This window comes from Photobacterium sp. DNB23_23_1, from assembly GCF_052873815.1.
Window position 1 is genome coordinate 1 of the sequence record NZ_JBNNXT010000047.1, and the last position, 40,695, is coordinate 40,695.

Annotated in this window: 39 protein-coding genes; 20 read left to right on the forward strand and 19 right to left on the reverse strand. The window is 45.0% G+C overall.

The window, feature by feature from the left end; translation table 11 throughout:
• Positions 1–120: 120 nt before the first annotated feature.
• The 6 genes from ACVA53_RS21275 to ACVA53_RS21300 all read right to left on the reverse strand — a co-directional run bounded on the left by ACVA53_RS21275 (position 121) and on the right by ACVA53_RS21300 (position 6,091).
• Positions 121–837, reverse strand: a complete 717-nt coding sequence (locus ACVA53_RS21275) for a DUF3581 domain-containing protein (protein WP_446506191.1) — start codon at positions 835–837, stop codon at positions 121–123.
• 684 nt (positions 838–1,521) lie between these two features.
• Positions 1,522–3,291, reverse strand: a complete 1,770-nt coding sequence (locus ACVA53_RS21280; RefSeq protein WP_446506192.1) for a bifunctional molybdopterin-guanine dinucleotide biosynthesis adaptor protein MobB/molybdopterin molybdotransferase MoeA — start codon at positions 3,289–3,291, stop codon at positions 1,522–1,524.
• Positions 3,288–3,872 (reverse strand): molybdenum cofactor guanylyltransferase MobA, encoded by a 585-nt coding sequence (gene mobA, locus ACVA53_RS21285; protein WP_255043545.1) that lies wholly within the window; start codon positions 3,870–3,872, stop codon positions 3,288–3,290. The genes ACVA53_RS21280 and mobA overlap by 4 nt, the downstream gene beginning before the upstream one ends.
• Positions 3,856–4,563, reverse strand: coding sequence for an energy-coupling factor ABC transporter ATP-binding protein (locus ACVA53_RS21290; protein WP_255043546.1), 708 nt, complete (start codon positions 4,561–4,563; stop codon positions 3,856–3,858). The genes mobA and ACVA53_RS21290 overlap by 17 nt, the downstream gene beginning before the upstream one ends.
• Before the next feature lie 13 nt (positions 4,564–4,576).
• Positions 4,577–5,278 carry an ABC transporter permease gene (locus ACVA53_RS21295; RefSeq protein ID WP_255043547.1) on the reverse strand — a complete coding sequence of 234 codons (702 nt, stop codon included), beginning with the start codon at positions 5,276–5,278 and terminating at the stop codon, positions 4,577–4,579.
• Complete coding sequence (locus tag ACVA53_RS21300) at positions 5,279–6,091, reverse strand: substrate-binding domain-containing protein (RefSeq protein ID WP_255043548.1); 813 nt, start codon at positions 6,089–6,091, stop codon at positions 5,279–5,281.
• 285 nt (positions 6,092–6,376) lie between these two features.
• Here ACVA53_RS21300 and ACVA53_RS21305 point away from each other — a divergent pair, with 285 nt between their 5' ends.
• The 3 genes from ACVA53_RS21305 to ACVA53_RS21315 all read left to right on the forward strand — a co-directional run bounded on the left by ACVA53_RS21305 (position 6,377) and on the right by ACVA53_RS21315 (position 10,719).
• Positions 6,377–7,873, forward strand: coding sequence for a sigma-54-dependent transcriptional regulator (locus ACVA53_RS21305; RefSeq protein ID WP_255043549.1), 1,497 nt, complete (start codon positions 6,377–6,379; stop codon positions 7,871–7,873).
• An 8-nt stretch (positions 7,874–7,881) separates the two neighbouring features.
• Entirely contained in the window at positions 7,882–9,927 is a 2,046-nt protein-coding gene (locus tag ACVA53_RS21310) for a sensor histidine kinase (protein ID WP_255043551.1), read from the forward strand.
• A gap of 402 nt (positions 9,928–10,329) precedes the next feature.
• Entirely contained in the window at positions 10,330–10,719 is a 390-nt protein-coding gene (locus ACVA53_RS21315) for a hypothetical protein (protein WP_255043552.1), read from the forward strand.
• Positions 10,720–10,762: 43 nt separating this feature from the next.
• On the opposite strand, the gene ACVA53_RS21320 is transcribed toward ACVA53_RS21315, so the two are convergent.
• Positions 10,763–11,938 (reverse strand): transglycosylase SLT domain-containing protein, encoded by a 1,176-nt coding sequence (locus tag ACVA53_RS21320; RefSeq protein WP_255043554.1) that lies wholly within the window; start codon positions 11,936–11,938, stop codon positions 10,763–10,765.
• 253 nt (positions 11,939–12,191) lie between these two features.
• Here ACVA53_RS21320 and ACVA53_RS21325 point away from each other — a divergent pair, with 253 nt between their 5' ends.
• The 5 genes from ACVA53_RS21325 (at position 12,192) to ACVA53_RS21345 (ending at position 15,688) form a co-directional block, all read left to right on the forward strand.
• The gene (locus tag ACVA53_RS21325; protein WP_255043556.1) at positions 12,192–12,707 is read left to right on the forward strand and encodes a lecithin retinol acyltransferase family protein; all 516 of its coding nucleotides are present in this window, start codon (positions 12,192–12,194) and stop codon (positions 12,705–12,707) included.
• A gap of 169 nt (positions 12,708–12,876) precedes the next feature.
• Positions 12,877–13,158: a polyhydroxyalkanoic acid system family protein gene (locus ACVA53_RS21330; RefSeq protein ID WP_255043557.1), complete on the forward strand. Its 282-nt coding sequence runs from the start codon at positions 12,877–12,879 to the stop codon at positions 13,156–13,158.
• Between the two features lie 234 nt (positions 13,159–13,392).
• Positions 13,393–14,037, forward strand: a complete 645-nt coding sequence (locus tag ACVA53_RS21335; protein ID WP_255043558.1) for a phasin-related domain-containing protein — start codon at positions 13,393–13,395, stop codon at positions 14,035–14,037.
• A 45-nt stretch (positions 14,038–14,082) separates the two neighbouring features.
• On the forward strand, positions 14,083–14,442 hold the full coding sequence (locus ACVA53_RS21340; protein ID WP_255043559.1) for a phasin family protein: 360 nt from the start codon (positions 14,083–14,085) through the stop codon (positions 14,440–14,442).
• Between the two features lie 307 nt (positions 14,443–14,749).
• Positions 14,750–15,688, forward strand: a complete 939-nt coding sequence (locus ACVA53_RS21345; RefSeq protein ID WP_446506193.1) for an alpha/beta hydrolase — start codon at positions 14,750–14,752, stop codon at positions 15,686–15,688.
• 101 nt (positions 15,689–15,789) lie between these two features.
• Here ACVA53_RS21345 and pbpG read toward each other — a convergent pair whose 3' ends face one another.
• The 6 genes from pbpG to fdhD all read right to left on the reverse strand — a co-directional run bounded on the left by pbpG (position 15,790) and on the right by fdhD (position 22,135).
• Positions 15,790–16,680, reverse strand: a complete 891-nt coding sequence (gene pbpG, locus ACVA53_RS21350; RefSeq protein ID WP_303629419.1) for a D-alanyl-D-alanine endopeptidase — start codon at positions 16,678–16,680, stop codon at positions 15,790–15,792.
• Positions 16,681–16,781: 101 nt separating this feature from the next.
• A complete protein-coding gene (locus tag ACVA53_RS21355; RefSeq protein WP_255043563.1) occupies positions 16,782–17,153 on the reverse strand; it encodes a hypothetical protein in 372 nt (123 codons plus the stop codon).
• A 210-nt stretch (positions 17,154–17,363) separates the two neighbouring features.
• Complete coding sequence (locus ACVA53_RS21360) at positions 17,364–17,996, reverse strand: TetR/AcrR family transcriptional regulator (RefSeq protein ID WP_446506194.1); 633 nt, start codon at positions 17,994–17,996, stop codon at positions 17,364–17,366.
• Between the two features lie 85 nt (positions 17,997–18,081).
• Complete coding sequence (locus ACVA53_RS21365) at positions 18,082–18,600, reverse strand: DUF2505 domain-containing protein (protein ID WP_446506195.1); 519 nt, start codon at positions 18,598–18,600, stop codon at positions 18,082–18,084.
• A gap of 11 nt (positions 18,601–18,611) precedes the next feature.
• On the reverse strand, positions 18,612–20,597 hold the full coding sequence (locus ACVA53_RS21370) for an SDR family oxidoreductase (protein WP_255043566.1): 1,986 nt from the start codon (positions 20,595–20,597) through the stop codon (positions 18,612–18,614).
• Positions 20,598–21,217: 620 nt separating this feature from the next.
• Positions 21,218–22,135: a formate dehydrogenase accessory sulfurtransferase FdhD gene (gene fdhD, locus ACVA53_RS21375; RefSeq protein WP_446506196.1), complete on the reverse strand. Its 918-nt coding sequence runs from the start codon at positions 22,133–22,135 to the stop codon at positions 21,218–21,220.
• Between the two features lie 254 nt (positions 22,136–22,389).
• Between fdhD and ACVA53_RS21380 the strand changes: the two genes are divergently transcribed.
• The 9 genes from ACVA53_RS21380 to cobB all read left to right on the forward strand — a co-directional run bounded on the left by ACVA53_RS21380 (position 22,390) and on the right by cobB (position 32,181).
• A complete protein-coding gene (locus tag ACVA53_RS21380; RefSeq protein WP_446506197.1) occupies positions 22,390–22,860 on the forward strand; it encodes a DUF3305 domain-containing protein in 471 nt (156 codons plus the stop codon).
• Positions 22,850–23,596: a DUF3306 domain-containing protein gene (locus ACVA53_RS21385; protein ID WP_446506198.1), complete on the forward strand. Its 747-nt coding sequence runs from the start codon at positions 22,850–22,852 to the stop codon at positions 23,594–23,596. Before ACVA53_RS21380 ends, ACVA53_RS21385 begins: the two co-directional genes overlap by 11 nt.
• A gap of 201 nt (positions 23,597–23,797) precedes the next feature.
• Positions 23,798–25,477 (forward strand): 4Fe-4S dicluster domain-containing protein, encoded by a 1,680-nt coding sequence (locus ACVA53_RS21390; protein ID WP_446506199.1) that lies wholly within the window; start codon positions 23,798–23,800, stop codon positions 25,475–25,477.
• 9 nt (positions 25,478–25,486) lie between these two features.
• Positions 25,487–26,086, forward strand: a complete 600-nt coding sequence (locus tag ACVA53_RS21395; protein WP_255043571.1) for a TorD/DmsD family molecular chaperone — start codon at positions 25,487–25,489, stop codon at positions 26,084–26,086.
• A gap of 182 nt (positions 26,087–26,268) precedes the next feature.
• Positions 26,269–26,508 (forward strand): twin-arginine translocation signal domain-containing protein, encoded by a 240-nt coding sequence (locus ACVA53_RS21400; protein WP_446506200.1) that lies wholly within the window; start codon positions 26,269–26,271, stop codon positions 26,506–26,508.
• A gap of 13 nt (positions 26,509–26,521) precedes the next feature.
• Complete coding sequence (locus ACVA53_RS21405) at positions 26,522–29,377, forward strand: formate dehydrogenase subunit alpha (protein ID WP_446506201.1); 2,856 nt, start codon at positions 26,522–26,524, stop codon at positions 29,375–29,377.
• Positions 29,378–29,389: 12 nt separating this feature from the next.
• Entirely contained in the window at positions 29,390–30,007 is a 618-nt protein-coding gene (fdh3B, locus tag ACVA53_RS21410) for a formate dehydrogenase FDH3 subunit beta (protein WP_255043574.1), read from the forward strand.
• A 106-nt stretch (positions 30,008–30,113) separates the two neighbouring features.
• A complete protein-coding gene (locus ACVA53_RS21415) occupies positions 30,114–31,190 on the forward strand; it encodes a formate dehydrogenase subunit gamma (protein ID WP_446506202.1) in 1,077 nt (358 codons plus the stop codon).
• Positions 31,191–31,470: 280 nt separating this feature from the next.
• A complete protein-coding gene (gene cobB, locus ACVA53_RS21420) occupies positions 31,471–32,181 on the forward strand; it encodes a Sir2 family NAD+-dependent deacetylase (RefSeq protein ID WP_255043576.1) in 711 nt (236 codons plus the stop codon).
• A 112-nt stretch (positions 32,182–32,293) separates the two neighbouring features.
• Here the strand turns inward: cobB and ACVA53_RS21425 are convergent, their stop codons facing one another.
• The 5 genes from ACVA53_RS21425 to potA all read right to left on the reverse strand — a co-directional run bounded on the left by ACVA53_RS21425 (position 32,294) and on the right by potA (position 37,558).
• Positions 32,294–33,337, reverse strand: coding sequence for an extracellular solute-binding protein (locus ACVA53_RS21425; protein WP_255043577.1), 1,044 nt, complete (start codon positions 33,335–33,337; stop codon positions 32,294–32,296).
• A 350-nt stretch (positions 33,338–33,687) separates the two neighbouring features.
• On the reverse strand, positions 33,688–34,719 hold the full coding sequence (locus ACVA53_RS21430) for an extracellular solute-binding protein (protein ID WP_446506203.1): 1,032 nt from the start codon (positions 34,717–34,719) through the stop codon (positions 33,688–33,690).
• 109 nt (positions 34,720–34,828) lie between these two features.
• Positions 34,829–35,599, reverse strand: a complete 771-nt coding sequence (potC, locus tag ACVA53_RS21435; RefSeq protein WP_255043579.1) for a spermidine/putrescine ABC transporter permease PotC — start codon at positions 35,597–35,599, stop codon at positions 34,829–34,831.
• Entirely contained in the window at positions 35,599–36,456 is an 858-nt protein-coding gene (gene potB, locus ACVA53_RS21440; RefSeq protein WP_255043580.1) for a spermidine/putrescine ABC transporter permease PotB, read from the reverse strand. The genes potC and potB overlap by 1 nt, the downstream gene beginning before the upstream one ends.
• The gene (gene potA, locus ACVA53_RS21445) at positions 36,440–37,558 is read right to left on the reverse strand and encodes a spermidine/putrescine ABC transporter ATP-binding protein PotA (protein ID WP_446506204.1); all 1,119 of its coding nucleotides are present in this window, start codon (positions 37,556–37,558) and stop codon (positions 36,440–36,442) included. Before potA ends, potB begins: the two co-directional genes overlap by 17 nt.
• 385 nt (positions 37,559–37,943) lie before the next feature.
• Here potA and ACVA53_RS21450 point away from each other — a divergent pair, with 385 nt between their 5' ends.
• Genes ACVA53_RS21450 through ACVA53_RS21460 form a run of 3 tightly spaced genes read left to right on the forward strand, consistent with a single transcriptional unit; the run spans position 37,944 to position 40,141 of the window.
• Positions 37,944–38,744 carry a hypothetical protein gene (locus tag ACVA53_RS21450; protein ID WP_446506205.1) on the forward strand — a complete coding sequence of 267 codons (801 nt, stop codon included), beginning with the start codon at positions 37,944–37,946 and terminating at the stop codon, positions 38,742–38,744.
• Positions 38,741–39,529, forward strand: a complete 789-nt coding sequence (locus ACVA53_RS21455; RefSeq protein ID WP_446506206.1) for a glucosaminidase domain-containing protein — start codon at positions 38,741–38,743, stop codon at positions 39,527–39,529. Before ACVA53_RS21450 ends, ACVA53_RS21455 begins: the two co-directional genes overlap by 4 nt.
• A 3-nt stretch (positions 39,530–39,532) precedes the next feature.
• Positions 39,533–40,141: a DUF2987 domain-containing protein gene (locus ACVA53_RS21460; RefSeq protein ID WP_255043584.1), complete on the forward strand. Its 609-nt coding sequence runs from the start codon at positions 39,533–39,535 to the stop codon at positions 40,139–40,141.
• Positions 40,142–40,217: 76 nt separating this feature from the next.
• Here ACVA53_RS21460 and ACVA53_RS21465 read toward each other — a convergent pair whose 3' ends face one another.
• The gene (locus ACVA53_RS21465) at positions 40,218–40,574 is read right to left on the reverse strand and encodes a hypothetical protein (RefSeq protein WP_446506207.1); all 357 of its coding nucleotides are present in this window, start codon (positions 40,572–40,574) and stop codon (positions 40,218–40,220) included.
• Positions 40,575–40,695: the final 121 nt, after the last annotated feature.

Here is a 40,695-nt window from a genome sequence, read left to right on the forward strand (position 1 = left end):
ATCCACGTTCAGTGCTCTATATTCCTAGCCGATATCCATTGAGATATAAGCGCTAGTGCTTAACCGAATGGCATTAGTCATAAGGACGGCTTTTGTATGTATTTATGACCATGAAGGGGGCTATGCAGCAAGCGAAGAAAACGCTGTTTTTCGCTCATTAAAGCGCTCAACTAAGTCATCGATAGCTTCTTGGCTGTACGGCTTCAAGCCACTCATTAGCATACGCTTACGGCCTGTACCAACCACTTCACCATTTTCTTTAAAGTGGAAGTTAAGCGTAACACTGCCGCGCTTACCTTCAACGTCGATTTGTGATTCAGCGAGTTCGACCGTAGGAGCGGTAAGATCTAATCGATCAAAATTTAGCTCCATGCTCTCGTAGATCACCAGCGGACGTGCAGTATTGATCATGATATCTTTAGATTTCATCAAAGGCACCATGATGTGGGGGAAGTTCATCCCCGAGAATTGAACATAGTTTTTAGTGACTTGTTCAATAAGGGTTTTATCGGTGTTGATATCACCTTCACGGGTAACATGAAGGTATTCTTTACCTGCATCGTCAACAATCGCAAAATCATTGAAGCAGCTGTGGTGCGCTTTCAATCCGACACCATCGTTGATCATGCCGGCAAATTCGAATCGCATTTTCTTGCTGATGCCCGCACGGGAAAGCACAACAGAAAATAAAAGATCACCAGGGACGCAGAAGCGTTTGTTATCTTCATCATGAATGGGATTGAAATCGCCAGCGATTTTTTTTGCAAAGTGACTCGCTTGCTCACGGGTAAAGCTGAATACACCATTCTTTTCTAGGTAATATGAATCTAAAAACATGCTTAACGTACTGATAGTGGGTTAATTAAACTGTCACCTATTCTACCCGATATCTTCATATTAAATGGTCTAGCCAGTGGAAAATGCTAAAGCAGACTTAAAAGAAATCAGGTGATAGTGACTCGAATCAACTTGGAGACTGGATGATTATCACCCCAAATCACTAAGATTGATTACATATGTCACACTTATGATAGCTAGTATAGCGCGCAAATATTTTTTTAGTGCAACTTACTACATAATTTTGTACCATTGTTCAAAACGGCAGTAATACAATAACATACAAATCATTATCAATAATGATAAAAGTCGTTTAATACCTCGTTGATAAGCAAAGATTCAGTTTCTGGCTTAGCTTTGAAAACCGGTATACAGACAGGTTGTCAGTAATTGACGAACGATGGCTAGGTTACTTTATCTGAGCAATTCCAAGATGCTATGTATAGGCTAAACACCGAAGTACGTAGCACAATAAACCATCTTCTAGACGTGTAGAAGCTCAGGAAAAATAAAGTAGCACGGAAGCTGCAAAAAAATAAGCACTCAGTAAACGGTGGCTTAAACGCCGTTTGCTGAGTGCTCATAATAAAACGGATAACGTTGTTTTGCAGCAATTCTCTCAGGTTGGTAGCCTCTGCTACTGTATATCTTCAGAGCAGAGACCTTCCTTACCCCTTCAACCGCTTATATACGGTTTTCCAACGGAATTACTCGCACTTTCTCACCAACCTCTACACCCGGCTGTTCAGGCAAGATCTCGATCAGGCAGTTGGCTTCGCTCATTGAGCGCAAAATTCCCGAACCTTGTTTACCGGCGCTTCTTACCGTCAGGCGACCATTGGCATCAATACCAAAAATACCACGGCTGTATTCTGTTCTCCCGGGACGAGAGCGAAGCTGTTCTTCTGCAACAGCATGAAAGAATGGTGCCTGCCAATCAGGTATACCCTGTAGCCTACGAATTGCTGGCTCGACGAATTGCATGAAAGCAACCATAACCGCGACAGGGTTGCCCGGCAGACCGAAGAAAGGCGTGGTATCAATATGACCGAAAGCGAGAGGGCGACCTGGTCTCATATTGATACGCCAGAAATTTATCTGCCCCAATTTGTCGAGAACCGTCTTGATGTAATCGGCATCACCCACCGAAACACCCCCAGAAGAGAGGATAAGATCTGCTTGCTGGCTAGCAGATGTTAGTGTGGTTTCGAGTGCTTGTTCACTGTCTTCGATGATCCCTAGATCAATCACCTCACAACCGATTTTGCTTAGCATGGCATGCAAGGTATAGCGATTTGAGTCATAAATACAGTTCGGTTTTTGTGCCTCTCCTGGATGCTGAACTTCATCACCGGTAGAGAACATAGCCACTTTAACTTGCGGGCGGATAGTCACGAAATCCAGCCCCAGCGAGGCGATCATACCCAGCTCTGGTGCCGTGATTTGTGTTCCAGCCTGGACCGCTGCTTGACCGATGGCTAAGTCTTCGCCTGCTTGGCGGACATTTTGGCCTGGCTTTATTGCCCCCATGCTCAAGTTGAAGGTGACAGTGTCACCGTCTTGAGTCGCTTGCTCACGCATGATTACGGTGTCGGCGTTTTGCGGTACTGGTGCCCCCGTCATAATGCGAACCGACTCTCCTGAGTTCAGCGGCTGTTCGTAGCTATGGCCAGCCATTACATGCGCGATAACCTGATAACTGTCCCTGCCCAAATCATCGCTGCGAATGGCATAGCCATCCATTGCGGAATTGGTATGCTGGGGTACATTAACCTGCGATAAAATATCGTTTGCGACAATTTGTCCCAAAGCGTCTTTAAGCTTAACGGTTGTTTCAGTGGTAGGTGCGACAATCTGGGTCAAGATACGATCACGGCCTTCAGCAACCGATAACATGCCCGACGGGTTGAGATCGCTACAGTTGAGTGATTGTCCAGATTGCTGCTTGGCAAAATCGGCAACAAACTGTGTGAGCTTGTCGAGATCATTGATATCCCATTGAGGTAAATCAGTCTTAGCCGGCACGTCAGAAGCGATAGCGATTATGTTATTGTCTTCAGGAAATAACCAAGGCTTGCCGATTTCTTCGCGGTGTAGTTCTATTTTTGGAAAGCTCAGCTTCTTGAAGCCTTCAATAAGTATGAGGTCAAGTGTGTTGAGATCGAGCTGAGCGATTAATTGTGGCAGGCTGGCTTCTTCGTCCGGGGTCTCGGTTACCATCGCACGGCGGTAGCGAGAAGATATCAGCATTTGTGCGGCACCCGCCTTGCGGAGGCGGTATGAGTCCTTGCCTTCTTTATCGATGTCGAAATTATGGTGGGCGTGTTTGATCACAGCGACTCGGATGCTATGTTCAACTAATTTTGGCAGCATCGCTTCTAGCAGTGTCGTTTTACCGGTTCCGCTCCATGCGGCAAAGCCAAGTATCGGCAGGGTAGATTGAATTGGGTTCATAATGCTTGTCCGAATTGTTCTAGTTCTTCAGGCGTATTGAGGTTCACAAATGCATTGGGTTGATCACTGAAATCAACGGTGATCATGTTGCACTGGCGATAGAGCAAAATGATTTTTCGGTCGCCATTTTCTAAAAACTGCTCAAGTTTGGGCAAAATTCGGCGGTTAACCAGCGTGACGACCGGTTGGATATGTTCGCCGTCATGAGCTACCGCTATATCGGTATTGCCATCGCAGGCGTTGCTCATTCTGGAGACGAGATCGGCGGGTAGAGCCGGGCAGTCGCAAGGTACAAAGCCTACCCACTCAGTATCAAGATGATGCAGAGCGGCGTGCATACCACCGAGGGGGCCAGGGTAATTCTTGATGTGATCACCAAACACCGTACCGTATTGGCGATAGGTGTCTTGATTTCGGTTCGCGTTGATAGTGATAGAGGAGGTTTGTGTACCAAGGATGTCGATGACATGTTCTATCATTGCTCGCCCAGCAAGCGTGACGAGTCCTTTGTCATTTCCACCCATTCGGCTAGCTTGGCCGCCAGCCAAAATGACCCAGCTTGTGTTATCCGGCGTAGGCATATTTGTTATTGTCCTCGTCAACGAGCTGTAGATCAGCGCGTTCAATAAGTTGAGAGTCTGAAATAGTCCATTGGCGACGACACAGCTCAGTTAGCGCATTCTTTTGGTGGCTGGTGATGACTAAACTGGTACCGCGCGAGAGGAGATCTTTGCACAGGATAACCAAGCGTTCGGTAGACTCTTGATCAAGGCTTGCACTGGATTCATCCATTAACAGTACGGCAGGTTTAATCACCCATGCCCGAGCCATAGCCACTCGTTGTCTTTCACCGCCAGAAAGTACAGAAATATGTTCATCGGCCAATGTTTCCAAGCCTACCATACGGAGGGCATTGATCGCTTCTGTTCGTCGGTTGCGACGATCTCGAACGGTGAATTTAAGGCCATAACAGACGTTATCAAGTACGGTCCCATCGAACATATAAGGGGTTTGATGCATATAGATCACCCCGTTGTTGGAATGGGCGCAAAATAAACGGCGTAAGATAGACGGCTTATTGAGGTTGATTGAACCTGTTGTTGGACGTTGTAATCCGCTGAGAATCTTTAGCAAGGTTGTTTTACCTACACCATTATCACCACTGAGGTAAACAGCATCTCTTGGCCCAAGAACAAGATTAGGGATGTGGAATAAGAGCCTGTCTTTGAACCTAACCGATAGGTCTGTGGCCTCGATAGAGAGTTGTGTCATCAAATTCTCCGGCTTAGTTCGTACGCAAGTGGGCTTTACCACGCGCAACAGATAGGAAGAAGTTTAGTCCTAATGCCAAAATCAGCAGCACCATTCCCAAGGCAACGCCTTGTGCAAACGCCCCCTTAGAGCTTTCTAATGCAATGGCGGTTGGAATATTCCGTGTCGAATTGAGGATATTACCACCAACCATCATGGAGCAGCCAACTTCAGTGATCACCCGGCTAAATGCGGCAATGACTGCAGCAAGCAGAGGAAACCGGCTCTCCCACATTAGGCTCATAAAGGCCCGCGGCAAGCTGGCACCCAATGTCAGTGCTGTTTCCCATGCCCGCTTATCACTGTTTTGAAAAGCGGCATGCATCATAGACACTAATATTGGTAAACAAATCAGCATTTGCCCCAATATCATCGCTTGTTGGGTAAATAGCATCTTCCAATCGCCCAGCGGCCCGGCTCGTGAAAGTAGCATATAGAGCAACAAGCCGATCACTACAGTAGGGATCGACTGGCAAGTATTAAACAAAGACAAAATTAGCCAACGTCCAGGGAAGCGACCATAGGCGAGGGCAAAGCTGATCAGCATGGCTGGCAATAGCACAATGCCTATTGCCAGCAGTGAAACCGAAAATGAAACACCAACGATCCCCCATAGAGCGGTATCACCGCTCATGAGTAGTTGGATCGCTTGGTGTGTGGTTTGCCAGATATCCATTTACTGAGCAATAGCATCCGCGACAAATAGCTGCTCGCCGTGTCGTTTGTAATCGTTGATCATGGCTTGCGCTTTAGAATTTACCAGCCAATCGCTAAATGACTTTGCGCCTTGGTAGTTAACGTCTGGGTAACGGCTTGGGTTAACAAGAATCACCTGATAAGGGTTGAATAGACGAGAGTCACCTTGCAGCACGATTTTTAGATCAAGTTTGTTCTGGTATGCCAGCCAAGTTCCTCGGTCAGTCAGGGTGTAGGCCTGCAACTCAGATGCCATATTCAGTGTCGGTCCCATGCCTTGGCCAACCGCTTTGTAACCACCGAAGTTTGGTTCAATTTTGGTTTGCGCCCAAAGATCAAGCTCTTTTATGTGGGTACCGGAATCATCGCCACGGGAAACGAAGGTTTCATTATCGTTGGCAATGGTTTTAAGTGCTTTGGTGGCATCTTTAATATCGGTGATATCGGCTGGATCAGACTTAGGGCCAACAATGACAAAATCGTTGTACATCAATTTTCGAGGCAGCACGCCGAAGCCTTTCTCAACGAAAGCCGCTTCAGCTTCAGGGGCGTGGGTCATCACCAAGTCGACATCGCCATTTTCACCCATACGTAGAGACTTGCCTGTACCGGCTGCAAGCACTGCTACGGTGTAGCCAGTGTCTTTTTTAAACTCAGGTAATAGGTAGTCCAATAGGCCTGAGTGATATGTACTGGTAGTTGTTGCCAATCGCACCGTCATATTCTCTGCAGCTTGAATCGCCGCTGAAGAAGCAAGGGCCAACACAATAAGAGTCGTTTTTAATAGTTTCATGGGTCTTCCTGACTAAACGTCATTTGTCATTTATTTTATGCAAGTGAAGGGGAACTCTCCAAAGGAGATGCTCCCCATCGCTATGAACGAGTCAATAAGCAAATCAAGTGCCAACTTAACTTGTTGCGTATAATACCTCTGGTTGAAGTTATAAGAGAATGATTTAAAACAAAATAAGAATCATTCTTCACATTGTGTGAAAAACATTTTGAAACATCTTTGACAGAGAGATTGGTACTGGGACAAAATGTCTCATCACTATAACCATAATATATATAAGTTTTTATGTCTGAAAATGCGTTTGTGTCATGGTCTGCGGTATCTGCTCTGGTTGTTGATGATGAGCCAGGAATGCGCGCCATTTTGAAAAAAGCGCTGAGCAAGCAATTTGCTCAGGTTGATGTTGCAGGAAGTATTGAAGAAGCCGAAGAGCTTCGTAAACGATGCCACTTTGATCTGCTCATTGTCGATATTAATTTACCTGGCCGTTCAGGGATTGAATGGCATGAAGCCTTCGACCCTCAGACTCGCCGTAGTGATGTGATCTTTATGACCGGCTATGCCGACTTAGACACGGCAATTAGGGCACTACGCGCTGGGGCATCAGATTTTATCCTTAAGCCGTTTAATCTAGACCAAATGATGCAGTCGGTGCAGCGCTGTATTGAACGCCGTTTGGTCGAAAGGCAGAATTTCGCCCTGCAGCGCGATGTAGAGCGAAGTTATCCGGTTGATATTATTGGCGACGCTCACAGCACGCTGTCAATGAAAAAGCTGATTGGCCAAATAGCGCCTTCCCAAGCTGCCGTGCTGATTGAAGGTGAGTCGGGAACGGGTAAAGAGCTTGTTGCCCGTGCACTTCACCAGCTCAGTCATCGCAGTGGTCCTTTTGTTCCTCTTAACTGTGGTGCGATTGCGCCGGATTTACTCGAGAGTGAATTGTTTGGTCATGTTTCAGGCGCGTTTACCGGTGCTAAAAAAAGCCGTGAAGGGTTATTTCGGGTCGCTAACAACGGAACACTGTTCTTGGACGAAATCGGTGAAATGCCGCTTTCGATGCAGTCTTCGTTATTGCGTGCCTTGGAGCAAAAAGCTATTCGTCCGGTCGGTGCCGAACGCGAAGTGAAGATCGATGTCAGGATTGTTGCGGCGACTAACCGAAACCTTAAAGAAGAAGTGGCAGAAGGACGATTCCGTCGTGATCTGTATTACCGTCTCAATGTGTTGACGATCGAATTACCAGCGTTACGTGAACGGCTAGATGATATTCCGGCTCTAGCGCATCACTTTACCCAGCAACTCGCCAAAGATCTTGGCTCTAAGCCGGTGAATTGGATGCATGAAGATATCAGTGCCATGCAAGCCTATGATTGGCCAGGTAACATACGAGAGCTGCGTAATATGATGGAGCGTTGCTTACTGCTGGGTAAACCTCCGGCTGATTACTGGCGGGAGTTGGCTGGTGAAGCGCCTTCAGGCTCTGATATTTCTAGTGACCCTGTCACAGATAATAAGCAATGTCCAGGGGGTACATTATTAGCGAAAGGCTGTGAAAGCCGACAGTTTTGTCGCGGCCATGACAGTCAGAGTGGTGAAACGACGTTTTGTTATCCGAGCGATTGGACCCTGAAGGACGTGGAAAAAGCGCACATTATGCAGGTTGTTGACTCTTATGCTGGCAATAAATCGGCTGCAGCGAGACAGCTCGGTGTTGCTCGAAAAACATTGGAGCGCAAATTCAAGGAATGGGCCGATGAAGTGCTGAGTACAACAGAACAATAAGGTCAACGATGAAACAATGTATTGCGATTTGGGTTCGACGTTTTCGGACGATGGTTCGTTACCGGCTGCTCTTACTAACTTCTGTGCCCATTGTCATTACTTTGCTGGCGCTAATCGCTCTGACCATGTACTGGACGGTGATGTACACCTGGCAAAATGCGCTGATGAATGCCCGAGCAGATCTGGCCGTTGCACACCATAGTATGGCGCTACTGCAAAAAGAGCAGCGGATGCGACTGGGCTCACTGACAGAGTCTTACCCGTTCCAGACCCTACTAAGGGAAGATCAAAGCCAGATGATTGACTGGGTCAAGCAACAGGCAGTCGAATACGATCTGGACTTTGTGGTGATCCACCCAGCTTCAGCATTAGGTGAGTTTCCAAAAGCCAATCGCCAGTTACTGCAAAAGGGTCAGGAGCAAACCTTTTTCGAGCGCCTAACTGCTAACGAATTGGATTACCTTCATTCTGATCTCCCTGCTCGGGCCCAAATCCCATTACTTAACGAAAACACTTTGGTTTCTGATGGCTTGATTAGTCGCAGTTTGATCCCGATCTTCAACCAGTACGGTGACCTGCAGTGGATTGTCGATGGTGGGATACTGCTTAACAATAGTACCCAACTTGTCGACCGTATTCGGGATTTGGTTTATGCCTCTGACACCTTGCCTGAAGGGAGCCTTGGAACCGTTACACTGTTTATGAGTGATATTCGGGTTAGTACCAATGTGCCTTTGGACAGTAGCCAACTGAACGGGCGAGCGGTAGGAACACGCGTGTCTGATGACGTTAAAGAGTCGGTACTCAAACTGGGTGAAATGTGGGTGGATCGGGCCTTTGTCTATGACGACTGGTATGTTTCTGCTTACGAACCTTTGAAAGATTACAACGGTAATATTATCGGCATGCTTTACACCGGTTACCTGGAATGGCCAATGATTAAGATCTACCTGACCAATATAGTTGAGCTTGGGGTAGGGATCCTCATGGTTTTGCTGATCTCAGGCGTTGTTGTGTATCGGGGAGCCAGAGATTTATTTAGGCCGATTGAGAAGATGCATCAGGTTGTATCTGCTATTCAATTGGGGCTTGATCGCCGTATTGGAAGCTTGGATCTTACCCGCGGCCATGAGTTACAAATTCTCGGCAAGCAGTTTGATACTATGCTGGACCAATTACACCAGCGTAATGAAGCGATAAAACAGGCATCGGCACAGCTTGAAGACAAGGTCCAAAGACGTACACAGAGTTTAAGTGAGAAAACCGAAGAGTTAGAACAGCACATTAAATTGTTAAACCAAGCCAGAACTCAATTGGTTAGTAATGAAAAACTGGCAGCCTTAGGTGAGCTTACCGCGGGTATTGCCCATGAAATCAATAATCCAACGGCGGTTATCTTGGGTAACGTAGAGTTAATGCAGTTTGAGTTGGGTGATGAGACCGAGCGAGTCAGCGAAGAGCTAGAAGCGATACATGAACAGATAGATCGCATTCGAAATATCACTCGCAGTCTGTTGCAATACAGCCGTCAAGGTGGTGTGCAAGATGAAGTGACTTGGCAGCATTTGAATCCGATTATCGAAGAAAGTTTAACGTTAGTAAGAAGTGGCACGAAAAAATTTGATATTGAGATCCATACTGATCTCAATGCTCGTTGTTGTGTTGAAGTAAATCGTCATCAAATGCTTCAGGTGCTCGTGAACCTACAGATGAATGGTATTCATGCTATGGATGATCGAGGCGTGCTGCGTGTCTGTACGGACGATTGGTTAGATGAAAGTGGCCAGACTATTGGGGCGATGGTGAAGGTCATTGACCACGGTTGCGGTATCAGCGAAGACCAGATAGAACGCATTTTTAATCCATTCTATACCACAAGAAGAAGTGGTACTGGGTTAGGGCTGTCTGTTAGCCAAGGTATTGTTAGCGGGTTCGGTGGCGAAATAGTGGTAGATTCGGAAATAGGGAAAGGGTCAATATTTACTGTTTACCTACCGGAAAAAGCTAACAGTGACAACATGGTAGTTGTTGATTTAGAAAAAATGGGGTGCTGAGAAAAGTAAAAAGGGCATGTTGTTAACATGCCCTTTTTACTTTAATGAACGCTTTAATAGTAAAAGTTTCATCGCAAATTACCGTTAGGTGGTTACATAAGTACAAGACCAATAACCATAAAGGTAAGGCTTGTGAATACAGTGCGTGTGATGATGCCAGTGTGAGTTGGATTAATCATTTCCTGATGCTGCATATATTACCCTTTTATGACAATTTGAAGATCTTTGTGTTTTTCTTTCTACTTTTACATCATAGATCAAATTTCTCATGAATAAAGCACTATTTGATAAAATTGTGCACATTATCAATTTGTATGATGTATTCCGGTTGCGCATAAATAGTTGGGGCATTATTTTTTGAATGTCTATACTTGCAGAAAAAGCCAAGTTACGGATGACACGATGAAAATTGCAGTTTTATCACTTGGAGCCTTGCTTCAATTTTTTGCTCTTTATATTGCTTTTTATTCTGGCTTTGCGGGGGGGATCTACTTGGCGACGCTAATATCCGTTGCCGCGATGGCTAGCATGCTGGTTGTTAGACACTTGGTTGCCCCAGTGTGCTTGATGGCTGGGGTGTTAATAGGGCTATCTTTATCCCACAATGAGGCAGATCTAAAAATGCTCTCGTTGTTTGAAAGCCAAGCATTAGCATTGCTACAGTTAGATAGTCGTGCCTCACTTCAGTACAATGAAACCTCCACGGAAATTACCCAACTAGATGTAACGCCGATAAATAGCGACCTTCCAGACAAGAAAGATCCCACTTTGGCGGTCGTTGCTGCTAAATAATGTTTAAGCCACGGTGAGAGCTCTTTCTACACCGTGGTATTTGTTATTCGTTTAGCGATAATTTTGGAATCAGTAGTTTTTGCCCTGCAAAGATAGTTGCCCCATCAAGATTGTTAACTTGCTTAAGTAAGTCGACAGAAATGTTGTTGACATTAGCGAGTTGATTCAGCGAGTCACCCACTTTAATGTCATAGACATCATAGGTTTGCTTGGCATAAGTGCGTGCATTTTTATGCTCAAAAAATTGTGTTTTGTTTTTTATTGGCATTAAGATTTTGTTGTCTTTATCGCGTCGGGTATATCCTGCGGTGAAACCTGGGTTGTAATGATAAAGCTCCTTACTGGATAAGCCTGAGTAAGCCGCTACTGTACCTAGTTTCACCCTTCTGCTGATCGTGATTTCATCGAGGACGGCTTCTGCTTTTATTGGATGTAGGGGAATGTCGTAGCGGTAGCCATGGTGTTTAACTAGGTCTGCCATAGCCAAGAGTTTAGGCACATAGTGGCGTGTTTCCTTGGGTAGTTTTAAAGACCAGAAGTCGGTTGATTTTCCGTTCTTTTTATTCAGTTTTATGGCATTTCTGACCCGGCCGCCTCCAGTATTGTATGCTGCAATGGCGTGGAGCCAGTTTTCATCGAATTTATCGTAGAGGTATTCCAATAAATCCAGAGCGGCGTCTGTTGAGGAGGCAATATCCCGCCTGCCGTCATATCCCTTAATGATATCGAGCCCGAATGTTTTACCGGTTGGTTCGGTAAATTGCCATAGACCTGCAGCACCTTTGTGAGAATAAGCAAATTGATCAAAGCTGCTTTCGACGAAGGGCAGCAGTACCAGCTCTATAGGTAGATCGCGGGCATTCACTTGCTGGTATATATAGTGAAGAAACGGCTCAGCACGAGCGGTCACTTTCTCGATATGGTAAGGGTTGTTTACATACCAGCGTTTGTAATAACGAATTGTGCGGTTATTCGGCACCGTCATGGTGAATTCACTGGCCAAGAGATCCCACATATCGGGGTCTTGAGAAGGTTCTGCAACAGAGCCTGTTGCAATAAAGCTACCAGCAAATAATCCTTTATCGATTTCACATAAGTCATTGACATCATCAGGCAATGATTGGACTGAAACCGTGTTCATTACTGTTGCTGTTGCTGGTGTGTTTAAGTCATCCTGATTGACCGTCGGAATTGATTGACACCCAAGTGCAAAACTCATAAGCAAAAACAAAAATTTACTTCTAATGATCATAATAAATCGTCGCCACTCAAAAATTTATTGTGATATCTATCATTATTTTTACGATAATTTTATGTTAGCAGTGTTTGTAAGGATTGTTAGCAAGGCTTAACGGTAAAGCGCATGATTGACTGATAAAATTCGCTCTTATTCAAAATGAGACAAATTTCACACTATTGCGCAGCAACAACTAGGCTTTACTGAACTGATAGCGACTTGGATGGATGTATTTATGCAAAGCACAAATTTCCCGGCCGGTACGGTATTGAGGATTCGCTGTAGTACTTATTGGCACTATGGTATTGCAGACGGGTATGGCCATGTGATTCATAATTCGAAAAAATGGCGGCGGATAGAGCGAGAAACAGAGTCTGAATTCTCAGAAGGCCGACGCATAGAGGTGAGTGACATTGTTGGCTCGGACCCACGAGCTGCAGTACGTTATGCAAAGTCAAAGATCGGTCGGACATATAACTTATTTAACCGGAACTGTGAGCAGTTTGTTCGTGAAGCCCATGGGTTGCCTATTGAATGTACTCAGTTTCAGCGATTGGTGGTTGCTGTCGCTGGTGGCTACATGACCGTTAGTGCCCCCTCCACATTAATCAAGATGGCAGGGGTGGGGCTATTTCTTGGTGCTGTACTCACATCATCGGAAAAACAGCCTTACCAAAATGCAGTCAAAGGTGCGAAACTAACGGTTGGGGCTAGTCTGATCTTACCGACATTGTTACGTCGTATTTTGTAGTGTGCGATAACCGCTCTTCAATACCGTATCAGTGATAGGTGAAGGCTATTCTCATGAGGCACCTGCAACAAATTTCAATTTGTTAGATCTTGCCCACAGAAATTTTTCTGGTTAGGCCGTATGTTAACAAAAGGTGACTGAGTAAATACACTAATGCGCGAGAACTTCTGTGACGATTTTAATTGAACGTCATCATGACAGAGCACATGATGACATTACTATGCTAAGCGAGAAAATTGCAGGTCAGCTTGAACAGGAGTATGGCCTTATTTGGTCCTGGCAAGACGATAAAATGCACATCAAACATTCGGCAGCAAAAGGCTATTTACATGCCGAAGAAGGTAAAATAACCATTCAACTTCAACTTGTCGGTTTTGCCGCTGCTTTTTTTGCCCCAACAATAGAAAGCCATATTACTGAACAGCTTGATAGGTATTTGTTGGCGAGTTAATTCACAATATCTCGTTATCTGTTTCCAAAGAGCTCACCCCGAGCTCTTTTTTTATCTCTATGATTCTTCAAGCTTTCCTTCTATCTATCTGTGATCCGCATCAAAAACATGATCTCCACAACGATAAAGTGTTGTTTTAGGGAGAACATTCTAATCGAAATTCGTAAATTACATACAAGCAGTCAGGCAATACCCACTGGCTGGCACTATCGCAAAAGTATGGAGGGGAAACTGATGGGCATTTTTAAACAGACTGCGGAAGAATCAAACAAAGAGCAGATTCGTGAAGCAATGGTATACAACATTTGGTTAGCAGGCCTTGGTGCTTATGCTAAAAGCGCAGAAGAAGTTAATCAGATTTCTGACAAAGGCAAGAGCCTTTTTGACGAGTTGATTGAGCGTGGCCGCGCGGTTGAGTCAAAAACCAAAGAGCGAGTTCACACTGCACGTAGCCAAACTTCTGTCGCGATTGAAGAACGCATGCATAACATGGTTCAGAAATTCATTGGCCTAGATAACGAGCGCCTTGACCGTGTTGATGACAAGATTGATCAGCTTACAGCCAATATTGAAGCGCTAGTCGAGCGCCATCAGGCACAAGCTGAGAAAAAACCAGCACCACGCAAGCGTACAGCTACGCAGGCAACTGATAAAGCTGCACCCGCAGCCAAGAAACCTAGTGTTGCACGCCGTAAAACCGTGAAAGCAGCTCAACCTGTTCCTGCCGCTAAACCAGAGGCAGAGAAGAAAGAGGCCGATGCGCCGGTAAAGCCACAAACCGTAGCAGTAACTAAAACTGTTGCGGAACCAAAAGCTGAAGATCAGGTGGCTCCAAGCGTCAGCAAGCCAGCTGAAAGTACAAAACCTGAAGTGGTATAAGCATACGAGCGTGCTTAAGGCAAGATAACGCAAGAGGATATTATTATGAGCAGCAATACAGTAGTGAAAGCGGCAAAAAATGTCGTAGAAAGTGGTGAAGGCATTGCACGTAACGTTTGGTTAGCAGGCCTTGGTATTTACAGCCGTAGCTTGGAAGAAGCTCAGCAACTGAACGAGAAATCAACCACGATGTTTGATGAGCTTGTTGAGCGCGGTAAAGAAGTTGAAATTCAAGCGAAAGAATGTATTGGTAAAAACACGGAAAAAGCGACAGAAGAAGTAGAAGCAGGTATGAATGATCTGTTCTATCGTCTGAGTGGCGTTGACCGTGAGAAGCTTGAGCGTATGGACGAGAAAATCGACAAACTGACTCAAGCCGTTGAGAAGTTGGCAGAAGCAGAGTAACTGCCAATACGGGGCTACGTTTATGCCAGCCAGACAATAAGTAGCCCCGGCTGAGCAACCGTTCCCAGTCTGCAGGTTGTGAAGCCTTTAGGTTGCGCGTGGGCCATGCACGCGCACCTTTTTTACTATTTTTACTGCCTTCATTGGCAGAGTTTTTGTTCATCCAAGAAAAATATTTTTTTTGCCTTAAATATCAGAATAATGGGCACTTCTTTTAGAAAAGAATCATTTTTTTGCTGCCAGATATTGACCAAACCCCTTGTTTAATTCTAACTTTGTAAATGAATTGTGAAGAAAGGTGGGAAGTATGGAGAGTTGGCGTAATAGGGCTTTTAACAAGGTTTTATTCCGAATTATGCGGCAACGCCTTGCAAATTGTGAATCAACCGAAGGGATGCGAGATATCATTTCTTCTGTTGATAGCTATGGCCCATTTATTGCTGCGCCAAAGGGAATGGAAATCACGCCGACTCGTTTTTCAGACGTTTCTTGTGATTGGGTTGATATGCCCAATAGTAGCGGTAACAAAATCATCCTCTATTTTCATGGTGGGGGCTTTTGCTTTAACAGTCCCAAAATTCATAGTGCGTTTTTAGCCCGTCTTGCTAATTACACCAAATCTCGGGGGCTGATGGTTAATTATCGCTTGGCGCCAGAAAATCCTTATCCTGCGGCTCCTGATGACTGCTTTGCCGTTTATCGAGGGTTATTGGTTAAGGGATACCATCCTCACCAGATATTCTTTGCTGGGGATTCTGCGGGGGGTAATCTGGTACTGACAACCATGTTGCGGATCCGCGAAGCTAAGTTGCCACAGCCTGCTGGTGGTATTTTGATGTCGCCTGTATCGGATATGGCCGTTACTGGCGAGTCAGCCTTCAAAAAATGTAAAGATGATCCTTTCTTTGATTTGAGTACCTTACTCTTAATGCGTAATAATTACATTGGGATGCAAAACCCTTGCGATCCCGATATATCGCCATATTACGCCGATCATTATGATCTCCCGCCGACCTTTATCACTTGTGGCACTGAAGAGTTGTTAATGGATGATGCGATTCACCTTGCTGAGCGAATGGGTGAGGCCGGTAACGATGTGACAATAAATGTCGTGAAAGGGGTACCGCATGTTTATCCGTTGTTTTATCAGCTGAGTGAAGCTAGGGAGGCAATGAAGCTGATGGCAGGGTTTATCCAAGAGAAATTTAAAGAGGCTGGTGAGTCGAGAGATAAGAAGGTGGGTTAACCATGCGTATTGACTTAAGCTGCTTTGTTGTCAGGTAACGCGAAGATGGATGCCGAGCCCATTTTCAGGGCTCGATGTAAACTGAGATGCTGTTTGTTGCTTTAGTTGGTCAATGTAGAGAGTTTTTGTTTTTGATAGTGCATTGCTGACTCTGACACTTTCCCGCTATTGCCACTCTGAAGCCATTTCTTAACCCTTCCGGCATCACCAATCGGTGTCAGCTTGCCATAAGCATCCAGCGTAACGATAAGAAGCTCTTTACCTTCCACTTGAGTGATCATCGCCAAGCAGTGGCCCGCAATATCTAAATAGCCCGTTTTGCTTAGGGTTACATCCCATTTCTGGCCTCTGACTAACGCGTTCGTGTTGGTGTAACCCAATTTGTATCGAGGCTTTTTGAAATAGGCGGTATGTACCGGTGTAGTGCTGTATTTTTTTATGGTGGGATACTGATAAGCGGCTTTGATCATTTTGGTGATATCTGCAGCAGTAGAAACGTTCTCAGGGTTTAAGCCGGAACTATCGACAAAGACCGTATCTGTCATGCCCAATGCCTTGGCCTTGGTATTCATTGCTTTGATAAAGGCATCATAACCACCAGGGTATTGCCGTGCTAGGGCCGCCGTTGCGAGGTTCTCAGAAGACATCAGGGCAATGTGTAAGGTAACCCCTCGGCTAAGCGTTGAATCCATTCTGATACGTGAATAGCCGTTGTATATCCTTTCCTTATCTATTTTCTTGAAAGAAATTGCCTCATCCAGTGGAAGTTTGGCGTCCAGAACAACCATTGCCGTCATCACCTTTGTGAGTGAGGCGATGGGCATCACGAGTTCGGTGTTTTTTTGAAATAACGTTTTGTTGGTCTTCAAGTCAGTCACTAAAGTACTGACTGACGCAGTCTGAATATTATCAGGGTTCAGTTTACTGGCATGGGAGGTTGAAATGAATAAGGCCAGGCTGATGGAAACGAGTAAATTGAGATGGCGAAACAAAACCACTCCTTGTTTGTCTTAACGGTTTATTACAATTACTGACAAGGGTAGCCTGGGGAAAGTCGGTGGTAAAGTGAGTTTATTGTTAATTAATCGAATGGTTAATAATTTTCATGATTGCTATCTCTATCTTCCCACCATTTATACATACAAATGACGAAGCCTAAGGCGCCTACACTGATCATGAGTTGGAGTGCCATTTCGTTGAGCAAGTTTGGCTCAAAGGAAGAAGCCATGATGGCGATTGTTGCAAAGGCATAAGCCAAGTACCCCCAGGAGCTACCGCGATAGAACTGCAATATCTCTAGGATGATAAATAAGGTTGAGGAAACGAGGTAGAAACGGATAAATTTGCCAATGAGGTCGGTATGAAACTCACCGGCAAACCTCACCATTAGCCAGTGGAAGCAGGTGTAGAACACCACAATACAGATTATTGATTCTGATAGGTTTTTTAATAACTTAACGTTCATCCATTTTTACCCGCAACGAATGTTTCTTAGCACACTTACATACTTTACCGTAGGATGACATTTCAAAATGTAAGAGTGTATTTGCAGTTAAGTAAAATTCTTAAGGTGTTAAATTGAAATGATTTTTCAAAATAGTTGTTGGGTTAAACAAAAACACCCCATAGATACTTTGGGGTGTTTGAAATAAGTATTTAGTGCTGTCCTGAACGGTTAGGTAACCAACTCTTCAACCAAATCTTTGTGGGTAAAGAATGGAGACTTCGCGTTATCAGTCAGGTAGGGCTCTACCAAAGAGATCAAACGCAGTACACCTGAGCGAGCGAGGTCACTTTCAGTGTAATGATCATCAAGTAGCGTTTGGTAGTTGAGCCAGTTCAGGCTAACAAGCAATAAGTTGTCTGCCAGTAGAGGCAGGCTTTGTTCATCGCATTTTAGCTTGCCCAGCTCGACGAGGTGCTTGAGCATGTCATTACATAGATGACGTAGCTTAAGGATCAGTGTTCGTATTTTACGCTTAATTTGCGGGTTTTGGCCGTTTAAACTGTCCAAGTTTCTGAACAAAAAGCGGTAATGGGTAAATAATGCCATCACCGTATGCATGAAGGGCCAGTAATCGTCAAAGTCCTTGACCTGACTTGCATACTCATTGCTAACGGTTGTTAGTGAGTTTTGTAACTCATTGACAAGTGTCGCAATTATTTCGTCCTTGCCACGGAAATGGTAATAGAGGTTTCCTGGGCTGATCCCCATTTCGGTAGCGATGATTAACGTACTGACTTGACTAACACCATCACGATTAAACAGCTCAAGACTAACTGACAAAATCCGATCTTTGGTTTTCATCATTTTTTCCTTGTTATTCGAGCTTCACTTTCGGCAACCCCATCAATATCATAATTTGGGGTTGCCGAAGGTGATGGGATGAACGTTATTGCTCTTCAGTTACAAGTTGGGGTAGTGCCTCGCGAAGGAAGTCATACTCAGCTTGCATTTGATCTTTCATGTCACTGCAAATGAAAGAAACTAGCGTACTGCCAACGAGAGGAATAGCTGATTTCACATCCATAGTGACATGGTTTGATGTCGCGGTACCTGGACGAGTTGCTGGCTCACTGAACACCATCTGACCCGAAATCGTCGCTGGAACACCCAAGATCTCAATCTGAAGTTTACAGATTAACTGCTCATTTTCTTGCCAGTGCCATGACTCTGTCTGCTTGATAGTATTAAAGTTACCTAATAGGCTTTTCAGAACGGCTGGCACATTGGCTGGCATTTCACGCTGGGTTTCAGCACGGAAGCCATCCGCAGTTTCTTCTAGTGCAGTAACTCGAACGTTTTTGCCACCTAGTTTTTGGTATTTTTCAACGATCAGTTCTTCTTCGCTGAAATAACGTAGTAAGGTATCAAGTTCTTCTTTGTAGTCATGTATTGCTGAAACTTGCATTGCTCTCATCCTTACATGTGTATTTCGCGCATGATGCTATTAATGGCTACTACATCGGCTGAAGGTTGTTTAGGCTCTGCGTTTTCACCGTCATGCTTGCCATGATCCGGGTTGTAGCCCGTCGCCATTAGCAACTCACCCAGTTTCGGATAAACACCATGAATGAAGGCACCTAACAGACCAAGCTTGGTCGCAATACGTTTTGGCTTCTCGATAATCGCTTTGATGATCAAATCTGCCGCTTCTTCAGGGGTAAGTAACGGGATACCACCTTCAGCTTCACGGTAGTGATCGGAAATCATGCGAGTTTCAACCAGCGGCATATTGATTGTGGTGAAATCGATACCTTGGCCACCCAGCTCTGTACTTGCGGTACGGGTGAAGGTGTCTAATGCCGATTTAGATGCTGCATACGCCGAGAACAACGGCTGATTGGTCAACACCGCAATGGAAGAGATGTTGATAATATGGCCTTCACCCGCTTCGATCATCTCTGGCAGGTTGCCTAGAATCATACGAAGTGCACCGAAGTAGTTAATCTGCATAGTACGTTCGTAATCGTGCAAACGGTCAGTCGCTTTTTCTACTGAGCGGCGAATTGAACGGCCAGCATTGTTGATCAAAATATCAACTTTACCGTGATCATGCTTGATTTGCTTAATCACTTCCTGAGATGGCTCATCCTGGCTTAGGTCGCATTGATAAATGGATGCATGGCCACCAAGACGTTCGATTTCGTTACGGGTTTGCTGTAGGCGCTCAAGATCACGAGCAATCAGTACTAGGCGAGCTTTTGTTTTTGCAAGTTTAATGGCTGTGGTATAGCCAATACCTGAAGAGGCACCGGTGATAACAACAACTTTGTCATTTACACATCCTTGCAGTGTTTTTTCAACATGCAATTCAGGATCGAGGTTACGCTCCCAGTAGTCCCAAATTTTGTCAGCATAATCTGCAAGGCGAGGGCAGCAAATGTTACTGTCAGACAGTGCATTTAACGTATTGCTGCAATCGAACTGGGTTGGGTAGTTGAAGTAACCTAGCGCGTCTTGCGGCATATCCATCTCTTTACTGATGGCATCGATAAAACGCTTGAGTGCGGGGACTTGACCAAGCTGCGACCAGAAGTGAGAAGGGATCATACGGAAAACACGCATATCCAGTCGCATTGCCATACGTGGAGCATGGCCTGCTTCAGCAAACAGGTTGATCACTTCACCAGAGCGGTATGGGTCAGGGTCAACGATATGGAAACACTGATTATCTAACTCAGGCTTATGAGAAATATGGTCGATAGCATCGGCGACATAATCCACCGGCACTAAGTTTAGGCGGCCACCTTCAAGGCCAATGAGCGGTGCCCATTCTGGAAGAGCGCGGCGTAGTTTTTGGATGATCTTAAAGAAGTAATAAGGACCATCAACACGATCAGCTTCACCTGTCTTTGAATCACCGATAACAATGCCCGGACGGTAAGCACGCCAAGGGATCGTTGCCGTTTCTTGTACTAGTTTTTCTGCATTGTGCTTAGTTGAGAAGTAAGCATGCTCAAGCCCAGTCGCTTCATTAAGCATATCTTCCCGGAACCAGCCACGGTATTGGCCTGCAACAGCAATTGAGCTGAAGTAATGGAAACAACCAGCATTAATGCGCTCGGCGAAACGTAACGTATGTTCAGTGCCTTCAATATTGGCGCGCATCATATCTTCTTCGCTAGCCGTCAAATCATAGATGGCTGCGAGGTGGAAGAACTGATCAATTTTTCCTGTCAGGTTTTTCGTATCTTTAGCTGATATACCTAAATTTGGTTCGGTAATCGAGCCTTTAATGCAGTGGAACTTGTCCTTAGGTAGATGTTTTTTCTCTAACAGTGCTTCCAGTCTATCTTCAGAAATCTTGTCATAGGTGAGTATATAAATATCACCAGGTCGTTTAGCCAGACGTTGTAATAACTGAGAACCGATAAATCCAGTTGCGCCGGTAATGAAATAATTCATGACCACTCCTTACGCGGTATTCATTTTACATTCAATTGCAGAGTAATTTACTGGTCAGATGACCGACTTCAGTGTGCATCTGGTGGCACAAATCATCAAAGTAAAACCGAAGAAAGTGTGTTCTAGATCAAGATTCCCGGAGGGAATTTTATGTTTTAGAGTAATTGCTCACGCTTTTTCTTTTTGGGTTTCATTTGTCACATCAGACCAGTGATAAATCCCGCATATATGACGGAGGATAAATATTAATAAATACATATGGATGAATAAATATTTATCCTTGATTTTATTGGTTGTTCTATCTGCAAGTTAATGATTAAGCAGTATAAAGAGTAAGGTGAAAGTCAGTAAGCTGGTGTTAGTTAATGTCAATTGGCAGGATTGGGTTATTTTATAAACTAATGATGGCAAATATGGATCTGAGTGGAAAGCTCGGGTTGGAAAGATTGCAATCTCTCGCGTTGGGATAACGAGTTGATTCAGTTTTTGCTATCTCTTGTTCTGTCTATGGGTGATGGCTTTAGAACAAGGGGAGAAGGATCCCCCCTATAAGTGCAAGTCGCGCTCAGAGGCCTGACAATTGCTGAGCATTTATAAACCTCAGGGGTAAGCGCTATCCATTACTTATTACCATCTTGCTGGTGGTCAGCCTGAAGATGATCGGTATCGCCTTTATGTGTTGGCTTATGTGAGTCTTCTATCGATTGGCTATCGTTCTCTCCCTTGATATCAAGAATGAGGTTATCCATACCGTTGTACACCTGGAAACGGTGTCCTTTTGCACGGGCAATCATGGTAATACCGAGTTTCTGAGCAAGATCATAACCCATCTGGGTGGCGCCCGAGCGGGAGAGCAATACTGGGATCCCCATCTGCGCGACTTTGATCACCATCTCGGAGGTCAGTCGACCTGTAGTGTAGAAAATCTTATCGGCACCTAGCTCACCTTTGAGCCACATCTCACCGGCAAGAGTATCTACCGCGTTGTGACGGCCGACATCTTCCACAAATGAAAGGATCTCGGTGTCTTTACATATCGCGCAACCGTGGACCGCACCTGCGGCTTTATAAGTTTCGTTATGGTGGGTCAGAGCTTCAAGTAAGCCATACAGTTTAGACTGAGGAATTCGCGGCTGTGGGAGTTGGACACCTTCAAGCTTTTTCATGACATTGCCGAACATCGTGCCTTGCCCACAACCAGAGGTGACGGTTTTCTTTCCCAGCTTCTTTTCGAGCCCGTCGGTATTTTCGCGGGTGATGACTGCGGCGGAGTTGGTTTCCCAGTCAATGATCAGCGATTCAATAGCATCGATGTCTTCAATGAAACCTTGGTTTTTCAGATAACCGAGCACTAGCGCAGAAGGGCGTTCACCCAACGTCATCAGGGTGACAATTTCCACCCAGTTCAAATACACGGTAAGCGGGTGTTCACAGGCAATTTCTTTTTCCATCATATCGCCATACTCGTCCATTACCTGAACGGTCATCGTCTGATTAACCGATGAATTTGTTTTAATTATTTTTGGCAACTGGCTCATCAAATTATCCTGCTGTTGATGTGATTGTTTTCATGTATACGCAACACAGTCTGCAGCGTCTACTTTTAAAGCGTCTACTTTTAAAACATAGAGTAAGTCGTTGGCAGGTGTGGAGCAAACATCGTTCCAATTTATTTGTATCGTAAAATTTCATTGCTTTGAGGGCGGTTTTTAACGTTGGTCTGATATTTGCTTTGTTGGGTGCTATAGACCTCAAAATCCGATAAGCCATAACGATAAGCTAGGGAGCGAATGTGCCAGAACAATATAAGAATGAATCTTTGTGGCCTATAGCGTTTCGCTTGGTCTCGCAAGAGAAGCAAATCGGGCGTTGGACAACACTTTCTTGGTCCATTCAAGACGTATGCCTCTATGACGAAGAAGAGAAAGAAACGTTGGTGAGTGAGCAAGGTGGATACCTTATGCCATTGGAGCTGCATCGTCACGAACGTTCAGATTACCGTTTTAATCTTAGTTCTTGTGAGCCGCACTTATTTATTGTTTGCGAAGAAGACAATGAACAGCTTTCGCCCTTATTGATAACTGCTGCTCAAGGCTTGGCAAGTGGATATATGGATGGCGACTACCAAGTCCTTCATATCAAAGCACCTTTACAGATCCAAGCGTGGATGGAGGCTTTCATCGGTCGTCATGGCGAGCAAATCGAATATCGACGCAAACGCTGTAAGAACAAAGAGCAGAAAGGGCGTTCCAGTGGTAACTAATTTCTTCCAGCGTTGGTCTCAGCGCAAATTAAATATTCGGGATGAAGACGGCCTTGAATTAGATCAGGATGTTACGGCCTCAGAACGGGTCAAGGACAATGCTGTTGATGATGCTGGCACTGACATTCACCCCGTTCAAGAGGTTGAAATTGATCCGTCATTGAATACACAAGCCAATGATGAACAAGCTCCAGCGATTTCGGAAACAATAGAACCTCAAACAACAAAGTCAGATTTACCATTCCTCGATCTAACCCTGGCTGATGCCGCAAAGGTGACTTTTGATTCTGGTGTGTCGAACTTTATGAAAGAAGGTGTTGAAAAATCAGTGAAAAAAGCGGCACTGCGTAAACTTTTTCATTCTGATGAATTCAACTATGTCAGTGACATGGATGATCATACCGAAGACTTTTCTAATATCCCTGTGCTTGATACCAAAGTGACTCAGCAGCTTCGCCAATGGGTAAATCAGGTTGCAGAGACAGCAGAAGACATGATTAAAGCGACTGGCTCTGACCATTCACTCGCAGCTGTTGATGGCGTTCAAGCTAAGGATGGGGCAATAGAAGAAGAGACTACGGCTGTTGATGATATTCAAAAGGTGAACGTTCAAGAGAATATTGAAACGGATATTGCATTTGCGGGCCCGACTGAACTAGAGACTGAAACAGAATCAGACTCGATTTCTGATAGCAAGTTACTCCATAGCGATAAGAACGATTTGCTAAAGGGTTAAGGATATTTTGCCCTTGCTATGGATGGATAAATGGCAACGCCATAATAAATAAAAAGTAAGTCAGCCGTCACTCGAAGAGCGACAACAAACGAACTGGGACAAAAAGGGAACAATACCCTTAAGAAAGATCGGGACATTTTGGCGCAATAGTCGTCATGGGGTGGGACAAATTGTCGCGGTGACAAGTAGACAGGAATAATAATGTTAAATAGTACACTTAAAGCACTTTCTGCGTTCGATGAGCAAAATGGTAAAGCTAGGCTAGCGGCGGTAAATGGTACCGTTGAGCTTTCTAATCTTATTCCACCAACGGTTTCTTATGAAAGCCGCGGGAATGTTTTGCTGGTGGGTGCAGAAAACGTTATCACAACGCTTGAAGCACAGTTTACTTCGCTGAATTCGGTAACCCTACTTGCCACAGCGAAAGCGCCATCATCAGAGGATGCCAAAAACAGTGTTAAGCGTAATAACCTGTATTATGCGAGTAAGGCAACTCTGAAAGGTTACCTAGGTGCATTTGAAGTGTCTTGTGATATTGAGAATATGCAGACAGCAGTGAATCTGGCAAAAGTGGCTATTGGTCATGATTGCTTTGATTTAGTTGTTGATATGACGGAAAACGGTTTATCAGCTGTTGAAATTTCAGCTCCAGGTTATTACGCAGTTGGAGCAGGAAAAGTGAAACTGGCCAATGTGATCGAAGATCTTCCTGCGATGATTGGTACATTTGATAAACCAAAATATTTTCGTTTGGATCCTGAACTCTGTGCGCACTCTTCACGGGGGGTAACAGGGTGTGAGCGATGTGTTGATGCTTGTCCTGCTGGCGCATTGTCAAGCACGGGTGATCATATAGAAATTAATCCATACCTTTGCCAAGGTGTGGGAACCTGTGCGACGGCGTGTCCAACAGAAGCTATTTCCTATGCACTCCCTGATCCTACTAATACGCAAAACTTTGTTCATCGGTTAATCACTAATTATCGAAAAGCAGGTGGAGAAATACCTACGCTACTTTTCTATGGTAATCGCGATGAAGCCACGGTGAACGAGAGCCTTTCTGACCTCCCTGAGTCAGTGATTCCCGTCGCATTGGAAGAGTTGGCCACAGTTGGTATTGATACTTGGTTTAGTGCACTGGCATACGGCGCGCATCAAGTGCTTTTAGCGACGAATACTTCTTATATTCCCGACACTATCGATCGTGTACTTCGCGATGAATTAGCGACTGCTCAGTCTTTCTTGGCTGAAATGGGTTATGACATTGAACGTATTGCTTTGTTTGATTTTACTGAGGCGAAGACCTTTACGGGTTTTGATTCTGCATTATTGAATATCGCTGACCCTATTGAGGGGACAAAACGTGAGAAGTTATTTGCTGTTCTTGATGAGCTTTACGCATTAGCTCCAGTTAAACCTGAACGTTCAGCAGTTGCGGAAAATGCTCCTTATGGTTCGGTAGATTGTCGAGCAGAAGATTGCACCTTGTGTATGGGGTGCGTGTCTGTGTGTCCAACCCGGGCATTGCATGCCATTGGTGATCGTCCAGGCCTGTTATTTATTGAACAAGATTGTGTGCAATGTGGCATGTGTGAAAAAGCGTGTCCTGAAAAAGTGATTTCTCTTAATCCGGGAGTGACTTGGAATGCGCAAACTCGTCAAGAAGCACGTGTTGTTCATGAAGAAGAAGCAGCGTGTTGTACCAGTTGCGGTAAAGCTTTTGCACCGGCTTCTATGGTGAAAATGTTGACTGAAAAGTTACAAAACCATTCACAGTTTCAGGGAGAGGCTATTCGACGCCTGAATATGTGCGAAGACTGTCGTGTTCGCGATATTTTCTCGACGATCGTCGATGATCCTGAAAGTCAGCTAAAGGTGTAGGAATAGCAAATGGAATCAGTACTTCAAACCGCTCAGGAAGAAAGTGTATTGCGTGTAGAAATTTATGGCTTGTTGGCACATTTGTTTCGTAAGGGGCCGGATCAAACCGTTTTAGATTGGCTTTCTTCACTGGATGTTGAACCGAATCAAAATGTGTCTAATACCATGGCAGCCTCTTGGCCTGTTTTGAAACTTGCCGCTCAAACAACATCGGTTTTGGCTGTTGAAGAAGAGTATCAAGATTTGTTCATCGGGATCGGACGCGGAGAAATTGTGCCTTTTGGTTCATGGTATTTGACCGGTTCATTAATGGAAATGCCGCTTGCACATCTTCGTCGTGATCTCATGCAGTTGGGTTTTCAACGTGACGAGAGTGTAAAAGAGCCGGAAGACCACATTGCCGCTTTACTTGAAGTCATGGCGATGCTGGTGGAAGGCGGAGATAGACATCTCCAGCAAGTTTTCTTCAATCGCCATATCGCAACCTGGTTCGAACAACTTTGTAATGACCTAAAAAAGGCGAACAGTGCTGTGTTTTATAGTGCAGTTGCTGAACTGGCTTTGCAGTTCCTGTTGGTCGAAAAAACACGATTGATAGAGGTGAACTAGACTTTACCTAATTTTGATTTTGTGACGACGTAACCGCTACCTAGCTACTAAATGATAGTGCTCAAGATGTAGCTGAGGAAACAATTGAAAGTCGTTATGTATTTTACGAAAAACTTAGCAGAAAAATTGATTTTCGAAGCGAGTAACTCGGATTCGGAAACACGATAAAGGAGCAAGCTTTTATGAGTGAGCAAAACAAAGCTAGTAAAGATGAAGCTATTCATAATGACATTAGTCAAAGTCGGCGCCAATTACTGAAAAACATTGGTTTGAGTGCGGCTGCTGGTGCTGTTGCCGCTGGGGCGACAACAGCCGTTCAGGCAAAGGTCGAACAGTCTGACCGCAATAGCAATAATCACGATGACAATACAACTGGCTATCGCGAAACCCAGCATGTTCGCGATTACTACGAAACCTTGTAAGACGGAGCCATAAATGAAACTGACAAAACGTTCCGACAACGTAAGCAAGGACGAAAACCAGCTAGGTATTTCGCGTCGTTCCTTTATTCGTAACTCATCACTGGCGGCTGCTGGTGGGATGGCCGGTGCAGGTTTGTTTGCTCCGGGTATGATGAAAAAAGCTGAAGCTAAAGAGGTTGACCCTAAAGCGCCGGCAGAAGTGAAACGTACTATTTGTTCTCACTGTTCAGTAGGTTGTGGTATCTACGCCGAAGTTCAGGAAGGGGTATGGACAGGTCAAGAGCCCGCTTTTGATCACCCATTTAATGCGGGTGGTCACTGTGCGAAAGGTGCAGCCCTGCGTGAGCATGGCCATGGTGAGCGCCGTATCAAATACCCAATGAAACTGGTTGATGGTAAGTGGAAAAAACTGAGCTGGGAGCAAGCACTGGATGAAGTGAGCCAGCAGGTGAAGAAGATCCGCGAAGAATCGGGCCCAGATTCAATTTACTGGCTGGGTTCTGCAAAGCATAACAATGAACAGGCTTATTTGTTCCGTAAAATGGTGTCTTTATGGGGCTCTAACAACGTCGACCACCAGGCACGTATCTGTCACTCAACAACGGTTGCCGGTGTTGCAAACACCTGGGGTTACGGGGCGATGACGAACTCGCTCAATGACATGCACAACTGTAAGTCGATTCTGTTCATTGGTTCTAACCCAGCAGAAGCGCACCCAGTTGCCATGCAGCACATCTTAATCGCTAAAGAGCGTAACAGCTGTAAGATTGTGGTTGCCGATCCGCGTCGTACCCGTACGGCGGCGAAGTCTGATCACTATGTTTCTCTTCGTCCAGGCTCAGACGTTGCCTTCATTTGGGGTGTGCTATACCACATTTTCAAAAACGGCTGGGAAGATAAAGAGTTTATCCGCCAGCGTGTTTGGGGGATGGATGAAGTTCAAGCTGAAGTGGCCAAGTGGACGCCAGCTGAAGTGGAACGCGTGAGTGGTGTACCAGAAGCGGATGTTTATCAAACAGCGAAGATGTTGTCTGAAAACCGCCCGGGTTGTGTCGTTTGGTGTATGGGTGGTACTCAGCATACGACCGGTAATAACAACACCCGTGCTTACTGTATCCTTGAGCTAGCCCTTGGCAATATGGGTAAATCAGGCGGCGGTGCTAATATTTTCCGTGGTCACGATAATGTACAGGGTGCGACTGACTTTGGCGTACTGTCTGACAACCTACCTGGTTACTACGGCCTGTCTGAAGGTGCTTGGAAACACTGGGCAAAAGTGTGGGATGTGGATTACGAATGGCTAAAGGGCCGTTTCGACCAGAATGAATACAGTGGCAAAAAGCCAATGAACAATGCCGGTATTCCTGTTTCGCGCTGGATTGATGGTGTGCTTGAGGACAAAGCGAATATCGAGCAAAACGATAACATCCGAGCCATGTTCTACTGGGGGCATGCGGTAAACTCCCAGACCCGTGGTCCCGAAATGCGCAAGGCGATGGAAAAGCTGGATATGATGGTGATTGTTGACCCGTATCCTGGTGTTGCAGCGGTAATGAACAACCGCAAGAACAATGTGTATTTGCTACCGGCCACGACGCAATTTGAAACGACAGGTTCGGTAACCGCGACAAACCGCTCTGTTCAGTGGCGTGACCAGGTGATTGAACCGTTGTTCGAATCTAAGCCTGACCATGAAATCATGTTCCTGCTTTCCCAGAAACTGGGTCTATCTGAGCAGTTGTTTAAAAACATTCGTGTTGAAAACAATGAGCCGGTGATTGAAGACATTACCCGCGAGTATAACAAGGGTATGTGGACAATCGGTTACACCGGACAGAGCCCTGAACGCTTGAAAGAGCACCAGCAAAACTGGCATACCTTCCACAAGACTTCTCTTGAAGCTGAAGGTGGCCCAGCAAATGGTGAAACCTACGGTCTACCTTGGCCTTGCTGGGGTACGGCAGAAATGAAACATCCAGGTACCCATATTCTTTATGACACATCTAAAACGGTTGCCCAAGGTGGCGGTAACTTCCGTGCACGTTTCGGTGTAGAGCGTAATGGTGACAGTTTACTGGCTGACGACAGCTTCTCACTAGGCTGTGAACTGGAAGATGGTTACCCTGAGTTTACCGACAAGATGCTTAAGCAACTGGGTTGGTGGGATGATCTTACCGCTGAAGAAAAAGCCCAGGCCGAAGGTAAAAACTGGAAAACTGACCTGTCTGGTGGTATCCAGCGCGTCGCGATTAAGCATGGCTGTATTCCGTTTGGTAATGCTAAAGCCCGTGCTGTGGTATGGACTTTCCCTGATGCTGTTCCTCTGCACCGTGAGCCACTGTATACGCCTCGTCGTGATTTGGTCACTGACTATCCAACATGGGATGACAGCGAAGCGATGTTCCGCCTGCCAACACTGTACAAGTCGATTCAAGATAAAGACATGTCTGGCGAATACCCAATTGTACTGACCTCGGGTCGATTGGTTGAGTATGAGGGGGGCGGTGATGAAACCCGCTCTAACCCTTGGCTGGCAGAATTGCAGCAAGAGATGTTTGTTGAGGTTAACCCGAAAGATGCCAATGACATTGGCTTCAGAGACGGTGACATGGTGTGGGTAGAGGGGGCCGAGAAGGGCCGCATCCACGTTAAAGCGATGGTAACACCGCGCGTGAAGCCGGGACTGGCATTTATCCCGTTCCACTTCGGCGGTAAGTTCCAGGGTGAAGATCTACGTGACCGTTACCCTGATGGCAGTGCGCCGTTTGTTTCTGGTGAAGCGGCGAATACGGCTACGACTTATGGCTATGACCCTGTAACTCAGATGCAAGAAACCAAAGTCACCCTTTGTAAAATCTCTAAAGCGTAAGGAGTCATTCTGATGGCACGTATGAAATTTCTTTGTGACTCTAAGCGTTGTATCGAGTGCAACGGTTGTGTGACAGCTTGTAAAAACGAAAATGATGATGCGCTTGAGTGGGGTATTCAGCGCCGTCGCGTTGTTACCCTCAACGATGGCCTGCCGAATGAGAACTCTATTTCGGTAGCTTGTATGCATTGTAGCGATGCACCATGTATGGCGGTATGTCCTGCGGACTGTTTCGTACAAACAGAAGATGGCATCGTTTTGCATGACAAGGACCTATGCATTGGCTGTGGTTACTGCTTGTTTGCCTGTCCGTTTGGCGCACCGCAGTTCCCACAACAAACGGCCTTTGCCGAACGTGGCAAGATGGACAAATGTACCTTCTGTGCCGGTGGCCCAAATGTAGAAACGGGTTCGGTTGAAGAGAAGCAGAAATACGGTGCCAACCGTATTGCTGAAGGTAAGCTACCTATGTGTGCTTCTTTGTGCTCGACCAAGGCTCTGTTGGCCGGTGATGCCGCGAAAATCTCAGATATTTACCGTGAGCGAGTTGTCGCACGAGGTGCCAAAGAAGCGGGTTGGGCAAGCACTGACGACCTTGCATATGATGCCTCTGAGGTCCGTAAGTCTTAGGGCGAGTTAACGAATAAGTGGCAGTTGTATCTAAGTGTTATTTGATTGAGCTGCCATTGAGTAAAGAGATTTGAACATAACTGTTGAATTAACAGTCGGGAGTAATATGACTAAGCGAATTCAACGCTGGTTTTTCTTGCTGGCCACTGCTGTGGTATTGATGTTTTCATTATCGGCAGCAGCAAGCAATGAATCCGGTGCTAACTCTGAATCTGAGCGCTTGGGCGAGTCTGTTGTAAGGCATGAAGTCATTGGTTTTGCCGGTGCTGACTATTGGCGAGCGGTTAAGGATGGTCAAGAAGGCTATACCACGTCACAGTCACCTGAGCATGGCGTGCTGATTAGTGTGCCAGGGCAGACTTGGTTCATCATGAAAGAGAAGTGGATGTCTCCACTTGGTGCGCTGGCTATTTTTGGCAGCTTGGTAATGGTGGCGCTAGCATATGTTGTCGTGGGTCCGCTCAAGCTGAGTAAGCCAAAGACTGGGCGTAAAATTAAACGTTGGAGCCGCCTTGATAGGGCGCTGCACTGGAGTTTGGCTTTCACCTTTTTGACGCTGGCATTCAGTGGCCTGACGTTGGTTTACGGTAAGTACTTTATTAAGCCTATTGTGCCAACAGAGCTGTGGGGTTGGGTAATCTATGCGGCCAAGCAATACCATAACTACATTGGCCCGTTGTTTGCGTTATTCTTAGTGGCTGTGCTTGTGAAGTGGTGGCGTAAGAGTATTTTCAATAAGGTCGATATGCAGTGGTTCATGAAAATGGGCGGCATGGTCGGCAAGCACAAAGGTACTCATCCATCGGCAGGGTTCTCCAATGGTGGTGAAAAGGCGATCTTTTGGTTGTTGATTTTCTTTGGTGCCTTTATTGTGGCCAGTGGTTTTATCCTCGACTTTCCGATCTTCGACCAAACCCGCCGTGATATGGAATTGTCACATCTTGTCCATATGCTTTCGGCATTGGTACTTATTTGTGGTTTCATCTTCCATATTTATATTGGTTTGTTTGGGATGGAAGCGGGCCTTGATGGCATGATTACCGGTGAAGTTGATGAGACTTGGGCGAAAGAGCATCACGATCTCTGGTATGAAGAGGTAAAAGACTTGCCAGAAAACCAGCCGGGTTATGATGATAAAGTCGAAGCGGATAAGAAAGGCAGTGCCGCACAAGATAATACATAGGTAGCTACATTATAGCCATGTAAACCGGTAGCTAAAGTTACCGGTTTTTTTAGACGAAGATTATGTCTTTTATTAATGATTTTAGGTTTTGATATCAGTAGGTTAGTATAGCAACCCACAACATGGTCGAGAGAACCCAGGAATGTTACTTTAACACCTTAATGCACTATAACTTTTTATTTGTTGTCTATAATTAGACTAATGTCGTAGACGTTTCGCTTATAACCACATGAAAACAATGGTATAAAGCTTATAAGAGAACAAAAGAAGGACACGGCTTATGCATTTCCCATATCGCAATATTGTTGTACTAACTGGCGCGGGTATTTCTGCGGAATCAGGCATACGTACATTCCGTGACCAAGACGGACTGTGGGAAAACCATCGCATTGAGGATGTGGCGACGCCAGAAGGCTATTACCGTGATCCTGCATTGGTCCAGAACTTCTACAACCTACGACGTCAACAGCTAGAAAGTGGTACGGTGTTTCCCAATGAAGCGCACCGTGCGCTTGCAAGGCTTGAACAAGAGTTGGATGGTAAAGTCACTATCGTGACGCAGAATATTGATAACTTGCACGAAGCTGCGGGTAGCAAGAATATTATTCATATGCATGGGGAGTTATTAAAAGCCCAGTGCAGCGAAACAGGCCAATCCATAGAATGGAAAGGGGATATATCGCTAGATGATCATTGCCACTGCTGCCAGATGCCTGCACCAATGCGGCCTAACGTGGTTTGGTTTGGTGAAATGCCGATTGGTATGGATAGAATTCATGACGCATTATTAGAAGCGGATTTATTTATTTCTATTGGAACATCTGGGGCAGTGTATCCAGCCGCAGGCTTTGTTCACGAAGCCGCTATGCATGGTGCTCATACGATTGAACTAAATTTGGAGCCTAGTGAGGTTGAAAGCGAGTTTGCCGAGAAGCGCTATGGTCCGGCTTCGAAGCTAGTCCCTAACTTTGTTGATGAGATACTTGGATAGTGACGAAAATAAGCTCACTTTCAAAACCATGCAAAAACGGGTCTTAACTGCCACTGGTGAAAAATAAAAAACTCGGGACTCAGCCCGAGTTTTCAATACTGATTGGGAGAGATTACATACCTGCTTTTAGTTTCTGGTAGTACTCTTCGTAAAGGGTAACTGCACCGTTTACGCTGTCTTGCCATTCACCTGCATCCATCACTTCTTGAGGTGGGTAGATGCTTGGATCGTTTATAAACTCAGCTGGAAGCTTGTCTTTAGCTGTTGCCACAGGTGTTGGGTAACCGATCTCTAGTGCAATTTTCGCTGCGTTTTCTGGGCGAAGTAGGAAATCGATCATCTTATGGGCTGCATCGGTGTTCTTTGCATTGGCAGGGATAGAAATGCTATCCATCCAGAAGATCGCGCCTTCTTTTGGCCATACGATGTCAATTGGAGCGCCTTCCTGGCGAGCCATGTAAGCAGAACCGTTCCACAGCATGCCTAGTGAGGTTTCTCCAGCCATGTATGGGTTTGCAGGGTAGTCAGAGTTGAATACCAATACGTTTGGCATTAGCTTTTTAAGCTCTTCGTACGCGGCTTTAATTTCTTCAGGGTTCTTGGTGTTCGCAGAATAGCCAAGTTTACGTAGGGCGATATGAAAGAACTCACGAGCGTCATCCATCATCATCAATTGGCCTTCCCATTTAGGATCCCAAAGGTCAGCCCAGCTAGCCACTTCTTCTTTGTCCATCATATCAGTGTTTACACCGATACCGGTCGCACCCCAGATGTATGGGATAGAGTAATCATTCTCAGGGTCAAAGGGCTTGTGCAGGAAATTAGGGTCGATCTCGTCAAAGTGGCTTATCTTTGACTTGTCGATTTTTTGCAGCATATTTTCTTCACGCATCTTCGATACATAGTAGGTTGAAGGAACCACCAGATCGTAGCCGTCACCATGGGTTTTCAGCTTTGCGTACATGGTTTCATTCGACTCATAGGTCGAATAAATCACTTTAATACCCGTTTCTTTGGTGAACTGTTCTAGAACCTCTGAAGGGATATATTCAGACCAGTTGTAGAAATAAAGCTCTTTGTCTGCGGCTGTTGCCATGCTCGAAAACATCGCCATAGCGCAAACACCACCGGCCATTAAAGAAGACCATTTTTTCATTGTTATATGCTCCAAACTAAATGGGATATTGAGAGTGTTCTCTAGCGAATGTACTCATAATGGATGAAAATCACCTCTGTGAAGTACTAACCGCTTCTCCTGCAAAGTGTCGTGATGTCCAGCTTAGTCGCTGAACGCCGGATTGCTACCTGTGTATTGAAGGTAGCTAAGTTTGTTAAAACACACTGAAAATACAGCGCTTTTAAGAGCATTATTATAACAGGGAATTGAATGGCTACGATATGGAATATTAAGCCTTAATAACTGTCTGAACTATTAGTCGCCAATGTTTGTATGTTTTCGATATAAAAAAGGCAGCCACTTGGCTGCCTGGAGTTAATGCATTGCTATTACTGGCCGGCTTTTAGTTCTAGGAAGTAATTTTCGTAGCGGATGTTCATTTCACCAACGGAATCTTGCCATTCACCACGGTCTAGATCTTCTTGCGGTGGGAACAAAGTTGGGTTGTCTTTGTACTTGGCGTTTGATGCTTCAACGGCAGTTAGGTAGCCCGTTTCATCAGATATTTTTGCAGCAACATCAGGACGTAACAAGAAATCAATCATCTTGTGTGCTGCCTCAACGTTCTTGGCATTTTTGGCTATAGCAAGGCTATCAACCCAGAAAATACCGCCTTCTTTTGGCCAAATCAGCTCAATCGGCAAGCCTTCTTTCTGAGCGGCTGCAGCAGAGCCATTCCACAGCATACCTAAGCCAACTTCGCCCGCTAGATATGGCGCGGCAGGGTTGTCTGAGTTAAATACCAATACGTTTGGCATCAATTTCTTCAATTCTTCGTGGGCTTCATCGATCTGTTTTGGATCGGTAGTGTTACCAGAGTAACCTAATTTACGCAGCGCAATGTGGAACACTTCGCGCGTGTCATCCATAAGCATGAGTTGGCCTTCAAGATCCGGATTCCAAAGGTCCGCCCAGCTATCGAAATCAGCAGGGTCATACATGTCAGTGTTAACTGCCAAGCCTGTCATTGCGATAACGTGTGGGATCGAGAAGTCGTTGCTTGGGTCAAAAGGCTTATCCAGATAATTCTTATCAAGCTCTTTAAAGTTGGTTAGCTTTGATTTATCGATTTTCTGTAACATGCCTTCATCGCGCATTTTTGCAACGAAGTAAGTTGACGGCACAACCAGGTCGTAACCTTGGGGGTGAGCTTTTAACTTAGCGTACATCGTCTCGTTCGACTCGTAAGTCGAATAAATCACTTTAATACCAGTTTCTTTAGTGAACTGCTCACGAAGCTCCGTAGAAATGTACGGCCCCCAGTTCATAAAGACTAATTCCTTGTCTGCGGCATTGGCAACGTGAGTAAACATCGCTGCAGCGCATGCAGTACCGGCTAGAAAAGCGGACCATTTTTTCATTAGATGATCATCTCCAAAACCCTTTTAGGGTGTTAATACAAAACAAGTGGCCCGAAGGCCACTTGCTCGTTTTTTGGCTAATGCCAAATTTAAAGCGGTGTAACAAGCCTTATTTGATTTTCTCTCGTGCCAGTAGCTGAGAGGTGACAACCAGAATCAAAGATACTATTAGCATAATTGTAGCCAATGCATTTACTTCTGGTGAAATACCCACTTTAACCATGGAGTAAATCTTCAAAGGCAGAATTTCATAACTTGGGCCTGTCACAAATGAACTTACAATCACGTCATCTAAAGACAGAGTAAAGCTCAACAACCAGCCTGCGGCAACCGCAGGTTTGGCTAGCGGTAGGATAATTTGTTTCAGAATTACCCATTCGCTAGCGCCTAAATCACGGGCTGCTTCTAGCATTTTTACATCAAACCCTTTTAATCGGCTGTATACCGTAACCACAACAAAGGGTAGGCAAAATGTAATATGTGAAAGTAGCAAGGTTAGGAAACCCATCTCCGCGCCAACTAATAAGAACAGCGCCAGTAGCGAAATAGCCATAACGATATCGGGTGACATCATGACGACAAACAGCATACCGTTGACAAAATGCTTGCCACGAAACTGATAGCGGAAGAGGGCAACGGCCGTTAAGCTACCAATAATTGCTGCTGCTGTAGCTGAAAACACAGCAATGTTCAGTGAGTGCCATGCTGCCTGCATCAAGCTATCGTTGTTTACCAATTGGTGATACCACTTGGTCGTGAAGCCACCCCATTTCATGCCGAATTTACTGGCATTGAATGAGTTCACAATCAGAATAATGATTGGTGTATATAGGAAGGCATACACCACAGTCATAAAACTGAATTTTAATGCTCGTCCCATTATTCAAGCTCCACTTTACGGTTTAGTAGCTTGCCCGCACGGTAATAAGCGTACAGCATCACTGCCATTGCGATGGTCAAGGCAATGCTGGTTGCAGCACCAAATGGCCAATCACGAGCGTTTAATACCTGGCTCTTTATGACATTACCGATAAGCAGGTTCTTCGCGCCGCCAAGTAGGTCAGACACATAGAACATGCCTAGGGCTGGCAATAGAACCAGCAGACAGCCAGCGATAATGCCAGGCATTGTCAGTGGAAAAATCACTTTCACGAATGTTTGGAACTTGTTCGCCCCTAAATCACGCGCAGCTTCAATGTAGTTGTAGTCCAACTTCTCAATAGCCGAGTACAAAGGTAGTACCATAAACGGCAGGAGAATATAGACAAGGCCAACCATAACCGCGTATTCGGTGTACATAATCCGTATTGGTTTATCGATGATGTCGAGATACAGCAAGGTATTATTAAAAATACCGCGCGAACCAAGCATGATCTTGAGACCGTATGTACGGATCAATGAGTTTGTCCAGAACGGCACAATCACTAAAAACAGCATGAATGGACGCCACTTTTCAGGCATCTTTGCAATCGCATAGGCAAACGGATAGCCAATAACCAAGCAGAGCAGGGTGGCCACCAGCGCCATGTAAAACGAATGCATCATGACCTTTGCATACAGCGGGTCAAACAAACGGATATAGTTGTCTAACGTAAAGGTCATTTCTATCAGGTTTGCATCATCTCGGGTCAGAAAACTGGTTCCGATGATCATCAAGTTGGGTATAAAGACAAACAGCAATAGCCAACTAACAATGATGGTTATGATGATGTTTTGAAGATTAAGCTTCTTGTTCATCTGCTAGCACCACTTCCCAGCTTTCAACCCAAGTAACCGCAACTTTTTGATCCAGAGAGTGGTCTACATCCGGATCATCTTCATTGAAGAATTCACTGACCATAACAGATGTACCTGTCTCCAGCTCAACGACTGAGTCAAGTGTCATACCTTTATAGGTACGCTCACGGATATAACCAATAATACCTTGTGCTTCGTCGCCATTATTGATCTCTTCTAGGCGGATATCTTCAGGGCGTAGTAACACTTTTACCTTGTCACCCGAACTTACAGGCAGTTTACAGTGAATCATTGAAGGGCGGCCTTCAACGTTTGCCAATACACGGGTTTCGTCAAGGCGCTCTTTTACCACAGCATCAAAGACGTTGATTTCACCGATGAAACGAGCAACAAAAAGATTTTCTGGTTCTTCGTAAATTTCACGAGGGGACCCATCTTGCTCAATGTTTCCTGAACGCATAACAATGATGCGGTCTGACATTGATAGGGCTTCTTCTTGATCGTGCGTGACGAAAATAAAAGTAATTCCTAGTTTACGCTGCAGCTGCTTAAGCTCGATCTGCATCTGTTTGCGAAGTTTATAGTCCAACGCAGATAGAGATTCATCCAGCAACAATACTTTTGGCTTGTTCACAACAGCACGCGCGATAGCTACACGCTGCTGCTGACCGCCGGAAAGTTGGTGAGGCTTGCGTGGGGCAAATTGTTCTAATTGCACCATGCGCAGCGCGTCCATAACACGCGGCTCAATCTCTTGTTCAGCCACTTTCTGCATACGCAGTCCAAAAGCAACATTATCAAATACCGTCATGTGCGGGAAAAGCGCATAACTTTGAAAGACAGTATTTACATTTCGTTGTTCGGCAGGAATACCGGTGACATCTTTGCCGGCAATAACAACTTGCCCCGCATCGGCATTTTCAAAGCCAGCGATAAGTCGAAGTACAGTTGTTTTACCACAGCCAGAAGGGCCGAGAATGGTAAGGAATTCACCATCATTAACATTCAAATCGAGACCAGTGATGATTTGCTTGCCATCGAAGCTTTTGCTCAGCCCTTTAAGCTGAATCACCGGTGCTTTAGTTGTTTCTGCAGCGTTCAATTCTACGAGATCTCCACCTAGGGGTTTTATAGGTAATCCCCCCAACTATTAGGTTGAATTTAGGGGCCGCATAATAGTCCCCTAAACGTGTAATTCAAAGCGTTTTTTTACAATTTTTCTGACTGTTTTCATACTGCTGTATCACTGTTTTATGACAGCCAAGATACAAGGTTCAGGCTTTGATATAATTAGCTTTAAAATCAATATCAAAGCTTTTACGTGCTGTAAGCATAATCCATTAATCATAGTGTATGAAGCCGGCTGGCTAATTCGCAATCAAAATTTGAGCCTGAATAGAAAAACTGCTTTTTTCCTCAATGTTTCTCTATCGTGCTTAACTAGCGTACAATCACGGGCCAAGTGTGTAATAGTTAGTGAAATACAAATGAATAACAAAACAATCCAAGTTGGCGGTTCAATCGAAAGGGCATTGAAAGGTGAGAGTGATCTTCAATCACTGTCCGTACTTCAAGAGGCCTGGAAAATCACAGCCAAGAATTTCCTGACTTTCTTGCCTGCGGTTATTGGTTTGTTTCTGGCGCAGGTTGCGTTGCTTTTAGTTGGTCTACAAGTGCAACTGGGAAGTGCAGCGGTGTTTTTTGATTCTGTGATTACTGGCGGCGAAATGGCAGCATCAGTGATTGAAGCGGGATACATGGCTAACTTTTGGTCTGATGTATTAAGCGCCCCTTTATTAGCGGGTGTAAGTTTGATGGCACTCAACCATGCGATTGGTCTTCCTAGTAAGCCAAGTTATTTAGTGAAAGGTTTCCCTTTTGCTGTTGCTTCTGTCATCACTGTTTTGCTTAGTGCTTCCCTACAAGGTATCGCCAACGCTATTTTCCCAATTTTGGGTATGCTTCTTTCTATGGGCTTTAGCCTAGCGATTATGTTGGTTTGTGAAAAGCGCTTATCACCATTGAAAGCAATACAGTTTTCACTTGTGGCAACTTTGCGTAAACTATTGCCGATGACAGCTATTTTCATTGTCATTCTAACGATGTTTATTATTTCATTTGCCACTGCTGGTATTGGCTTGATTTGGACAATTCCATTCTTCTTCAATGTGAAAGCCATTATCTACCGTAACCTTTTCGGTGTTTCTTTACATGTTTCGACCGTTCAAAAAGGCCAAAATGATAACGACCAAGATCAGCAGGGGGATTCAAAGGTTTTTGACGCGTGATAAAAAATATAACAACCAGTAAAGTTGCCATTATTGCACTAGTCAGTGGATTGACAGCATGTGGTGAAATCCCTTCTCAAAGCGCTAACGATGAGGCCTTACTGGCCTCATCGCAAAGCACCAAGCCTGACTTCTCTAAAATAACCGATGTTGGTCAAAAGAAAGCGGCCTTTTTCGACTTTCTACGCCCGGCCGTTGAACATGAAAACCAACGCGTAGCAAAAGAACGCCAGTTCTTAGCGTTAATTAAATCTCCAGTCCATGCCGGCGAGTTGCTCTCAGCCGATCAAAAGACCTATGCTGAGAAGCTATCTGACGTCTATAAGGTCCCTCTGAATGATAGCGGCATGACGTCAGAATGGTTAGCGGCAATGCTAAATCGAGTTGATGTGATCCCTGAATCACTTGTTCTGAGCCAAGCGGCCAATGAATCAGGGTGGGGAACGTCACGCTTTGCTGTGGAAGGAAACAACTATTTTGGTCAATGGTGTTATCGTAAAGGTTGCGGTTTGGTCCCCAATGCCAGAAATGATGGCGCAAGCCATGAAGTGGCCGTTTTCGCATCGCCTTATTTATCAGTGCAAGCGTATTTCATGAATGTGAATACGAACCGGGCTTATCAAGACTTACGCGATATTCGCTCAGCACAGCGTAAGGCCGGTGATATAGTTGAAGGCACTGAATTGGCAGAAGGACTAAGCCGTTACTCAGAACGTGGTCAGGCTTATGTTGATGAAATTCAAGCAATGATCAGGCACAACAATCAATATTGGCGCCAAGGATAAAGGATGAAGTTGACCTATTGGCTATTAGCTGGCTTATTTGCCAGCAGTTCGCTCTATGCTCAGGAAGTCGCAGCACAGAACATAGAAATGCGTTACAGCACACTTTACAGCAAGCTCAAGCAAAACGTAAAAGAAGGGCATGATGATGTTAAAATCGCCCTGTTTTTATTGAACCAGCAAGATGGCAGTGTCTGTCATATCCATAAAGGGTCAATGCGCAAAGACAAGCACTTTGAAGAGTTAGTGATCCCAGAAAACAATGAACTAACAGTGCCAGTTGATACCAACTTGCGTCAGGCTAATCCTGATGTAACTTTTGTGATTGATGATGGCATTACCTGTGATGTGTCCATGCAGGTCATTGCTAAGAAATATTACGGCACGGCGATTACGCAAACTGACATCGCTGAACTGGTACCACAGATGAACGAGTTACTGTCTGCTCTCGGTGGTATGTTCTCGGGCTGGTTTATGCCTGATGTTGAAGGCGTGGTTGTACACTTCAATGATGGCGACACTAAGGTGCTCAAGTTGTCATCACTTGCAGACGGTGAAATCGTTAACTTTCATCAACCAGCGGTAAAAGTAACGCCTTGGATTCCTCAAGCTTAAGTTCTAATTTGTTTTAGATTGAAACAGAAAGCCCGGATTAGTATCCGGGCTTTTTCGTATTAAAACAGAGGGTAGGTTAAACATTCAAATCACTATTCGTGGCTTTGATTCTGATACCTCCTTTTTGGTGTTCAGTTACTTTTAGTCCATTAGGGGTTTCATATGAAATATATAGCTTGGCGTTGTCCTTGCACCATTTCGACACTTGAGAAGTTAAAAGAGAGTTGGGTAAGTAACGAGAGTGACAACATTGAGAAAAGTTAAGTTGCGTCTGGCGCTTTAACTCTGAAGCGATATGAGGATAGAACAAATCGAGCTTTTCATTTCCATCTTTATTGCAGAAGTGTAAATTTGCCTTTAATTGTCCTTTTTTATATCTCAATTTCAATTTTGCTGGAATATTATCATTAATAACCGGTATCTGAACATCCACTGTTTTTTCAATGGGTTCATGAGGTAGAAATAGGTTTGTAAGCACCTGAATTCAGATAATAAGTGCGACACTCATGGGAAGGTGTAAAAGAGGAAGCCAACTGCCGAAAGTGGTACGCTCT

Excerpts from the sequence above, each read along its gene's own strand:
- ACVA53_RS21275 (WP_446506191.1), bottom strand. The coding sequence starts at position 837 with ATGTTTTTAGATTCATATTACCTAGAAAAGAATGGTGTATTCAGCTTT.
- ACVA53_RS21280 (WP_446506192.1), bottom strand. The coding sequence starts at position 3,291 with ATGAACCCAATTCAATCTACCCTGCCGATACTTGGCTTTGCCGCATGG.
- mobA (WP_255043545.1), bottom strand. The coding sequence starts at position 3,872 with ATGCCTACGCCGGATAACACAAGCTGGGTCATTTTGGCTGGCGGCCAA.
- ACVA53_RS21290 (WP_255043546.1), bottom strand. The coding sequence starts at position 4,563 with ATGACACAACTCTCTATCGAGGCCACAGACCTATCGGTTAGGTTCAAA.
- ACVA53_RS21295 (WP_255043547.1), bottom strand. The coding sequence starts at position 5,278 with ATGGATATCTGGCAAACCACACACCAAGCGATCCAACTACTCATGAGC.
- ACVA53_RS21300 (WP_255043548.1), bottom strand. The coding sequence starts at position 6,091 with ATGAAACTATTAAAAACGACTCTTATTGTGTTGGCCCTTGCTTCTTCA.
- ACVA53_RS21305 (WP_255043549.1), top strand. The coding sequence starts at position 6,377 with ATGTCTGAAAATGCGTTTGTGTCATGGTCTGCGGTATCTGCTCTGGTT.
- ACVA53_RS21310 (WP_255043551.1), top strand. The coding sequence starts at position 7,882 with ATGAAACAATGTATTGCGATTTGGGTTCGACGTTTTCGGACGATGGTT.
- ACVA53_RS21315 (WP_255043552.1), top strand. The coding sequence starts at position 10,330 with ATGAAAATTGCAGTTTTATCACTTGGAGCCTTGCTTCAATTTTTTGCT.
- ACVA53_RS21320 (WP_255043554.1), bottom strand. The coding sequence starts at position 11,938 with ATGAGTTTTGCACTTGGGTGTCAATCAATTCCGACGGTCAATCAGGAT.
- ACVA53_RS21325 (WP_255043556.1), top strand. The coding sequence starts at position 12,192 with ATGCAAAGCACAAATTTCCCGGCCGGTACGGTATTGAGGATTCGCTGT.
- ACVA53_RS21335 (WP_255043558.1), top strand. The coding sequence starts at position 13,393 with ATGGGCATTTTTAAACAGACTGCGGAAGAATCAAACAAAGAGCAGATT.
- ACVA53_RS21340 (WP_255043559.1), top strand. The coding sequence starts at position 14,083 with ATGAGCAGCAATACAGTAGTGAAAGCGGCAAAAAATGTCGTAGAAAGT.
- ACVA53_RS21345 (WP_446506193.1), top strand. The coding sequence starts at position 14,750 with ATGGAGAGTTGGCGTAATAGGGCTTTTAACAAGGTTTTATTCCGAATT.
- ACVA53_RS21355 (WP_255043563.1), bottom strand. The coding sequence starts at position 17,153 with ATGAACGTTAAGTTATTAAAAAACCTATCAGAATCAATAATCTGTATT.
- ACVA53_RS21360 (WP_446506194.1), bottom strand. The coding sequence starts at position 17,996 with ATGAAAACCAAAGATCGGATTTTGTCAGTTAGTCTTGAGCTGTTTAAT.
- ACVA53_RS21365 (WP_446506195.1), bottom strand. The coding sequence starts at position 18,600 with ATGCAAGTTTCAGCAATACATGACTACAAAGAAGAACTTGATACCTTA.
- ACVA53_RS21370 (WP_255043566.1), bottom strand. The coding sequence starts at position 20,597 with ATGAATTATTTCATTACCGGCGCAACTGGATTTATCGGTTCTCAGTTA.
- fdhD (WP_446506196.1), bottom strand. The coding sequence starts at position 22,135 with ATGAGCCAGTTGCCAAAAATAATTAAAACAAATTCATCGGTTAATCAG.
- ACVA53_RS21390 (WP_446506199.1), top strand. The coding sequence starts at position 23,798 with ATGTTAAATAGTACACTTAAAGCACTTTCTGCGTTCGATGAGCAAAAT.
- ACVA53_RS21395 (WP_255043571.1), top strand. The coding sequence starts at position 25,487 with ATGGAATCAGTACTTCAAACCGCTCAGGAAGAAAGTGTATTGCGTGTA.
- ACVA53_RS21400 (WP_446506200.1), top strand. The coding sequence starts at position 26,269 with ATGAGTGAGCAAAACAAAGCTAGTAAAGATGAAGCTATTCATAATGAC.
- ACVA53_RS21405 (WP_446506201.1), top strand. The coding sequence starts at position 26,522 with ATGAAACTGACAAAACGTTCCGACAACGTAAGCAAGGACGAAAACCAG.
- fdh3B (WP_255043574.1), top strand. The coding sequence starts at position 29,390 with ATGGCACGTATGAAATTTCTTTGTGACTCTAAGCGTTGTATCGAGTGC.
- ACVA53_RS21415 (WP_446506202.1), top strand. The coding sequence starts at position 30,114 with ATGACTAAGCGAATTCAACGCTGGTTTTTCTTGCTGGCCACTGCTGTG.
- cobB (WP_255043576.1), top strand. The coding sequence starts at position 31,471 with ATGCATTTCCCATATCGCAATATTGTTGTACTAACTGGCGCGGGTATT.
- ACVA53_RS21425 (WP_255043577.1), bottom strand. The coding sequence starts at position 33,337 with ATGAAAAAATGGTCTTCTTTAATGGCCGGTGGTGTTTGCGCTATGGCG.
- ACVA53_RS21430 (WP_446506203.1), bottom strand. The coding sequence starts at position 34,719 with ATGAAAAAATGGTCCGCTTTTCTAGCCGGTACTGCATGCGCTGCAGCG.
- potC (WP_255043579.1), bottom strand. The coding sequence starts at position 35,599 with ATGGGACGAGCATTAAAATTCAGTTTTATGACTGTGGTGTATGCCTTC.
- potB (WP_255043580.1), bottom strand. The coding sequence starts at position 36,456 with ATGAACAAGAAGCTTAATCTTCAAAACATCATCATAACCATCATTGTT.
- ACVA53_RS21450 (WP_446506205.1), top strand. The coding sequence starts at position 37,944 with ATGAATAACAAAACAATCCAAGTTGGCGGTTCAATCGAAAGGGCATTG.
- ACVA53_RS21460 (WP_255043584.1), top strand. The coding sequence starts at position 39,533 with ATGAAGTTGACCTATTGGCTATTAGCTGGCTTATTTGCCAGCAGTTCG.